The following is a 42,907-nucleotide window of genomic DNA, read 5'->3' on the forward strand; positions in this document are numbered from 1 at the left end:
TGAACTATATAAATTGCTTCGTAATTTATAACTTAAGTTTTAAAAGACAAAAGTCCTTAACTATTACTTTTCACTTTTTCTGTGAACTTTTGATTTTCTCCAATTCATTTATAAATTCCTCAGAATTTAAATTACTTATATAAAAGACACACATTATGTAATCATGTATTTCTTCGATAATTGTAGTTACTCTTGTATGATTAGTTAAATTATCTACTTCAAACCGTTTATTTAAATTTATATATTTCTTTTTCCCATTTATTTTTATATATTTGTAATCACATGCAAACTCTATTTTAACATCTTCTTGAGTTTTGCTTGCTAAAATCATACCACTTTTAGTATATTTAAAACAATATCCATCTTGTTCGAATATTTGCATTTTATCAATACCTTCTAAAATTTCCTCGTAATTATCCCATTCTCTTTCAATATCTTCTTTATCATAATAATAGTATCTTATATAAATATCTATATTAAAAAGTTTATTGTTGCTATTTTTTTCATCTAAATCTACATATTTGTCTATACGATAATTTTCTCTTAGTTTTATATTTACATTATTTAATCCTTCTTTTATATTTTCACAATTTCTTTTAACTTTGTCTACTGTTTTCTTTAAATCTTCTGGATTTATTGACTTATTAAGTTGAAAATCCATTAAAATCACTTTAGAATCATACCTTACTAAATCTATATTAAATTTATTTTCATTATTTTTATTTTCTATTAAGATTAAATCATCTATGATCTCATTTTTATTTTCTATAGAGTTATTATTTTTTAATACACTTATCAATATATCTATAAATTCTATTCTCTTATTAAGTTTTTTCAAAATTATATAAACATCTTCAATTTTTCTCTCTCCAACCATAGTTATTATTTCAGTTAAATCTAACAATAATCCATTATTACATTTATCTAATTTTTCTATTAAGGAATTAATACTATTGTCAACTTTAATGTTATATTCATTTCTTAAATTATTTTCTATTTTTTCTTGTAATTTTACTTCTCTATCAAATATATATTTATTTACCGAATCTTTATCTAATAAAAGAGTTTTTGCCTTATTCAAGTATTTCAGGCAATTATCATAGCCTTCCATTAATTTTTTCTTAGTTAATTTATCACAACATCTATATAACTTCTTATAATTTTCTATTAGTAAACTAGTTGCCGATAGAGCTTCTAAAATTGATATTTCCATCTCATTTTTTACTGTAGATAATTTATATTTATTTTCATAACATAATTCTTCATAATCATCATTTTTGCTTAATTTATTTCTAAGTAATGAATTTTCAAGTTCTAATCTTGCTAAATTTATATTATAAATATCCTTTCTTAAATGATGATAGCTTTCAAGTAAATCTTCATTTTCGCTATATTCTTGTATAGCTTTAAATATATCATTTAATATTCCTATAGCTTCATCTAATTTTTTTTCATATTTTGAAGATTTTTTTAGAATATTTAATAATCTCATACTACTCTCCTTCCGATATCTTCTTACTATTCAAATAAATATATTATATTTATTTATGTTATCCTATTTATATTTATTAATTCACTTAAATGCTTTAATAAATATTTTTCTTGACTTATTATTGTACAGGCTGTATTATGTACTTAATTTAAATACAGGTGTATTTTATGCAAATACACAAATTGAGGGGGCTTTATAATGAAAAATACATCTCTTATATTAAAAATCTTTATTTCCTTGATAGTTGGAATAAGCATCGGAATATTCTTTAAATATCTAAATATTGATACTCCAATAAGGCTACTTGGGACATTTAGTGAACTCTTTGGAAGCTTTTTATCTTTTGTAATTCCACTTATTATGATTGGGTTTATAGTACCTGGAATAGCTTCTCTTGGAAATAAATCTGGAAAGGCTTTATTGTTAACTACTATCCTTGCTTATATCTCTACTCTTGCTGCTGGGTTTTTAGCATTTTCAGTAGGTTCCTTTTTCTTACCTAAATTATTAAAAGTAAATACTTTAAATATAAGTTCAAGTAGTAATATATCTTCTTTTTTTACTATTGATATACCTCCTATAATGTCTGTAATGTCTGCCTTAGTATTTTCTTTTATTATGGGCGTAAGTTTATCAAAACTTAAAAATAGTATTATTTCTAGCATATTTGATGAGTTCAGTATTATAGTTTCTAAAATTATATCTAGTGTACTTATTCCAATAGTACCTATATATATTGGTGCTATTTTTGCAAAACTTAGCTTTAATGGTGAAATATTTACTACTTTAAAAAGCTTTGCATTAGTGTACATAATACTATTTTCTGTTCAAGGAATATATCTTTTAATTCAATATTTAGTTGCTGGTAGTGTAAAAAATGAAAATCCAATTAAATTGCTTAAAAATATGTTACCTGCATATTTAACAGCTGTTGGTACTCAATCATCTTCTGCTACTATTCCTGTTACAGTTCAGTGTGTTAATAATAATTCCGTTAGTGAAGAAGTAACTGATTTTGTAATTCCTCTTGCTGCAACTATACATTTAGCTGGAGACACAATAACCCTTGTACTAACATCTATGGCTGTTATGTATATGACAGGAAGAACTCCAACATTTTCATTAATACTTCCATTTATATTTATGCTTGGAATTACTATGGTTGCTGCTCCTGGCGTTCCTGGGGGAGGGGTTATGGCAGCTCTTGGAATATTGGAATCTATGCTTGGCTTTGGCTCACTAGAAAAACCTTTAATGATTGCTCTTCATGCCGCTCAAGATAGTTTCGGAACTGCTACTAATGTTACAGGAGATGGTGCTATAGCCATATTAATGGATAAGATATTAAATTCTAATAAAAATAAATCTGAAGCTTTAGATAAAGACTTAAATGATGTTAGTGTTGTAAAGTAAAAAGTAGAACTTTATCATATTAGATTTTACAATCATTATGATAAAGTTCTACTTTTTTTGTTACTTTTTATTTTTTATACTAATATTATTGCCATCAGATATAACTATTATTTCGCCGTTTATATCTGTTCTATACGTTTCTATCCCATAAGCATCTATAGTCTGTAAGGTTTCCTTATGTGGATGCCCATACTTATTATCCACACCACAACTAATTACTCCGTATTTTGGAGCAATTGCTTTTATAAATTCTTTACTTGAGGATGTACTTGAGCCATGATGTCCAAATTTTAACACATCAGCTTTTAAGTTATCTTTATATTTAGATATAACTTGTTTTTCTGAATAAGCTTCAGCATCTCCTGTAAACATGAATGTTGAGTTTCCAAAGGTTAATTTCATTATTGGGGAATAATCATTAAGTTCTTCATAACTCTCATTAATTGGAGAATAGACATCTATCCTTGCTCCTTTTCCTAAATCAAAACTTGTCCCCTCTTTTATAACATTAATTTTTAATCCTTCTTTCTTAACTGCATTTATCATATTTTCAAAAGTTTTTGTAGTACTAGTTACTTTTGGCATATAAAAGCTTTTAATATGATACTCTTCAAATATCTTTGTCATTCCTCCAATATGATCCTCATGTGGATGAGTAGCAATAACTATTTCAAAATCATCTATATTTTTTTCTTCAAGTTGCTTCATTAATTTATCTACATCACTTTTAGGTCCTGCATCTATTAATATATCAAAGTCATTTACTCTAATGTAAACAGCATCTCCTTGTCCAACATCCAGATAAGAGATTTCTATATTTCCATTTATTTTTTCTGTATTTAAGTCTAAAATATCCTTACCAAAATATGTTGATATTATTGTAAATATGGCTAAGATAACTATACTTATAAACTTCGATTTTTTATTTACTTTTTGCTTTGTCAAAATCTTACCTCCTGCAAACATACATTCTTATTTTAATACATATTATATGCTGAGATTTGAAAAATGTCAAAAGGCGTTACATTTTGTCCTGCAACGCCCCATAGTCATAGTCAAATTATAAATAAAACTTCTGACTATGATAATATTATTTGATTATTTTATAATTTTATTCCTTCTAGCTATTTAATGATTTAAGTTTATTTTGTTTTTTTAGATCTTTGTTAAGTTTATACTTTATTAAAGTTTTAGTTACTGTTGATACTAATATAATTCCAAGGGCTAAAGCACCTGCTGAAGCTAAAGTTTTTATTCCTGTTTCTAGTGACTTCATAACATCCCCTGTAATTGCTTCAACCATTGTATAATACATTCCTCCACCTGGAACTAATGGTATTAATGCTGCTATTACAAAAGTCGTTACTGGAGTTTTTAATATCCTTGCAAAAACTTCTGAATATATACTAAGACCAACAGCTGCAAGGAATAAAGATGTTGTATCAGAAACTCCCAGCCTTAAAGAAAATTTATATATAAACCACCCTAAAGCACCACATAAGGCTGAAAAAAATAGATTTTTACCTTTAATATTAAATACTATTCCAAAAGCAAATGATGCTATAAAAGCAGATAAGATTTCAATTATCATATTTATATCCCCCCAAATGTTCCAATCCAGAAACTTAAAACTACTCCAGTTCCAATAGCAACCGCTATAGCTGTTAAAAATGCTTCTGCTCCTCTTGCAAGTCCAGATACTAAATCACCAGCAACTGTATCTCTTATTGCATTGGTAATTGCCAGCCCTGGTACTAAAAGCATTATCGAACCTATTATTACCTTATCTATATCAAATGCTAGTCCAACTTTTATAGATATAATTGCTAAGAAGGCTAAAATCCCAGCACAAATACTACTAATGAAAAATGAATTTAGCCCCATATTCTCACCTTTTATAGAGAAATATTTAACTACTATTCCTATAAAAAATGCTGCTATAGCATCTTTTATAGATCCTCCAAATAAAAAAACAAATCCAAATGCACCAATTGCTGAAAAAGTTATTGTCACTTTATTTGAATACCTTTTTTCTTTTTCTATTTCATTTAATTTATTCTTTAACTCTTTCACATTATATTTATCTTTTACTATATTCCTTGCTAAATCGTTAACCTTATGAATTTTTTGCAAATCCACTGATCTGTTAGAAATTCTGACCACTAATGATTTTATTTCGCCTTCATGAGATACCGATGCTACAATTACAGTTGGTGTCGCATAACTATCTGCTACTTCTATTCCAAAAGACTTGCATATTCTATTCATTGTTTCCTCAACTCTATACGCCTCTGCTCCACTTTCAAGCATTATCTTCCCTGCATAAGCTGAAACTTGAAGTATACTATTTATATCCATTATTTTTACCTCTTCTATATTCAACTTTATATATTATACAATTCTCACAATAGCATGTCTATATAGATTTTTTATTAAAAAGAGGAAAAACTAAATAGTTTTTCCTCAAAAATTTATATACTGTTTATTATATTTAATATATTTTCAACTGATGCTTTTCTTATTGTAAAAATCATATCTTCATCTATTCTAAGCTTACATTCATTTTCATTTATTTTTACTTTATTCAAATTAATTCCAGTTGATTTTATCTCTTTATATTTAGTTGCTGATATATCTATATCAAATTTATTCTCTTTTGTTCCTGTAATTTTTATTAAGCTTCCTTGACATCCGCTATCTTGTATTTTTAATGTTATTATATTATTTCCTTTTAAGACTAGTTTATTTGCAGGAACCGATACAATTGATACCTCTCCTGTCATGGTCATCCAGCCACCACTTAATTTTATTTTAGATAGTAATTCAAGATCGTAATTCTTTGCAATAACATCTAATAGTTGTCCTAACTGGTACACATTTAAATTGTATTTCATTTCTCATACCTCGCAATATTTAATACATATGTTTCTATATAATATTATTTATTATACTATATAGAAGTGAAAATTTCTATCTTTTAATAATTATTATCAAGATATATAGTCTATATCTATATATCCTAAGAATCTACTTACTTCATTTTTTCTATTATATTCATCATGTAAATTAGACAATAAATATAAATTTTCTCTTGCTCTAGTTAATGCAACATAAAAGGTTCTTTTTTCTTCTTCTAAGTTGTTAGATTTAATGGACATATAAGATGGAAATGTATTTTCTTGAAGTCCTACTATAAATACACTATCAAATTCAAGCCCTTTTGATTGATGTACTGTTATTATTGGAATTCTTTTTTTATTAGTTCTATTTATAATCAAATTCTCAAGATCTCCATTTGAAAGACCTGTCAATTTAATTATATCTAATAAAAAATCTTTATTGCTTTTTTTATTATCATCTAAATCTCTCACAAGGACATAAAAATCTCTAAGTCTTTCTATCTTTTCTCTTCCTTCCTTAGCACCTTCAATATCCCTTCCTGAATATAATGTTTTTATATTGAATTTATTTATAATATCAACTATTATATCTTGAGGTCTTTTAACTTCAGCTTCCTTAAATAATTCATTAACTTTATTGCTAATATATGAAAATGCTTTTATGTGCTTAGACATATAATTTATTCTCTGTATTGATGTGTGAATTAAATCCTTATTTATAGCTCTTACTAATAATTCACTAGTTGCTAGTATATCATCCATAGCATCATGACTTGGTTTGTTTTTTGTCTTAAATATTTTACTAAGTGTATCTAATTTATAATTAGGTAAATTAGTATAAAATCTTCTATATATATCTAGAGTATCATAAAAAGTTTTAAATTTATGACCTCCTAAGTTATTCCTATATAACTCACTACTTAAAATATTTATGTCATATTGAACATTATGCCCTACTATAACAGCATCCTTTGAGAACTCCATGAACTCTTTTAATACCTTTTTCTTATCTTCACCATTTTCTTTTAAAAATTCATCACTAAATCCATGTACTTTAAATGATGATTCTACAGTTTTTTTATTTTTTATAAACTTTTTAAAGCTGTCAATAACTTTACCATGTTTATTTATCTTTATAGCTGCTATTTGTACTATTTCATCTTCAGTTACATCTGTTCCTGTACTTTCAACATCAAATACTATTATATTATCTTGTGCAAATTCATTTATTAGTAATGAATATTTTTCTCCATAATTTCTTGCATTTAAATCTATAAAATCACATAATGAAATTCCAACTTCTTTATACTCCTTTGATTCAATAATTTGGAATGTCTTATCTCCTATTCCTGTAGGAAGTCTTTTTACTATTCTTTTTAAGCTTACATTATCATATCTGTTTGCAATAAGCTTTAGAAAAGCTATAATATCTTTTATTTCTTGTCTTCTAAAAAACTTAAATTGATCAACCAGAATAAATTCAAAATCAGAACCATCATATCCAATTATATTTCCAAGTTCTCTACTCAACTTAATATTATAATTATTATCTCTACTTAAAATACAAATCTTTGATATATCTTCGCCTTTTTCTTGTAATGATTTTACTTCCTCAAATATAAATCTAGCTTCTTCCCTCAAATTATTGCATATCTTTAATTTTATTTTCTCACCATTTTCTTTTGTTTCGGAGGATATTTCATTTTTGTATAAAGATTTATATTGTAATTCAAAAGCATTCTTTAAAAAGCTTAAAGTTCCATTAGTTATAAACTTAGTTGATCTGTAATTTTTAAAAAATACTATTTCAATAGGATTATATTCTTTCTTATAAAATTCTAGTATCTTATTTGGTTCTGAGCCTCTCCACCCATAAATGGTTTGAAACATATCTCCACATAACAAAATATTATTTCCTTTAAATATCTTTTCAATTATAAAATATTCTAATGTACTTGTATCCTGAACTTCATCTATATTTATAAATTTATATGTATTTCTTAAACTTATAACTAATTTATCATCTTTTAATATCTCTTTTGCTTTACATGTTAAATCTGCAAAATCTAACCCATGATTGTTATAAAGCAATGAGTTATATAAATTAACCAAAAAATGGCCCTTTTCTAATAAAAAGTTCTTCATTTCATTATTTAAAATGCCTTTGTCATTACAAATTGAATTTATCTTAGCTTCATTGTATTTAAATATATTTTCTATAGTTTTACTATAATCATCTAAAACATTATCACTATATAAATCAAGTTTAGCTCTTTCTATTTTAATTATATCTATAAACTGTTGTAGTTTATAAACAGAAGTATTATAGTAATTACATTCTTTTATTATTTCTCTACAATCTTCCTCATCAAAGACAATAAAATCAGTAAATATATCACTTCTTTTCTTAGCATCACTTTTAATTAAATCATAACAAAAGCTATGAAAGGTTCTTATAGTAATGTCCTTAGCATCTTCCCCTACAACTTTTTCAATTCTCTCTCTCATTTCTGCACAAGCTTTATTAGTAAAGGTTATACATAATATTTCACAAGCTTTTGCTTTATTACTTTTTATAATATTTGAAATTCTACTTGATAAAGTATTAGTTTTTCCAGTACCTGCCGAAGCAAGAAGTAGAATGTTTTTTTCTAATTCATTTACAACTAAAGCTTGTTCTTGATTTAAAGTCATACTTAATCCTCCAGGCTTTTTACTTTATTTTATCATATCTTATAATTTTCTCTACTAATCAAATCTATAAGTTGTAAATATCTCTCTTTTTTAATATGTATAATTAATTTTTCTAACTTATATTTACTAAAATAATTATATTACTATTGTACTCATAATGAAAGTAAGTTAAAATTTCATTTTTTACTATTTTCTTAAGCAAAATAAATGTATATTATATAAAGTTTAAGAAATAATACTTATGTAATTTGGTTTAAAAATACTGTTATGTTATAATAATCTAAAAATTATATACTGGAGTTGATTGAATTGAAGGTTAAATATATCCTTATCTTGGTTTTATTTTCACTTCTATATTTTTTAATAAATTATTATATAGGTAGAAAAATACTTAATGGATTTAATTATATTTTCAAAATTTCTCCATTAGTATTTTGGATTATTTTTTGGGTTTTAGCCTTATCATACATAATTTCAATGTTTCTTAATAAATTTATATCTCCCAATTTAACTAACTTTCTTTATTTAATTGGTTCATATTGGATGGGATTATTAATGTACACTTTATTAACTTTTCCTATTATAGGAATAATAAATATAATAATTAGTAAATCACACTTATCAAATAATTTAACTGATAAATACTATATTTATCAAACTATATTAATTGCTTTAGTTTTTATTATAATAACTACAATTGGAAGCTTTAATGCTAAAAACTCTTATGTGACCTCTTTTGATATAGAGATAGATAAACCATCTTTTAAAGAACCAGTAAATGTAATTATGGTATCTGATATACATTTAGGAAATATAATTAAAAATAAAAAACTTTCTAATATGGTAAAAGAAATTAATGACTTAAATCCTGATATAGTAATAATTGCTGGAGATATTATAGATAGTGATATAAAACCATTTCTAAATACTAATATGGGAAGAGAATTTTCAAAAATCAAGTCTACATATGGTACTTATGCCACCCTTGGAAATCATGATTTAATGACTAAGGCTGAAACCCAAATAGTCAAAATACTTAAAGAAAATTCTGTTAAAGTCTTAAGAGATGAATCTATTTTAATAAATGACAGTATCTACATAATAGGCAGAGATGATATTACAATAAATAGATTTTCTGAAAATGATAGAGCTTCATTATTAGATTTAACACATAATCTTGATAAATCTAAAGCTCTTATTGTAATAGATCATAATCCTAAATATATAAATGAAAGCTTAAATGCAAATATTGATTTACAACTTTCTGGTCATACTCATAAAGGTCAAATTGCTCCTGGAAATTTAGTTACAAATAAAATGTTTGAAATTGATTATGGTTATTTAAAGAAAGATAACTTGAATGTTGTAGTTTCTTCTGGGTATGGAACTTGGGGACCTCCTATAAGAATAGGCAGTAGAAGTGAAATAGTTCAAATGAACTTACATTAATATATGCCGAAAAAAACTAATTCCAATAAAATTACTATAGATTTATTAATCTTATACACTTATTAAATAGCTATTTAATATTAAATTAAAATCAAGGGATATTTAAAAACACTTTAAATATCCCTTTAGTTTTAATCTATTTTACTTCGTAACTTAAAGAAATGAATCTTTCTATATCTTCTTCAATAAGCCTTAAAGAATTTCTCCAGAAGTTAACATCATGAACGTCTATATTCATTATTTTTGTTACATCTGCAACCTTTTCTTTGCCTGTAACAGATAATAAATCCTCATATTCCTTACAGAAGCTTTCACCTCTCTTCAAATATTCAGCATATAACCCCTTTGCAAATAAATTTCCAAATGCATATGGGAAGTTATAGAAATTAGCTGTTGCATAATAATAATGAGGTTTCCAAGTCCACATATATTTATGCAAGAAATTATTATCAAGACCATCTCCATAGGATTCTTTTTGAGCTTTTAACATTACATTATTGATTTCTTCCACTGAAAGAGAGCTTTCTTTTCTCTTTTCAAAAATTTCAGTTTCAAATAAGAATCTTGAATATATATCAACTATTACTTGATTACAGTCTGATATTTCTGCTTCTAAAATAGCAAAAGCCTCTTCTTTACTTGCACTTTTAACAGCCCCTCTTTTTACTAATATCTCACAGAAATTAGATGCTGTTTCAGCTAATGTCATTGGATATTCCGAATTTAAAGCAGTTTCATTTTTTAAGCAATGACTATGAAATCCATGTCCAAGCTCGTGGGCCATGGTTACAACATCACTAAAACTATTTCCATAATTCAGTAATATTCTGCTTTCATTTATAGTCTTTATGCTTTCACAAAAAGCACCACCAACTTTGCCTTCTTTAGGCATAACATCTATCCAACTATTATTAAATGCATTAATAGCAAAATCAGCTAAATTATCACTAAAGTTTCTAAAGTTCTTTTCAACAAAAGCCTTTCCTTCTTCATAAGAAAACTTCATTTCTTTGTTTATTACTGGTGCATATAAATCATAAAATGGCAATCCATTTTTATGACCTAACATTTCCGCTTTTCTTCTTAAATATTTTCTAAATGAAGGCAAGCTCTCTTTTATAGCTGTAAGCATTGAATTTAAAATATCTTCATCCATTCTAGATTCCTCTAAAGTCATATGAAGAGGTGATTTATATCCTTTAAGCTGAGCAGTAGTTAAAACTTCTCCCTTAATTCCATTTAATGCTGCTGCAACTCCTTCTTCAATTTTTTCATATGACTTAATTTCTGCTTCATATGCTTTTTTTCTTAAATTTGTATCTGGACTATAGGCCATATTTAAAATAACAGTTAATGGTAATGTTTTATCTTCATTATCAATATTAATATCAACCTTATGTGTTGATATTAAATAATCCTTATAATTTAACCATGCATCTGAACCAGTATTTCTCATTTTAGCAATTATAGCTTCTTCTTTTTCACTTAGCATATAATTATTTTTTTCTATTATTTCACTTATGAAAAACTTATGTTTTCTTAATAAATCTGATGATTTTATTAAACTATCTATATCTTTTATATTTGCTACCCATTTATATATCTTTGTTAATGGCTCTGCTAGAAGTCCATATTTAGAATTTATTACATCTAAATATCTTCTTCCTTCTGGATTCTTTGAATCAGTACTTAAAGTTAAATTAGCATAAGACCCTACTCTATTTAAAAGTAAATTTATATTTTCTAACTTATTTATTAATTCTTCTAATTTTATTAAATCATTTGATTTTTCATCAGTAGATTTAGCGAACCTTTTAAGTTCTTCTATCCCATCATCTACTTTCTTTAAATCTGTAATAAATTCTTTTGAAGTAAATGATGGATATATATTTTTTAAACTCCATTCTAATGACATTTTTATGCCCCCTTTAATATTATTTTTAATACTTATTTTAAATTATATTATTAAATTAAATCGAATTCAATTAATTATACCTATATTGAATAATTTTTATTTCTAAATTCTGATGGCGATATACCTACAACTTTTTTAAATGTATTAGTAAAATGGCTTTGATCATGAAATCCTAATAATATGCTTATTTCTAGTATGCTCTTTTCACTACTTAAAAGTAAAGTTTTAGCTCTTTCAATTTTAATTTCTCTTAAATACTTCATTATAGATATTCCCTTATATCTCTTAAAACATGTTGACGCATATCCTACCGATATATTTAAATTATTACATATCATTTCTAATGAAGTATGATTTTCTATATTTAAATGTACCGCTTGCAAAAGTTTATTAGCTGTGAAGCTATCAGTGATTTCGATATCATTTATAAGTAAATCCATATACTCATTTATCATTTCCATTTCTATAGTTTGCAAATTACTGATGTTATTAGTTTCTTTAATTTTTCTATAAAATTTATTATAGATTGTATGAAGATATTTTTTTGAAATTCCACTTCTAATAATTTCCCTACTATAAATAGCATTCCAAATTATTAAATCATCTTTTTTATGTTCTTTATCTACATCATCTCTAATCTCTGACTTATGCTTTTCTTTAACTATCTTTATTATTTCTTCTTTATTTCTAGATTCCATTAGAAATGATATCTTATTACTAAAAATATTGAAATCTGATTCAAAACTTTCATATCCATCATTCATTAGTATCTCTCCATTCTATAACTTTATAATAATTATATACATATTATATTTTAAATTTACAAATTTAATCAATACACTTTGATATAATTTTATTAAAATATACAATAAAAGGAGTAATTTATGAATAAGTTAGCTGTTTATCATATATCAGATATTCCCTATGCTTATGCCAAAAATGTAAATACCTTAACTGTAAGAATACGTACTGCTAAAAATGATTTGAATAATTGCTACATTTATTATAAAGATAGATTTGGAGATGAATCTTTTATAAAGAAAGAAATGTATCTAATATCTGAAGGAGAATTATATTCATACTATGAAGCTGACTTGTCAGTCGCTAAAAATAGGTACAAATATATATTTGAACTTATAGACAAAAATAATGTTAGCTATATTTTAGATGAACGAGGTTTTAGAAAATCTACTTATGAATATATTGATGCAAACTCATTTCACTTTCCTTATATATCTGCCGATGATGTCTATAATGAGAATAAAATTTTACAAGAAGCTATAGTATATCAAATTTTTCCTGATAGGTTTTTTAAAGGATTTAATAAAAGTAACCCTAAGACTATATCAGAATGGGGAGATGAAAATATAACTTTCAAATCTATTTTTGGAGGAAATCTACAAGGAATAATAGATAAATTAGATTATATCGAATCTCTAGGAGTAAACTTAATATATCTTACTCCAGTGTTTAAATCTACTTCTAATCATAAATATAATACATGTGATTATTATAAAATTGATGAAATATTTGGAGATAAAGAAACAGCCAAGTCTCTAATAGATAAATGTCATAAAAAAGGGATTAGAGTTATATTTGATGCTGTATTTAATCATTCAGGAGACGATTTTTTTGCATTTCAGGATATTATAAAAAATGGAGAAAAATCAAAATATAAAGATTGGTATCTTATAGATAGCTTTCCTATTAACCAAGAAGCCCTTAATTATTATACTTTTGCAAATAATATATCTAAAATGCCAAAATTGAATATTTTAAATGAAGAAGTAAGAAACTATCTTATCAATGTAGGTAAATACTGGATTAATGAGATTGGAATAGACGGTTGGAGATTAGATGTAAGTGATGAAGTTAGTCATAGCTTTTGGAAAGATTTTAGAAAAGAAATTAAATCAATAAATAAAGATGCAATTATAATAGGTGAAATATTTCATAATGGTTTTGCCTTTCTAAAAGGTGATGAATTTGATGGTATTATGAATTACACTTTCAAAAATGCATGTGTAGATTTCTTTGCTAAAAGAATAATAAATGTAAAAGAATTTTTAAGCATTTTATCTGAAAGTAGAATGTTATATATGAATAGCATATCAAATCAAATGTGGAATTTATTAGGTAGTCATGATACAAGAAGGTTTATTAATGAATGTAACTTAAATTTTTCATCTATGAAGCTTGCTATAGTTTTTCAGTTTTCTTATATAGGGGTACCCTATATTTATTATGGTGATGAAATTGGCTTAACTGGCGAAGATGATCCTCTTAACAGAAAATGTATGGTTTGGGATGATTCTAAACAAAATAAGGACTTACTAGACTTTTATAAAGTCTTAATAAAACTTAGAAAAGAATATAAATCTTTAGTTTATGGTGCATTTACCCCCATCTATTATGAAGATAATCTTCTAATTTTTAAAAGAGATTTATGTGATGAATCAATTTTAATATGCTTAAATAGAAATGAACAAAAAATTCACACTAAACTTAATTTTAATATAAATGGTTTTGATTTAATAAATAAGTCTTCTTTTAATGTAAGTAAGCTTGAAAATATAAACTTTAATCCTATGGAATATAAGATAATCAAACTTAAATAAAAAATAGTTAGATTTTATTTAATAAAATCTAACTATTTTCTATATTTTAAAAGTATAATGTATAACTTTTATTTTGACGCTGATTCCAAGGCTTTATTAACAGCTTCTATTACGCCTTTCGATGAATTTGTTGCTCCTGAGATAGCCTCAACACCTTCTGTGCTTTGCTTTTCGATTATTTCTGGAACTAAATTTTCCTTAACACCATCAACTAAAGTTTTAGTTTCATTATGTTCAACTAAATTCACTTCTAATATCTTTCCCTTTTCAACCTTAACCTCTACTTTTATTGCACCTGAAGCCCCTTGCCCTTCACCTGTGTAAGTTCCATCAGTATATTTCCCACTACCACAGCCAACTAAAATAGTTGCTGATAATACTATTGTACTTAATATTGCAGTTATTTTTTTCATTTTTACTCCTCCTACAATTAAATCCTATTTAATAAATGCTGCTGCATTTTTTCCAGCAGTTCTACCAAAAGTAACTATATCAGCTAATGCATTTCCACCTAATCTGTTTCCACCATGAACTCCTCCAGTTACTTCTCCTGCTGCAAATAGTCCTGGAATTACTTTTGCATCTTTATTTAAAACTTCAGCATTTATATTTATCTTTAATCCACCCATTGTATGGTGTACAGCTGGAGTTACAGGTATTGCATATACTTTTCCTTCATTTAATTGTCTTGGAAGATCTTCTCTATTAAATTCTGAATCTTTTTTATCTAATGCTGCTTTATTATATTTATTAATTGTTTCTACCATTGTATTCTTATCTATTGATAACTTTTCTGCTAATTCTTCTACAGAATCAGCTTCTGTAACTAGTCCCATATTAAAATATTCTTCAGTTGCTTTTAAGCTCTTTCTTAATCCTTCATCAAAGAAAAGATAAGCTATTCCATCCTTTTGTTCTAATATAGCCTTTGAAACCACGTCTCTTGTAAATAATTCATTTGTAAATCTTTTAGCATCCTTATTGATAAGAATTGCTCCATTACCTCTTACAGCTTCAGTTACCATTACAGCCTTTTCTGGAACAACTGTTGGATGAGTTTGGATTTCTTCCATATCTACTAAATCAGCTCCAATACCTTTTCCAATTACTATTCCATCTCCAGTAGCTCCAGTGTGGTTAGTTGTTGCAAATCCTTTTAAATCCTCTTTATAGCTAACTACCATTTCTTGATTAGCTGAGAATCCACCTGCTGCAATAACTACAGCTTTTGTATTTATAGTGTACTCTTTTCCTTCTTTATTAGTGACCTTTACTCCTGAAACACTGCCATCTTTATCTAAAACTATTTCCTTTACTTCGTTCCATAATCTTAAATCAACTTTTTCTTTTTCAGCTGCTATCTTTAATGTATCAACTAAATGAGCTCCTACAGCTGCTCCCCCTGTTGGTCTATGAGTTCTGTAATTTGTAGCTCCTGCCATTCTACCAACATCTGATAAATCAGCACCTAAATCAGTTAACCATGCAACTGAATCCTTTGCCTCATTAGATAGCTTTTCTACTAATTCTGGATTATTTTTTTCATATCCACCCTTCATAGTATCTTTATACATAATTTCTATAGAATCTTCTATACCTTTTGCCTTTTGTTGTTCAGTTTCAGCTGCATTTAAACCACCTGTTGCTCTATTTGTGTTTCCTCCAACCATCGGCATTTTCTCTAAAAGAACAACATTTTCTACTCCATCTTGTTTAGCTTGTACAGCTGCAGATAATCCTGCACCACCAGCTCCTATTATAACTATATCAGCAGTTTCCTTTTTCCCACCACAACCAACTAGGATTGATGGAACTAAAATTAAAGCTGACATTACTAATGCTAAAGCTTTCTTTTTCATCTAATATTTCTCCCCTTAATCTTTAAGTTATTTACAGTATTAGTATATTAGTTAATTAATAGACAATCAATATTATGGTCTTATTGTTTATTTTGGTCTTTTTGTTCTTATTTTTTAAGCATATAATAATTAGTTGGTCTTCCTATTTTTCCATATTCCTGATTTATTTCAACTTTACCTTCTTCCGCCATCTTTTCTAAATACCTTCTAGCAGTTACCCTAGCAAGGCCACTTCCTTTGGCAATTTCCTCTGCAGTTAAATCTTGTCCCTTTTTCTGGTTCATATAACTTATTATTTTATCATATGTTTTTAGATTTAAACCCTTACTTAGTTCTTTCTCTTGCATTTCATCACCTGTACAATTTGTACTAATATTTAATATATATTGATCTATATAATCTTGGTTTATATTATCTAAATTTGTTAATTCAATAAATCTATTTCTATAATTAGATAAGGCTTCTTTAAATCTTTCAAATTTAAATGGCTTTATTAAATAGTCAACAGCTCCATATTTAAAAGCTTCATCAACTGACGATTTACATTTATCCGCAGTAATTAAAATAGTATCTACCTGTATCTCTCTAGATCTTATCCATTTTAGTAAATCTATACCTTTTCCATCCGGCAAAAATATATCTAACAAAATTAAATCTATTTTTTCTTTATCAATTTTAATTTTTGCTTCTTCTATGCTACTTGCATCTCCTACAACTACAAAGCCTTCAAGTTTATTTAAAAATCTTCTATTTATATCTTTTACCATTGGATCATCTTCAACTATAAAAACTTTAATACTATTCATTTTTATATTTCTACCTCCCAAGTCGTAATTTTATCAGAAGTTAATTTTAAAGTCCCATTTAATGATTCTATTATATTTTTTATATTGTATAAACCAAAGCCTCTTAAATCTCCCTTTGTACTAAACCCTCTTTCAAATATTTCATCTTTAATATTATCATCAATTTTACTTCCATTATTTTTTACTATAATCTTTATCTTTTCATCTTGGAAAATTCCAATATATATGTATCCATTTTCTATAATTTTTGCTTCTTCAATAGAATTTTCTAAAAGATTTCCTATAATAGTTAATATATCTTGAACTCTTATATTATTAGGAATAAACTTTAAATGAGAATTTTCATCAACTTCAAACTTTATTTTCATTTCATCTGATTTATTATATTTGGAAAATATCAACCCTTGTATTGATGGTTCCTTTATTTTACTTAAATTATCTGTAACTATTCCTCTAATTCCTGTAGTGTGAAAAATATATTCTAAAGCCTTATCAGTCTCATCTAATTGTATTAAACCAGCTATTGTATGTAACTTATTCATAAATTCATGATTTTGTGCTCTTAAATTCCACGTTAATTCCTTTACTCCAGTTAACTCCTCTGCCATATTATGAACCTTTGTAAAATCTTGAAAACTAGCAATTGCTCCTACAACCTTACCATATTCACCAATGATGCTATAGAAATTTCCCATTATTATTATATTATTTTCTAACCTTATTTCTTTATTAAATATTCTACTTCTTCTATACATAACTTCAAATAATAGATTTATTATTTTAGAATTTATTTTATTACTTGAATTTATATTCAGTATCTCTAAAGCTTTGTTATTTATTACCGTCACATAACCTTCGTCATTTATTGCTATTAATCCTTCTTCTATATTATTAATTATAGATTCTTTTTCTCTTAATTGATTAGCTATTTCTTCTGGCTCTAATCCATAAATATCTTCTTTTATATTATTAGCTAACTTTTTTGCTAAAAATATTATTATAATAAAAACACCTATAAATACTGGTATTAATCCTTTTATATACTCTTTAACCTCGCTTCTCAAGTCCCTTTTTAACATCCCTACAGCAACAGCCCCAACTTGCACACCATCTTTATGCACTGGTACAAATGCTCTTATAGATTTCCCTAAATGCCCCTCGCCTTCTGATACATATGTTTCTCCATCTTTTAAAACTAACTTTTCATCGCCACCTAAAAACCGTCTTCCGATATTATCTGGAATAGGATGTGAATATCTTACACCTTCTGTATTCATTACTGTTATAAATAATAGTCCTGTTTTTAGTCTTACTCTTTCAGCAAAGTTTTGAACTTTCAAATGTCTTGGATCTTCGCCATCTGCTAATTCCTTCTGAATCATAGGATTCGCTGCAACTACAAAAGCGGTATCAGTCAAACTCTTGCCTATTGCTTCAGATACTTTATTATTTATAATTGCTATTGAAAAAATACTTATAATTAGTATTACTGCTATAAAAATACCAATTGTAAGCCTTGAAATTTTCTTTTCTAAAGTCATTCTTATACCTCTATACTATAATTATTATTTTTGCCACAATAATTATACATTAATATATAAAACGTAACAAATAAAAAAGTGGATATATGTAAAGTTGCTTATTGCACCGCTCCACGTCACCGCAAACTTTCATATGTCCACCGGAAAACTGAAGGAATTAAATTATAAAAAGGATGAGAATTTTCTCATCCTTTTACATTGGCTTTATTATACTTAAAACATAATTCTTAAATTCTTCAAAACTTCCAGTTAGTATAGAAGCTCCCTTATTTATTTTTTTACTATTAAAGTTATATTCTGCTGAGCCATAATTAAAACTTGCACTTGAAACTATAATACTTGTATCTATAACTCTATAATTAATTTTTGATATTACTATATTTTTACAAAATTCTATAAAATCATTTGCTTTATCTATATCTTCATTTCCTAATACGTTTAATGTAAATTTAAATAATTCATATCCTCCAATAAGAGGAACCATTTCCCCATTTGAAATATAAAATACTTTACTCATATTATAAAAATATTTCATATTTCCATAACTCATAGTTCTAAATTCATAATTAATATCTAAATTCCTATTATTTAATGCTTGGAATTTTTCTGCTATTTCATCCCACGCCTTTGCTTCTGCACTTTTATTATTATTTATAATACTTTTAAATTGAGCAAAAGCATTTTCTAAATCTTTATCTTTATTTACAATTGATCCATTTACGGCTACACTATATTCATTATTTTCATATATTAATTCCACTTTACTATTCATAATTAAACTCCCCTACTTTCAAAAATCTTATTATTATTTAATAATTATTATTATATCATATTTTATTTTAAAACTTCAAGAGTATACTTCCTTATATTATGATAGTTATGCTTTTTTGTAAGTATTTACTCCAGGTAAAATTACTTTAAAATTATCATCTTTTATTGAATTTACTAATTTAACTTTTCCAACTCCATAAAAAGCCTCTTTCATCCTTAAAAAGCCTCTTCCATTATTTAAAAATCTTTTGTTGTTATCTAATGTTATCAACTTTTCATAAATCCACATATTTCTTTTGCTACTTCCAACTCCATTATCTAACCTTTCAATTAATGCTCCCGGACTAGTTATTGATATAGATTTATACCCTATATTTACTTCTATAATCTTATTTATACTAGAATACTCCCTATATAAAACCGCATTTTTTATACCTTCTATTATTGCAGAAGTTGGATACTCCTTAGGTAAAATATTAAAAAGAACTTTTTCTGATTTATCTATCATATTTAATATACTACCTTGAATTACTGTAACCTCATCTTCACTTTTATTAATTCTATTTATTATCTTTATCATATTTTGAGGAATCCATAAGCTATTATAATTTGAAAAAACCAACAATCCACCTAAAGTACAATTCATATTTTCACTTTCTTTTTCTCTATAAGCTATTCTTGAACTTTCTAAAAGAAACTTTTTATTTTCATTGTTTAATTCTATACCTTTATTATAAAAATATTGTTTAAGCAAAATTTCATCTAAAAATGAAATATCACTTTTAACTATTGTAGAAGTTTCCATAAAGAAATCTAAATTTTCTTCAAAAGCTTCAATTAGTTCCTGCTTTCTCATAGTATCTGTGGTAGATCCTCTTCTTATATAAAAAGCTCCACTTTCTCTTATTTGATATGGTTTTTGTTCTCCTGAATAAATAGTTATTACACATATACTTTTATTTTCTATATTTATTGTATCAACAGATATTGGAATAGGTGGTTCACACCTTGATGAAACTATTTGTTGTACTTGTTCTTCTTTTATTATTTCATCATCTTTTAACCCAATAATTTTTTTACTTTTATCTTCTACTCCAATTATTATATAACCTCTTCCACCTCTAGAATTTGCAATAGCAGAAATATCTTTTGCTAATTCCTTTTTATTACTTTCATATTGTAAGGATAGCCTTAATTTAAAATCTAGCTTTACTCCTTCATCCTTTTTTATTAAGGAAAGTAACCTTTTGCTATCCACTAAAATATCCTCCCATCTATAAAACTATTATATACTGATATAGTACTATAAAAATAAAAGATCAGACACATAAATTTTGCCCAATCTTCTTTCTTTATTATATTTAATTAATAAGCTTTTTAATATTATTAATTAAAATAGATTCTTCTATCAAACCTATATTATCCTTTACTATATTTCCATCTATATCTATAAATATAGTTCTTGGTATCGATTGAACTACATATGCATTAGTAGCACTTAATTTTTCATCGAATAAAATTTTCATATCTAAATTATTTTCTTTCAAGTAATTTATTGCTTTTTCCTTAGTTTCTCTTTCACCATCTGTAAGGTTTACCATAAGTATTTCTACATCTTCAGCATATTTCTTCATAGCTTCTTGAAAATATGGCATTTCAGCTTTGCAAGGACCACACCAACTTGCCCATATATTTACTACAACTGGCTTTTTCCCTTTAAAATCTGATAGCTTTATAGCCTCCCCATTTTCATTATATACTTCAAAGTCTGGTGCTTTTCTTTTTTCTGCACTACTGTTTTCTTTGTTATTTTCAATAGGCATATATCTTCCCGAAAGATATCCATACCCAAACTTTACAATAACAAATAATAAAATTAATGATACTACTATTAGTATTAATTTCTTTGTATTATTCAATTTCCTTTCCTCCTAATTAAAAGTAAGTAATGATAATAACTTATTTAAGTAACCTGTCATCATAAAAATTCCTATTAAGATTAATAGTATTCCTGATATTGTATTTATAATTTTATAATTTTTCTTAATAAATTTAAAAGTTCCCTTTAGTGTCTCAATTAGTATAGCAGAAATTATAAATGGAATTCCAAGCCCTAAACTATAACTTAGTAACATAAAGGTTCCTCGAACAGAATCCTGGCTATTTGCAGCTAACATTAAAGCCGATCCCAGAAAAGTGCCTACACAAGGTGTCCATCCTACTGCAAATATCATTCCAAATAAAATAGATGCTGTTAAATTAAGATTATTTAAATTATTTTTATTTTTTAATTTAAAGCTTCTTTGCAAGATATTTATTTTCAAAATCCCAATATAATTTAATCCAAACATAATTAATAGCGCTCCGGCTATAACATTAAAAGTTTTAATATATTTTTGTATAAATACACCAAAGCTTCCTGCTACTGCTCCTAATAATGTAAAAATAATTGAAAATCCAATTACAAATCCTATAGAATTCATTAATGCGTTATTATTAGTTCTTTCTTCATTTTCCTTATTATCTCCTATAAAATATGAAATATATATAGGCAACATTGGTAAAATGCATGGTGAGATAAAAGTTATTATACCTTCTAAAAATGAAATAAAATAGTCCACAACATCACCTCTTTTCTTTTGGATAGTATATCATAATATTAGGAATTATTGAATAAGTTATTTTTTTAACCTATAAAACATCAAATTCTCAATAAAGTTAAACTCATATCAAAATGTAGCTTTAGGAATTGAAGTTTCTTCTTATACAAGACTATTCGCCTTTAATTTTATTTGTGAAATATAAAAATAGATATTGTAAACTAATATAGCCTATAATATCTATTTTCTAAAAATTCTTCTGTTATTAAGTTTTTTATCTTATTTTTCTAAATTTAACTTTATAACTTCTAAATCCTCTTCATTTATTTCAAGTAATTTTATTATGGTTTCTTCATCTAACCCTAAATTTCTAAGATTTAAAAATCTAGTTGTTATTGTTTCTAATTCAACTTCTCTCTTGACTCCCACTTAAAATCCCCCTTTTTTGAATTAACAATTAAAAATGCACAATAGATTTAAATTGTGAATATAAAGGCTACGATAAATAGATATGTTTCATAAGCTAAATAGCTACGCAAAGAAGTACTAGGCTCGGAGAACTACTATGCCAAGAGTTTTGGTTAAACTCGCTGCCCTCAGACAAACCAACAACACTAAGGCATAGTAGCTCTTCCTTCACCAAGCACCTCTAGTTTCTCGCTATATGCTTATTTCACCGTCTATTTACCTTCGCCAACTTATATTAAGAATTTAAATTAATAATAAATTAAGTTATTAGTAAAAAATAATTGGTGAGGGACATTAAAATTTAGTTAAGCGTAGCAGACTATAATTTAACTTGTTCCCTGTTACCTTTTACCTGACACCTGTTCCCTTATTCCCTGTTACCTAAAAAAATAAAACAACTGTGCACTGTGCCTTGTGAACTGTGAACTGAAAAATGCTTGTCATTTTTTTACTATTCTTCATCATGGTTGAAGTCTTTTCCTGATTTCATTGCTATTCTTTCCGCCACTAGATTTTTCAATAAAAAGTTAACGGTCCACTCCCTTGATGTTTCTGTAACTGTAGCTTTTAATACATTATTTATTCTAAACTTCTTAATATTTTCAATAAATGTTCCCATCTTTGCACCTGGAATATTATTAAATATTATTGCTTTATTTTTTACTCCATCTTCTGAATCAGATAATATATTATTTTCTAATATATCTTTTACAATTGAATTTCCATTTTTATAATTTAATATTATTTTATCTTTTATTCCAAACATTCCTGCAAGATTGCTAATTGTTTTTACTTCCTTTGCATTAAAGTTACATAAAATAATACAGCTTCTTCCATCTCTTACTTCTGTATCTTTCATATCTAATTTTTCAAATGACATATTCTTCTCCTTTTCATTAAGTATATTATATATTTAATATAATATATAAATACTAAAAATTAAGCAATATTGAATTTTTTCTTATAATTTTATTATGTATATTTAAAGCTTAATTTTGAATAGCAAGACTTCTATATAAACTTTTTATTGTTATTATTAAATCAAATATTATTACAAAACTGAAGATAAGATTTGATATTCTAAAACCCTTTTCTAAACTTAAATATATACTATTTATTATAGGTTGAACTACATTTAAACCTATATAGCATAGTACAAACCAATAAAAAGAAAATCTTAGTGTTATTAATCCTTTATAGTTCATCTTAAGATTTGAATAATCCCAATATTGTTTGTTAAACATTTCCTTTAATAAATACCCACTTATAAACTCTACTGCTGTAGGAACTATAAAATATAGTATAAGCTTTAATACTATGTTAATATTAAGATATTTATCACATAATACTAAAATAGTAAAAGCAATTCCATACATTGGTTTATATGGCCCCTTCATAAATCTTTCTTTATTAAAACTTCCAGATACAACATAGCTATACAAGCCTTCAATTAACCATCCTATAATTGAATATAATATTAAGTTAAATATAATAAAATTTATTATAGTCATTATATACACCAACCTTTAGTAATTTTAACTTTAGTTTAACCAAAATATCTTTATTAATTCCCCCTTCCCCCTTTTTATTTTTCTAACAACTTCTTTTTTAAACTCCTATAATTACTATCTTTTTTATAGTGTAACTTTTATAATTTGTAAGAATAAAATGGAATTATATATTATTTGTAAAGGAAATGAGAAAAATAGAAAATAATAATTATAAAAAAGTTAAGCTTATATTGTTAGTATTACTAGGGGCTAACTTAATTGTTGCCGTTTCTAAAATATTAATTGGTTTAGTAATAAATAGTTCCAGTGTAATGGCTGATGGGTTTCATTCTATTTCTGATAGTGCTTCAAATATAATAGGTATAATAGGTATTGTTTTAGCATCTAGGCCTAAAGATAGCTCGCATCCATATGGTCATAAAAAATTTGAAACAATTGCAAGTATGTTCATTGGAACTATGCTCTTATTTATATCTTTTAGCGTTATTAAATCTTCAATTTACAAGTTGTTTAATCCATCTATACTAGAAATTAGTGTAGAGAGCTTAGTTATTATATTATTAACATTATTTATTAATATATTTGTTGCAGTTTATGAAAACAAACAAGGAATTAAACTTAATAGTCAACTACTAATTGCAGATTCTCTTCATACTAAAAGTGATATATTTGTTTCTAGCGGAGTTTTAATAACATTATTATGTATAAAATTAGGATTTCCTCCTATAGTTGATACAATAACTTCTTTTATAGTTTCTCTTTTCATACTTCATGCTTCTTACGAAATATTTAAAGATAATATTTCTCCTTTAACTGATAAAGTAATATTAGATGAAGAAATAGTTATTGATATTTTAGAAGAATTTGATGATATTAAAGATGTTCACAATATACGCTCTAGAGGTTTTAAAGATTATGTGTTTTTAGATATGCATATTAAAGTTGATTCTAATTTAAATATTGATGAAGCACATAGTTTAGTTCATAAAATTGAAAATACTTTAATTAACAAGCTGGGCAAAAAAATAGATGTAATAATTCATGTAGAACCAAATAAAAAATAACTTTATTTTATCAAATTAAAATGACTAGTTATACAGTATAAAACATATAACTAGTCATTTTTAAGTTAAAAATATTGGTTATTCGGTGGGTTCACCTTAATATATTCTATTATGTTTAAGTAGTACTCTCCATCATATTCTATTTTTCCTAAGACTTTTATCCATTGTCCATCATTAAAGTTATCTTTACTAATTGACTTTAAACCTATAATTACAGAATCTGCCACACAACAATTCATTTCTTCTCTTGCTAAAAGAAACTTTTGTTCATTATTATGTCTATGAACAAATCCAGTAAATATTATATATTTTCCTAAAAATTCTTCTCCACCTTCATCTATTTCTTCTATTATATGATGATTTTCATACGATATTTCTAGAGCCTCATCTGCTATCTTATTTTTAAAACTATAAACATTTATATTCATACTCTCTTGTATTATAAAATCATTTAATAATATAAATACTCCTATTGTTAAAGTCAATATTATTGGTAGATAGCTAATAGAACTATCTTTTCTCGAATTGAAACTTATTACTTTATATATTTGTGCTAAAATAAGTATCGGTAATATTATTAAAGCTATCCATAAATTCTTTGCAGTTTTTGCGCTTAAAAACCTATATATATACCCTGAAAATAATAAATATCCAATAAATGTTGTAAGCAGTATTAATATTAATAACCATATAAACTCATCCACATTAAATTTCTTCATACTACCTCCTTATATGATTATTGATAAAGCTATTGAAAAACCTAGTACAATTAGGGGAATTAATATTATAAGCTTAAGTGCAAAGCCTTTCTTAAAATAAGATCCAATTATTATAGAGTTTTTCAAATCCAGCATTGGTCCAAGTATTAAAAATGCTGAAGTAGCTGGTAATCCAAAATGGTTTAAAAATCCTCTTGCTATAAATGCATCTGCTTCTGAACATAAAGAAAGTAAAAATGATAATGTCATCATTATAATTATAGGTATATACTTTCCACCTGACATTATATTTAACATATCTTTATCAACCATTACTATAAATGAACTAGATAAAAAAGAGCCTAATATGTAATACTTCAATATATTAGAAAATTCCTTATTAGCGTGTTCTAAGCATAATCTTATTTTAGATTTATTATAAAAATAATTAGTTGCTACACATCCACAATCACACATGATATCATAATTATTGTTATTTTTTATTATATCCTTATTCTTTGTAGATAATATATCCATTAAACTTCCTATTACTATAGCACATACTATTCCCCCTAAAACTCTTATTAAAGCCACTTTTATTCCACTAAATGCATAAAAAGTTGATAATATAACTACAGGATTTACAATAGGAACAGAAAGCATGAAGACTATTGCTACTCCAATGGGCACCCCTTTTTTTATTAAGCTTTTTGCAATGGTTACTATAGCACATTCACATATAGGTATAAAAACTCCTATTAATGCAGCAAATAACATAGATATAAATTTATTTTTAGGTAAGATTCTTTTTACTAACTCCTCTGAAATATACATTTGTATTATTGCTGAAACTAAAGCTCCAATTAATATAAATGGCAACGCTTCTAATATCATACTAATAAATGTATTGGCCCATTTTTCTAATATAGTTATATTCATTTTTTGTATTCCCCCTTATTAAAAAGAGTTTTAAACTTTCTAGTTAATTTGCTTTCTTTAAAGTAATTACTTGCATCCAAATCGTCTTTTAAATTATTTATACTAAAAGATTTTATTATAGGTGCTGTAAAATTTATATTTTCTATAGTTTTTACTATAGTTTCTTTCTTCTCTTCATTCATATAATTTATATTATTTAATATTATAAGCTTACTTGATTGAATAAATGGAATTATAAGTTCTCCTATATTCTTTATATATACATCCAAATTCCTACAGTCTCCCACATAATAGTTCCCATAGAAGCTTGTCTTTTCTTTTATTTTTTTATCCTTAAGTAAATCAGTTACTATGTTCAAATTATGTGTTCCATTAAATTCAATTATTATTCTATTATATTTCTCCTCTTGTATTTCCTTTAATAACAGTTCTTTTATATTATTAACTTTTTCTAGATATACGACTTTAACATAATTTAAATTTCTTACTATATTAGTAGTTCCTTTTTCTAAAAGAACTACTAATATTTTTTCATTCTTACATACTTCTGTTGTTAAATAAGAATTTATAAAAGATGTTTTTCCAGAGCTTAGGAATCCACTTACTATTTCTAATTTACTCTTCACTTTTTACTCCTTATTTAAAAAGACTTTTTAGTTGATCTTTATTTAATTTAATTCCTATAAAAGAAATCACACTTTTAGATTCATTTTTTATTTCTCTAATTTGAAATTCATCTTTTACAAAATCAAATTGTCCATTACTGCCATCCAATAGCGTTACTATCCCTTTTGCTCTTAATACATCACCATAAGTCTTTGATGATGATATAAACTTAAATTTAGATATTAACTCTAATTTTGATATTTTAGCTTTTGGATAAATAGCAAAAGTCTCAAAAATTTCATCTGCTTTTTTATGCTCTTCAATTCTTTTACTTAGTTTAGCTTTATTCAACTTGCTTCCTTTTATATTTATAGCTTCATATTTACTAGCTTCTAAATGATTATTTTCTAGTATAAATTTCCCTTCTAATTTACTCCATTCATCAGTTATTATAATTGCTTCTTTATTTAATCTCTTGATTCTTGAAATAATATCTCCAAAATCTTGGGAATTTAACTTTTGAGTTCTGCTTAACACTATTTTCTTTGCATTTATTATTTGATTTTCATAAAATTCTTTAAAGTTTTCAATATAACTATTAAATTTTTCTGGATCTATTACTGTTATTATATTGTCTATAACTACCTTTTCATTTAAACTTTCATCATTAAAAACTTTAACTATATCAGTTAATTTTGCAACTCCTGAAGGTTCAACTATTATTCTATCTGGTTTGTATTCTTTAATAACCTCTAAAATTGCTGATTTAAAATCTCCTGTAACTTGACAACAAATACATCCTGAATTTATTTCCTTTACCTCTATATTAGACGCTCTTAAAATTGCTGCATCGATACTAACTTCTCCAAATTCATTTTCTATAATTGCTATATTATTTTCATAAGCTCCTTCTGTAATAAGTTTTTTCATAAGAAAAGTCTTGCCAGCGCCTAAAAAACCTGAATAAATATCTATTTTTATTTTCATTTCACACCTCTATATAAAACTTACTTATATAATGTTCTAAACATTTTATGTGATAAAATCAAATTATATTACTACTTTTATTAGTAAAATATGAAATTAATATAAATAAAGAAAAGCATGAATTGATTAATCAATTCATGCTTTTCTTTATTTGTATTAATTCCCGTTATTATTTAAAGTAATATTTTCAAATGAGTTTGTTAATATGAATTTTCCATCTCCAAATTTTATAAATTTAACCGATATCTTATCTCCAACAGAACTTAATGCGACTTCTCTTGATGTTTCCGTGGAAACTGAAAATATATTATTATTTCCCTTAATTTTTATATCATAAATACTAGTTCCATCCTTAACTACTACTCCAATTCTCTCAATCTCTCCTTCTAAAGTTTCTTCATTATTACTTCCTTCAAGTGAAATATTAGTATCAGTCAATCCTTCTAAATATTTATTAAGAGTTCCTTGTAACGAATCCGCAACCCCTACTATATTATAGTTCTCAACATTTACCATAGCATATTGCTTAACTAATCCATTAGAGTCCTTTAAAGTCATAAAATAAGTTGGTTCGTTTTGTATATTTATTAAATACGGAAAAGTAGCTGTATATCCATACTGTTGAACTTTCCCTTCTGCTGACTTCATACTTGCTATTTCTGTTGCTCCTGAAGTTTTATACATATTTGCTTCACCAGTTCTAGTATTAGTTAGCATAAATCCTACCAATCCTTCATCATTTCCTACTGATGTTATTCCTGTATAATAATAACATTCTTCATTATTAAATATTAAATTCATTCCTTCGGTAGCCTTTAATTTATCCTTATCACTAAAGTTAAATATTCCATGTATAAGTTCTCCCCATTTATTTATATAGTTTTCTATATATCTATCTGGTTGAATTCTGTCTATCCATTTTGGTGCATCTTCTATTGAATAAATATTAGAATCCCCATTTTGAGCGTCTAGTACCAATACTCCTATTGCTTTTGATTCAGATAATCCAATAGCATTATCATATCTTGTAATTACCCAGTACGGATTACCTTCATCATCTAATTCAAATGTAAAATCAGTATGACCTGCTTTCATATCTCTTAAATAAGCTGCTCTTCGTAAATCACTAAAAAGATACGCTGAATCTAAATATTTTATTTTAATATCTTTTCCATTTACTTCAGTTACCAATTGAATATCACTTTGATTTGTTGCACTTATTTTTATATAGCCTGTGGTTCCTTCTTTATTGGTAAACCACTTAAATAATGATGAATGCTCTAATGGAGCAACATAGTAAAGTTGTCCAGAGATACTTTGTAATGTTAAATCTCCAATTTCTACTTGGCTACCTAGACTAGGAATCTCCCCCAACTTTTTATCTGCTAATTTATATGCTAAATCTTTATCTATTGTTGGTAATTGTTTTAGATCTATATGATCTATTTCATTAGTAAACTCAATACTTTTTACATCACCAATTAGCTTTCTATGAGCCTTGTAACTCACTATAGGACTAAATACTCCCATTAGAATAATATATACTCCTGCCACTATTAATGCAATATTCATATATTTTTTACTAAATGTAAAAGTAGAATAAATTAATGTTACTAAAACAAATGTTGCAACAATATAAAATGAGTTCAACGTAATATCAAATACTAACTTACCATTAAAAAATAAAAATATTGCTACTATTGAATAAGTTATTAATAGCCAAGTTACGTATTTTAAAAATGATCCTTCTTTTGGTGTAAAGTTCCTTATATTATCCATTTTAATCCCCCGATATTTTTTACTTTATTATATAGTATATATTGCAATATAATGCGATGTTTGTAAATATATTTCTTTAAAATATTTATACATATTTGAAGACTCAAGTATTATTCTGTGTACCTTTCTAAAAATTCAACATCCTTACTGAATTTTATTAAATATAATTTTAAAATATTGTATAATAAATTAAAACAATTTCACTGAAATTTGAAATAGAATATATAGTCTAGTAATATAAAAAAGTCTGTAATAAACATTTGCTTATTACAGACTTTTTTTAGTTACTATTTACCCCATTGATTATTTGTAGCTGTCTTTTTTGCTCCATGACTTCCACTTTCATCAATATGTTTTTTTTCTTCTGATTTTTTATTTTTATTGCAACCACATCCATTAGTCATATCAAACACCTCCTATAACTTACACTATTATTATTTGCCTATAGACTTATTTTAATGTTATAAAAAATGTTCAATATATGGATTAATAATTAATGAAAAACTTTATTTCCCAAATAAATTTACGCAATTATTTATATTTAATAAAAGTTTTAAATATTAATAATTGGAGTTAGATTCAGTTCCTTCACATATTGCTATTGAAGCTGATGCACCTATTCTTGTCGCACCATTTTCAATCATAGCTAAAGCATCTGCATTAGTTCTTACTCCACCTGAAGCCTTAACTCCAAGATCAGGTCCTACTGTTTCTCTCATTAACTTTATATCCCTTGCTGTAGCTCCGCCAGTGCTGAATCCTGTAGATGTCTTAACAAAATCTGCTCCTGCTTCCTTTGACAACTTGCAAGCAGTTATCTTTTCTTCATCAGTTAATAAACAAGTTTCTATTATAACTTTAGTTAAAGCTTTTCCTTTTGCCGCATTAACAACAGCTTCTATATCTTTCTTTACATATTCTAAATTTCCCTCTTTAAGTTTTCCAACATTTATAACCATATCAACTTCTGTTGCACCTTTTTTAATTGTGTCTTCTGTTTCGAAAGCCTTTACTTCTGTTGTTGTTGCTCCTAAAGGAAAACCTATTACTGTACAAACCTTTACTTCACTACCCTTTAATATTTCTGCAGCTTTTTCAACCATAGAAGGATTTACACATACTGATGCAAAATTATATTCCAAAGCTTCAGTGCAAAGTTTTTCTACCTCCACTTCAGTTGCTTCTGCTTTTAATATTGTATGGTCTATCATTCTTGCTAAATCTTTTTTATTCATTTAATATTATCCTCCTGTATCTCAAGTTTATCTTTCAGGAATTTATTATAAATGAAAAACAATAGTAAATAAAGCTAGTTTATAAATAAATATATTAATTTATATTTTGTTTAAAATAACTTTAATTGTTCTATAGTATTTTCTTTAAATGATGATATAGAAATTCCTATTAACCTAATTCCTTGAGTTATTTCTTCATTATCTAGTATTTCCCTACATGTATTATATATATCCTTAAAGTTATTTGTATAATAATTTAGTGTTTTGCTTCTAGTATGACTTTGGAAATCACTTGTTTTATATTTTACTGTAATTGTTTTTCCTTCAACATTATCTCTTAAAAGACTTTTACTTATTTCTCTAGAAAAATTTTCTAAATACATTAATAATTCTTCTTTTTCATTAGTATCACTCTTTAGTGTTCTCTCTCTCCCATAAGACTTTCTATCCCTTTCAATTTTAACCTCTCTATTATCAATACCTCTTATTCTATCGTAGATTTCCAATCCATATTTACCTAAGTATTCTATATAAAAATTTTTAGGCATTTCATATAAATCCTTAACTAGAAATATTCCTATATTATTTAGTTTTTCTACTGATTTTTTACCAAGTCCATGTATCTTTGAAATAGGCAATGGTAAAAGTATTTCTGGAATCATATTTTTCGTTATAATTTTTATTCCATTTGGCTTATTCCAATCTGAAGCTAATTTTGCTAAAAATTTATTATATGATATGCCTACAGAAATAGTTAGTCCAATCTCTTTAAAAACTCTATTTTTTATATATTTTGCAGCTTCCATTCCATTATCAAAATTACTATTAGTTATGTCTAAATAAGCTTCATCAATTGAAAGTGGTTCTATAATTTCTGTAACATCTCTTAAAATATTAAAAATCTGCCCCGAAACTTCTTTATATCTAAACATTCTTGTTCTTAAATATATACCATTTGGACATAATTTTTGTGCTATAAATATCGGCATTGCAGAATGCACTCCATATTTTCTAGCTTCATATGAACATGTTGATACAACTCCTCTTTCACTTACTCCACCAACGATTACTGGCTTACCCCTAAGTTTTTTATTATCAAGTTGTTCAACTGATGCAAAAAAGGCATCCATATCTACATGTAAAATTACCTTTTCCATATTTTCTCCTTTTTACGCTAGAGCTTCTGCAAACATTCCTTTATTTTTAGATTTTATAAAACAATATACCCCTAAGGCTAATAACTCATCTATATAATTTCTATTTTCAGATATCGTTGAAAATGATATTATTGTTATTGCTATAATATTCCTAAACCCTTTATCCATATAATATTCATATTCACTTTCTTCTTCACAAAGCATATCTACTACGTCTTCAATTAAATCAGAACTTTTTCTTATATCGTTATTAGTTAGCATTCCAAGTAAAGGTAAAAATTGTTGTGCTAATTTTATATCTCTTTTTTCTAGCTGTAATATAAACTCTATAGTCTTGTACATGTGCCCTGAAGATCCATTTAACATTATAGCATTTGTTAACCCCTGAATACCATTCTTAGATTTTATATTTAATTCTGCCATATGAGTATAAATACTTTCTATAAATTCATCAATTGTACTTACATCAATATCATTTAATGCCCATAATGCACAAACTAAATAATCATCTTCTCCAGTAATATTATAATATTTTTCTTTTAATAAAATATATACATCCTTCATTTTATTAACTATTTCATATTTATCCTTATTATATCCATATTTAGCTATAACAAAAGCTGCTAATATTAAATAATCACATTCATTAAATCCTTTAAATTTTAGTGTTTCCATCGTTTCATATATATCTTCTATTAGCTTGTACTCATTTGTTTCTTCCAATGCTATTAATAAAGATAAAATATAAAGCATTTCCCCTCTAAATGGTGAAACTCTTGATGAAGTAGATTTTATATATTTTCTAATTTCTTTTACTTTTTCAAACGGAATTTCTTTTTCATAATGAGTAAAAACTAAAGATGCAAAATGATTAATTAAATCTCCATCATTTCTTAAATCCTCTTTTGCAGCTCTATAATTCTCAATCGTTAAATTAACTTTGTCTATGAGAAGTTTTTCCATATTAATACTCCCTCACTTTACTTTAAGCATATTAATTCCCCAAGACTATTATACTATAAAAATTGTGTCAGTTTCATAACAAAATTATAACATTTTCTGAAATTTAACTTAAAGAAGCCAAGGTAAGGTTTTAATCTTACCTTGGCACTTAAACTTATCTTTTGTTCATTTAGATTCAAATTTAATTATCTAACTTTAACTAACAGCAACAGAATAATAATGCAAGAGCTGTTAATCCAAATAAACCTCCACAGCCACAACCGAATCCACATCCACATCCACCAAATCCACATGAACAACAATTGGAGGAGTTAGAAATATTCTCATATGGTGGTACACTTCCATTTCTATCAAATATAAAAATTAATTTTATAGTATTATCACAGTCTGTTACATAAGTTTGTGGATACTTACATAAGAATCTTGAAAGTGCAGGATTAAAAGATCTTACTATTATAGCAAATTCTTCTGGCATAGAATTTCTACTCAATCCGCAACCCCTACTAATATTTCCTGATGATAAATCACAATTACCGCTATTTAAGTCATTATTACCACAACTAGTACAACTTAATTCATCAAAATTAAAATTTTCTACTCCGAAGGACTCACTTTCATTAATAATGCTATTATCAAATGTATCAGTATCAAAATCAGAAATATTAAAATTATCCATATCCCAATTATCAAAACCAATATTATTACAACATGGATTTCTTCTTATTACTCTTATAGGACTAGAAATTGATAATAAATTATTACATGGAAGAGCCGGGGCCGGTAAAACACCATCACAATTCCTTACTATAATATTTATTTTTATTCCTTTTCCGCATATACATCCAGGTAAATTTCTTCTTAACGCTCTTCCAAAGGCTCCATCTGCACAAATTGATAAATTACATTCTGTTCCTGTAGATAAAGTATTACGTCTTACTCTTGTTAAACATATTCTCATTTGTATTCTCTCCTTTTATCTTGAAGTTTAGATAATACATAATATGTGTAACTTCCTTTATTGTTTACCCTATGTAAATTTATTATTTTAGTTATATATATGAATTTTTATTAGTACAATTATACGTAGAAATAATTTTGAAAGGAATACCAATGGCTAATAAAAAATTCTCTTTATTAAAATCTTCTAATAGTTCGTTAGTAGAAGAAGATACTATAATAAAAAAAAAGGAAGACTATCCAATAATAGATACAGAGGTAATAGAATTTATAACTAAAGAATTTCCTAAAGCTTCTATAGAAATAGCAAATTCTTTAACAAATTTAAAAAATACTTTAGAAAAATCTATAGATTTTATTGAAGATACATCTAGTTCAATAATAAAAAATGAAAGAAACTTTAATTTAAGTGGCAAATATAGAGAAATATCTGTAAGGCTTTATGATATTAGTATTAGTATTGAAAAATATATTGATTGGATGGATAGTATTAGAAATAAAAATGAAAAATTTGACTCTACCACAAAAAAAGAGGAAGAGGAATATCTCCCCTTAGATGAGTCTATTCTTAATAATTATTTAGAAATATATAATGATTTTACTGATAAAACACCATTATCATTTAAGTTAGATAACTTTAAAGTCCAGAGTGATGACTGGAATGATATAGTTATAAAAACTGCTGATATTCTTAATAAAAATTATAAATTTTCAAGGGATATAATGTATTATAACATAACTTTACCAGAGATTATTTCTAAAAAGTCTCCTGAGAATGAATTCAGAGATACAATAATTGAAATGTTAATAGAATATAAGATAGATTTATCAAAATATTTAATTTTAGTTAAATAAACTTTGAATAATAATTATATTTAAGTAAATAATATAAATGGATGCAATATAAATAGTATCCTCTTAGTATTATGAAAAAGATGAATGAATTATAAAATCATTCATCTTTTTTGTTTTTAATAAGTCATAAAAATTGATACACAAATAACTTTTTATATATTCATTAAAATCTTATAAACTTCTTATATAGAAATCTTTATTATAAATTTCCTTATCATATTTTATTTCAATATCATTGCATAACTTCTCATCTTGCTTAGCTATTACAAACCTTACTTCATTAATAGTAACCTCAAAGTCCTCATCTGAAATAAAATCTGCATATAAATCGTAAGCAGGTTTTCCGCATCCAACAGCCACTACCTTTACTCTTATATGATTATGCTCACTTTTTTCAATTTCTTTTAACAAAGCTTTTTGTGTTATTTCATTAAATACTATATTCATTACTTTCTCCCTTTCTATATTTTGATAATATCAAATAATTTAAAATGAAACTTTTTCAAATTAAATATTTTCAACTACTAATTTTAAATGAAAAAGATAAAATAGTGAAGGTAATAATAATATTTTGCTTTACAAAATCCTGTCACTATAAAAAACTTAATCATATATTATAATGATAAATAATTTAAAGGAGTTATTATGAAAGGTGATTATAAAGATCTTCAAGATAGTTATTCATTAGGTTTGCCTTATCCTAAAATTAAAGTATATGATAAAAATTCTATTTATGCTGATTTAATAAAAAAAAGCTATGCTGGAGAGGTTTCTGAGTTAACTGCTATTACCCAGTATACTTATCATCAATTAATAACTAGTGATTATATCAAAAATACTTTAAAGGGAATTGCAATCGTTGAAATGCATCACTTAGAAATTTTAGGAGAATTACTGATAGCTTTGGGCGAAAACCCAACTTTCTTACTAAGAAAAAAAAATAAAGACCTTTATTGGAGTTCGAAATTTATAGCCAAAGATATTTGTTTAAAAGAAATTTTATTATCTGATATTAAGAGTGAAAGGGAAGCAATTGAACAATATAGAAAGACTGCTAATATAATTGATGACGAAAATATCATTGCAATTATTAATAGAATAATCTTAGATGAAGAACTTCATATAAAAATTTTAAGTAATTTATATGAAAAAGAAATAGGTAAATAATAAATTTATTTTTTTATTTAACAAATTATATAATTATGTTATAATGACCTTGTTATTATAATTATTTTATTATGAAATATTTCTTAGATATAAAGGAGTTTTAATTATGGGTTTCAAAGATAAAATGAGTAAATACTTTACAGATGCATATATGGATAAATATGGAGATAGAATGACTAGTTCTGCTGGTACTGTTTTATCTGTAAAAATTGAAGAAAAGAACATATTAGGAATTTTAAGAATTTTAACTGCTCATATTTTAGTTAAACCAGATATGGGTAAAGGTGTAGTTAAAACTCAATACAAGGCTAGAAAGTGGTTTAAAAAGCCAACTTTTATTGATGTTAAACAAGGTCATAAAATAATCATCATGGGAATTGAAGGTGAAAAAGGAAAATCTGATTCTGAAGTTATCACTATTTCCAATATAGCTAACTTAACTACAAAGAAAGATTTACATCCATTTGATCACAGTCAGATAAAAAAAGCTAGACAACAAGCAACTCGAATGAGAGCGAGATAAATCAATTAACAATGTACAATTTGGGAAGATTTTTAGTAAACTTAAAATCAAAATTTTAAATTAAGGCTGATAAAAACTTTGTTTTTTATCAGCCTTAATTGTTAATAGTTAATTGCTTCCTTTATTGAAAAATAACTACTTCTGTTTCTTCTGTTTCTTCTATTGCTTTATTTACTAGTTCATCTATATTTAATACACTTTCTGATTCTCTTATTGATTCTACTCTTGGCTTTGTTTTTGGATGCTTTGGAACAAATATAGTACAACAATCTTCGTATGGTAATATTGAAGTTTCATATGTTCCTATTCCTCTTGCTATATCCATTATATCTGTTTTATCCATAGCTATTAGTGGTCTAAATACGGGTCTATCAGCACAATCATTACTTACCATTAAGCCTTCCATAGTTTGGCTAGCAACTTGCCCTATACTCTCTCCTGTTGCTACTGATTGGATGCCATATTTTTCTGCTAAACCACAAGCAACTCTCATCATAAATCTTCTCATTATTATTGTTAATTCATCTTCTCTACATCCATTTATTATTGCCATTTGTATTTCTGTAAATGGTACTATATGCAATTTAACCTTTTCTGTATAAGTAGAAAGTATTTTAGCTAAATCTTTAACCTTATCCTTTGCTCTTTCAGAAGTATAAGGGTGGCTATGATAATAAACACAATGTAATTCTACACCTCTTCTAGCCATTAAATATCCCGCAACAGGTGAATCTATCCCACCAGATAACATAAGCATAGTGCTTCCATTTATTCCATATGGTAAACCACCAGCACCTTTAATTTTATCTTTTGTTGTATATATGTATGCATTTTCTCTAATTTCTATATTTACTAGACATTCTGGATTTTTAACTTTAACTTCTAATCCATCCATATGATAAACTACATATGCTCCAACTTCCTTAGAAGTCTCTAATGAATTTTTAGGGAATACCTTATTTGCCCTATTCGTTTCTATCTTAAAGTTTTTAGGATTAGCATCCTTAACTTTTTTTAACGCTTCTTCTTTTATTGCTTGCATATCTCTTGGTACTTCTGTTACTATACAAACTTCAGCAACACCAAAAACTTTTCTTACTCTTTCAGTAGCTTCTTCTATATCATCTGCTTTAATAAAATATCTGCCTTGATCAGAAATTAATTCATAATTAATTCCCTTTAATTTTTTCTTTATATTATCTCTTAATTTTTTTTCAAACTTATTTCTATTTAAGCCCTTTAAAAAAATCTCTGATGCATATTTTACTAATATTAATTTATTCATTTTTTTACTCTCCTTAAAAAATTTAATGAACCCTTTAAAACTTCTACAACTTCATCAACTTCTTCTTTAGTATTAAACCTTGAAAATGAAAATCTTATAGCACTTTCTATTTCTTTTTTTTCTAATCCTAAAGCTCTTATTACATAACTTCCAGATGATGCACTAGTTTTTGAAGTACATGCAGATCCAGTAGCCACAAATATATCTTTATCTTCTAATAAATGAAGTAAAACTTCTGCTCTTACACCTATAAATGAAACATTTAATATGTAAGGTGTAAAATCTTCTCTTAAAGGACTGTTTATTCTTAAATCATCTATTTCTTGTAACTTTTCTATCATATATTGTTTTAAATTTTTTACATAGTTAAAGTTTTCTTCTTGATTAATAAAAGTTATTTCTGCTGCCTTATGTAAACCAATTATAGCTGGAACATTTTGAGTTCCACCTCTAAATCCACCTTCTTGACTTCCGCCATTTATTAATGAATTTAAAACTATACCCTTTTTTATATAACAAAACCCTATTCCCTTTGGTCCGTGAATTTTATGTCCAGAAATTGATAGCATATCTATATTCATCTTCTTTACATTTATATTTAGTTTTCCATAAGATTGAACTGCATCAACATGAAACTTTGCTCTAGAACTTTTTTCTTTTATAATACTACCTATTTCTTCTATATGCTGTATTGTTCCTATTTCATTATTTACATGCATTATAGAAACTAATACAGTATCTTTACATATAACTTCCTTCAATTCATCTAAAGATATTTTCCCATCTCTATTAACATCTAAATATGTGACTTTAACACCAATTTTTTCAAGCTCCTTATATGTCATCAAAACTGAATGATGCTCAAATACAGTTGTTATAACATGATGTCCTGGCTTTACTAATCCTTTTATTATTAAATTATTTGCTTCACTACCACCTGATGTAAAATATATTTCTTCTTTTGATGCATTTATGCTTTTACCTAAGAAATCTCTTGCTTCTGTAAGCTTCCTTTCAGCTTTCATTCCTATCTTATGGAGAGATGATGGATTTCCGAAATATTCCTCCATTGCAGTTACTACTTCTTCTATAACTTTTCTATATGGTTTTGTTGTTGAGCTATTGTCAAAATAAATATCCAAACTTTATCCCTCCCTATGTATAAAATATCATTATATATGTATTAATCTTTGCTATATTTCTTAAATAAATCTACCAATTTTTAATAATATAAAATAATAATTCTATAAACTATTAATTCACCATATATTATTATCTCTTTTTATGTCCAAAACTACTATATCAAATTTCAAAAAATAAATAAAGGCTTAATTTCTAATATATTCATATAAAATGACTCTTGCTTTATAATGAGAATATATTTAGAAATAGCCTTTTTTCATTTATTTTTCTTTTTCATATTTTTGTATTCTATCATAAGTATTATAGTTGTAGTTAAAAGTACCATTGATATTGATAATAATATTTCTAACAAAAGCTATTCTCCTATAAATCACTATATTATATTTTATATATTTTATTAATAAATAATTACATTTTATATTAAAATAAAACTTTAACTAAATTTATTTATTAAATCTAAAGTGTAAAATAAGATTTAATTTTTATTTATGATTTTTTATAAATAAAAATAAGGTTGCTATATATGTAATCTATACACACTTCAACAACCTATTTGCAAGATATCAAAACTTCTAAGAAGAAGCTTTAAACTTATTAAATTTATTCCATAGCTACAAATTCTACTTTCTCCACATCTTTTACTTTAGATAAATCTTCAAGCAAAGTTTTTAAATCTCCCTTAAGTGAAGAGGTATCAATTGTCAAACTTAAATTTGCTTTTTTATTCATGGGGATTCCTTGATTAATTGTTATTATACTTCCACCTTCTTCTGAAATATAGTTCAATATTCCTGAAAGTACACCTTTATTATCATTTATCATCATATTAATAGTTACCTTCTGCCCCTGCTCAGTTTCTGATAAAGCAAAAACTGAATCCTTGTATTTATAATAGACACTCCTGCTTATACTAACAGTTTTAGCCGCTTCCGTAACATCTTTAACATTACCTTCCTTTAGCAGCCTTTTAGCGTCTACTACTTTCTCATAAACTTCTGGTAAAACTCTTTTATCTACAACTAAAAAATTACCTTTCATTAGTATCTCCTTCAAAAGTCATAGCCCCATGATTATTAATACAAAGCTTTTTTATATCCCAAGGAATACTTTTGCTTTCTAAAAATTTTTTTATATTAGAAAATATATTTTTATCATCTTTATTTACAATTGCCATAATCGTAGGTCCTGCTCCACTTAAAAAACATCCTAAAGCTCCTAGTTCCATGCACTTATTATAAACTAAATCATAATCTTTTATTAATGGGCTTCTATATTTCTCATGAATTGAATCTTTACAACAATATTTCAGCAAATCATAGCTTCCATTTGAAAAACTGGAAATCATTAAGGCTACCCTACTTATATTATATACAGCATCTTTAAATTCTACCTTAGATGGTAGAGCACTTCTAGATAATGCTGTAGAGAGTTCAAAGTTTGGAATTAAAGCAATAAAGTTAATTCCATTTTTTACGTCTATCTTATTATAAATAACATTATCTTCTTCCATAACTGATACTACCATACCACCAAATAAAGCTGGTGCTATATTATCTGGATGACCTTCAATTTCAACTCCAATTCTAAAAAGTTCCTCTAAGCTCAACAAGTTATTCATAATATAGTTAGCACCTAAAAGCCCTGCAATTATACAACTAGAACTCGATCCTAATCCTCTTGATATAGGTATATCTTCTTTTATCAGCTTTATATTTAGCCCTTTAGGTTTAAAATTGTATTTTTCAAAACATATCTTCATAGATTTATAAACTATATTTTTTTCATTACAAAATTCTTCTTTAAATCCGTAAAATTTAATACCATTTTCACCTTCTGAAAATTCATACTCATTAGACAAATCAAAAGCTATCCCTAGAGAATCAAAACCAGGACCCATATTAGCTGATGTTGCCGGCACTTTAACTTTTATCATGTTTTCCTCCCAAAAAGTCTTTAAGAGCTTGTCTCATATCGTCAAAATCACACGCAAAATTATGAAGAACATCTTTATTATCTAGTCCAATTAAATTGTTAGGAACTTTTATTTTACAAAACTTATTTAACTTTTCTATTGCTTCAAAATCTCCATTTTCTTCATTATCTATTTCTAAAGCTTTTGTTATACTTCTTGGAAACTTATATGGACTTGCTGTTGAAGCAATCAAACATTTAGTAGTGTCATTTGTATCTTTAATATACTTATCTAACACTACATATCCTACAGCAGTATGAGTATCCATTAAATAGCCCTCTTTATTATATAAATCTTTTATTGCCTTATAAACTTCTTCTGTGTTAGCATTTTCTCCATAAAAGTCTTTTAAAAAACTTTTGTATTTCCCATTAATACTATACACCCCATTAAGGTTCAATTCCTTCATTAAAGATTTTATTTCATCAGAATTTCTACCACTTGCTTCAAACAAAAGCCTTTCCAAATTTGATGAGACTAATATATCCATAGATGGAGATTCTGTTACTACGAGTTCTCTTCTTCTATCATATATTCCTTTTTTGAAGAAATCAGTTAAAACCTTATTTTCATTAGATGCACATATAAATTTTGCAATAGGAAGCCCCATTTCCTTTGCATAATACGCAGCTAATATATTCCCAAAATTTCCAGTGGGAACTACAACATTTATTTTATCGCCCAATTTTATTTTTTGCTTATTTACTAATTGAAAGTATCCATAAAAATAATATATTATTTGTGGAATTAATCTTCCAATATTAATTGAGTTTGCAGAAGATAATCTAAATCCTTTAGATAATAATTCTTCTTTAAACTTATCATCCCCAAATATTTCTTTTACGCCCCTTTGTGCTTCATCGAAATTACCCCTAATTCCAACTACATTTACATTTTCACCTTCTTGTGTTATCATTTGCCTTTCTTGTACTGCACTTACCTTATCCTTTGGATAGTACACCATAACTTTAAATCCTTCTACTCCACTAAAACCTTCTAAGGCAGCTTTTCCAGTATCCCCAGAAGTAGCTGCTAAAATCACTATTTCTTCTTTGATATTTTGTTTTGTTTTTGCAATTTTCATTATTTGTGGAAGAAATAATAGAGCTGCATCTTTAAAGGCTGATGTAGGTCCATGATACAATTCTAAAAATCCATTTTTCTCTATTACTTTAAATCGATTTTTATATGCTTTATTAATGGCAATTTTGATTTCATTTTCAGTGAAATCTGTAAAAAATGCTTTAACAATTTCAAAAGAAATTTCTTCATAGCTAAGATTTTCTTTATCTTTTATTTTTTCATATAATCTTGGAAATTCTTCTGGAACATATAACCCGCCGCTCTTAGAAATTCCTCTTATAATAGCTTGCGAGGAAGATACATAAGACTCCTCTCCTCTAGTACTAATAAACCTCATAAAATCACCCCAAATCAAAGGTTATTATCCTTTAGGATTATATTACCATGTTCTCTGTCTAAACACAAGTGTTTTTGTTTTAAAAACACTTGTTTCTTTATATAAAATAAAAATATAGGA

41 protein-coding genes are annotated in these 42,907 nt (G+C 26.1%); 7 read left to right on the forward strand and 34 right to left on the reverse strand.

The window, feature by feature from the left end; all coding sequences use genetic code 11:
• Nucleotides 1-70: 70 nt before the first annotated feature.
• Nucleotides 71-1,492 carry a hypothetical protein gene (locus AAT22_RS13150; RefSeq protein WP_242849826.1) on the reverse strand — a complete coding sequence of 474 codons (1,422 nt, stop codon included), beginning with the start codon at nucleotides 1,490-1,492 and terminating at the stop codon, nucleotides 71-73.
• A gap of 198 nt (nucleotides 1,493-1,690) precedes the next feature.
• Here AAT22_RS13150 and AAT22_RS13155 point away from each other — a divergent pair, with 198 nt between their 5' ends.
• The gene (locus AAT22_RS13155) at nucleotides 1,691-2,905 is read left to right on the forward strand and encodes a dicarboxylate/amino acid:cation symporter (RefSeq protein ID WP_016206527.1); all 1,215 of its coding nucleotides are present in this window, start codon (nucleotides 1,691-1,693) and stop codon (nucleotides 2,903-2,905) included.
• Between the two features lie 60 nt (nucleotides 2,906-2,965).
• Here the strand turns inward: AAT22_RS13155 and AAT22_RS13160 are convergent, their stop codons facing one another.
• The 5 genes from AAT22_RS13160 to AAT22_RS13180 all read right to left on the reverse strand — a co-directional run bounded on the left by AAT22_RS13160 (nucleotide 2,966) and on the right by AAT22_RS13180 (nucleotide 8,499).
• The gene (locus AAT22_RS13160; RefSeq protein ID WP_047001558.1) at nucleotides 2,966-3,871 is read right to left on the reverse strand and encodes a ComEC/Rec2 family competence protein; all 906 of its coding nucleotides are present in this window, start codon (nucleotides 3,869-3,871) and stop codon (nucleotides 2,966-2,968) included.
• Between the two features lie 154 nt (nucleotides 3,872-4,025).
• The gene (locus AAT22_RS13165) at nucleotides 4,026-4,496 is read right to left on the reverse strand and encodes a threonine/serine exporter family protein (RefSeq protein WP_047001559.1); all 471 of its coding nucleotides are present in this window, start codon (nucleotides 4,494-4,496) and stop codon (nucleotides 4,026-4,028) included.
• A 2-nt stretch (nucleotides 4,497-4,498) separates the two neighbouring features.
• Entirely contained in the window at nucleotides 4,499-5,263 is a 765-nt protein-coding gene (locus AAT22_RS13170) for a threonine/serine exporter family protein (RefSeq protein ID WP_016206530.1), read from the reverse strand.
• Nucleotides 5,264-5,376: 113 nt separating this feature from the next.
• Nucleotides 5,377-5,799 carry a hypothetical protein gene (locus tag AAT22_RS13175; protein ID WP_047001560.1) on the reverse strand — a complete coding sequence of 141 codons (423 nt, stop codon included), beginning with the start codon at nucleotides 5,797-5,799 and terminating at the stop codon, nucleotides 5,377-5,379.
• Nucleotides 5,800-5,895: 96 nt separating this feature from the next.
• The gene (locus tag AAT22_RS13180; RefSeq protein WP_047001561.1) at nucleotides 5,896-8,499 is read right to left on the reverse strand and encodes a 3'-5' exonuclease; all 2,604 of its coding nucleotides are present in this window, start codon (nucleotides 8,497-8,499) and stop codon (nucleotides 5,896-5,898) included.
• A 477-nt stretch (nucleotides 8,500-8,976) separates the two neighbouring features.
• Between AAT22_RS13180 and AAT22_RS13185 the strand changes: the two genes are divergently transcribed.
• Nucleotides 8,977-9,948: a metallophosphoesterase gene (locus tag AAT22_RS13185; RefSeq protein WP_242849827.1), complete on the forward strand. Its 972-nt coding sequence runs from the start codon at nucleotides 8,977-8,979 to the stop codon at nucleotides 9,946-9,948.
• 136 nt (nucleotides 9,949-10,084) lie between these two features.
• Here the strand turns inward: AAT22_RS13185 and AAT22_RS13190 are convergent, their stop codons facing one another.
• Both AAT22_RS13190 and AAT22_RS13195 read right to left on the reverse strand, forming a co-directional pair.
• Nucleotides 10,085-11,863 (reverse strand): M3 family oligoendopeptidase, encoded by a 1,779-nt coding sequence (locus AAT22_RS13190; protein ID WP_047001563.1) that lies wholly within the window; start codon nucleotides 11,861-11,863, stop codon nucleotides 10,085-10,087.
• An 80-nt stretch (nucleotides 11,864-11,943) separates the two neighbouring features.
• On the reverse strand, nucleotides 11,944-12,627 hold the full coding sequence (locus AAT22_RS13195) for a helix-turn-helix domain-containing protein (protein WP_016206534.1): 684 nt from the start codon (nucleotides 12,625-12,627) through the stop codon (nucleotides 11,944-11,946).
• A gap of 120 nt (nucleotides 12,628-12,747) precedes the next feature.
• Here AAT22_RS13195 and AAT22_RS13200 point away from each other — a divergent pair, with 120 nt between their 5' ends.
• A complete protein-coding gene (locus AAT22_RS13200) occupies nucleotides 12,748-14,481 on the forward strand; it encodes a glycoside hydrolase family 13 protein (protein WP_047001564.1) in 1,734 nt (577 codons plus the stop codon).
• A 68-nt stretch (nucleotides 14,482-14,549) separates the two neighbouring features.
• Here AAT22_RS13200 and AAT22_RS19460 read toward each other — a convergent pair whose 3' ends face one another.
• From AAT22_RS19460 to AAT22_RS13250, 11 genes are all read right to left on the reverse strand, one after another.
• Nucleotides 14,550-14,894 (reverse strand): FMN-binding protein, encoded by a 345-nt coding sequence (locus AAT22_RS19460; protein WP_016206535.1) that lies wholly within the window; start codon nucleotides 14,892-14,894, stop codon nucleotides 14,550-14,552.
• 24 nt (nucleotides 14,895-14,918) lie between these two features.
• On the reverse strand, nucleotides 14,919-16,340 hold the full coding sequence (locus AAT22_RS13210; RefSeq protein WP_047001565.1) for a flavocytochrome c: 1,422 nt from the start codon (nucleotides 16,338-16,340) through the stop codon (nucleotides 14,919-14,921).
• Between the two features lie 107 nt (nucleotides 16,341-16,447).
• Nucleotides 16,448-17,146, reverse strand: coding sequence for a response regulator (locus AAT22_RS13215; protein WP_047001566.1), 699 nt, complete (start codon nucleotides 17,144-17,146; stop codon nucleotides 16,448-16,450).
• A 2-nt stretch (nucleotides 17,147-17,148) separates the two neighbouring features.
• Complete coding sequence (locus AAT22_RS13220; RefSeq protein WP_047001567.1) at nucleotides 17,149-18,687, reverse strand: sensor histidine kinase; 1,539 nt, start codon at nucleotides 18,685-18,687, stop codon at nucleotides 17,149-17,151.
• 193 nt (nucleotides 18,688-18,880) lie between these two features.
• Nucleotides 18,881-19,459, reverse strand: coding sequence for a hypothetical protein (locus tag AAT22_RS13225; RefSeq protein ID WP_047001568.1), 579 nt, complete (start codon nucleotides 19,457-19,459; stop codon nucleotides 18,881-18,883).
• A gap of 105 nt (nucleotides 19,460-19,564) precedes the next feature.
• Nucleotides 19,565-20,716, reverse strand: a complete 1,152-nt coding sequence (locus AAT22_RS13230) for an ATP-binding protein (protein ID WP_047001569.1) — start codon at nucleotides 20,714-20,716, stop codon at nucleotides 19,565-19,567.
• Between the two features lie 103 nt (nucleotides 20,717-20,819).
• Entirely contained in the window at nucleotides 20,820-21,377 is a 558-nt protein-coding gene (locus AAT22_RS13235) for a TlpA disulfide reductase family protein (protein WP_047001570.1), read from the reverse strand.
• A gap of 12 nt (nucleotides 21,378-21,389) precedes the next feature.
• Nucleotides 21,390-22,079 (reverse strand): cytochrome c biogenesis protein CcdA, encoded by a 690-nt coding sequence (locus tag AAT22_RS13240; protein ID WP_047001571.1) that lies wholly within the window; start codon nucleotides 22,077-22,079, stop codon nucleotides 21,390-21,392.
• A 258-nt stretch (nucleotides 22,080-22,337) separates the two neighbouring features.
• On the reverse strand, nucleotides 22,338-22,487 hold the full coding sequence (locus AAT22_RS19160) for a hypothetical protein (protein WP_156174332.1): 150 nt from the start codon (nucleotides 22,485-22,487) through the stop codon (nucleotides 22,338-22,340).
• A gap of 490 nt (nucleotides 22,488-22,977) precedes the next feature.
• Nucleotides 22,978-23,406, reverse strand: coding sequence for a DUF3783 domain-containing protein (locus AAT22_RS13245; RefSeq protein ID WP_016206544.1), 429 nt, complete (start codon nucleotides 23,404-23,406; stop codon nucleotides 22,978-22,980).
• 109 nt (nucleotides 23,407-23,515) lie between these two features.
• Nucleotides 23,516-24,037 (reverse strand): putative ABC transporter permease, encoded by a 522-nt coding sequence (locus AAT22_RS13250; protein WP_016206545.1) that lies wholly within the window; start codon nucleotides 24,035-24,037, stop codon nucleotides 23,516-23,518.
• 185 nt (nucleotides 24,038-24,222) lie between these two features.
• Between AAT22_RS13250 and AAT22_RS13255 the strand changes: the two genes are divergently transcribed.
• Nucleotides 24,223-25,101, forward strand: coding sequence for a cation diffusion facilitator family transporter (locus AAT22_RS13255; RefSeq protein WP_016206546.1), 879 nt, complete (start codon nucleotides 24,223-24,225; stop codon nucleotides 25,099-25,101).
• A gap of 65 nt (nucleotides 25,102-25,166) precedes the next feature.
• Here AAT22_RS13255 and AAT22_RS13260 read toward each other — a convergent pair whose 3' ends face one another.
• The 9 genes from AAT22_RS13260 to AAT22_RS13300 all read right to left on the reverse strand — a co-directional run bounded on the left by AAT22_RS13260 (nucleotide 25,167) and on the right by AAT22_RS13300 (nucleotide 34,423).
• A complete protein-coding gene (locus tag AAT22_RS13260) occupies nucleotides 25,167-25,820 on the reverse strand; it encodes a membrane-spanning protein (RefSeq protein WP_047001572.1) in 654 nt (217 codons plus the stop codon).
• 9 nt (nucleotides 25,821-25,829) lie between these two features.
• A complete protein-coding gene (locus tag AAT22_RS13265; RefSeq protein ID WP_047001573.1) occupies nucleotides 25,830-26,738 on the reverse strand; it encodes a permease in 909 nt (302 codons plus the stop codon).
• Nucleotides 26,735-27,364, reverse strand: a complete 630-nt coding sequence (locus tag AAT22_RS13270) for a GTP-binding protein (protein ID WP_052953964.1) — start codon at nucleotides 27,362-27,364, stop codon at nucleotides 26,735-26,737. Before AAT22_RS13270 ends, AAT22_RS13265 begins: the two co-directional genes overlap by 4 nt.
• Before the next feature lie 10 nt (nucleotides 27,365-27,374).
• Entirely contained in the window at nucleotides 27,375-28,331 is a 957-nt protein-coding gene (locus AAT22_RS13275) for a GTP-binding protein (protein WP_047001574.1), read from the reverse strand.
• Between the two features lie 156 nt (nucleotides 28,332-28,487).
• Nucleotides 28,488-30,110, reverse strand: coding sequence for a hypothetical protein (locus tag AAT22_RS13280; RefSeq protein WP_047001575.1), 1,623 nt, complete (start codon nucleotides 30,108-30,110; stop codon nucleotides 28,488-28,490).
• 560 nt (nucleotides 30,111-30,670) lie between these two features.
• Nucleotides 30,671-31,345: a deoxyribose-phosphate aldolase gene (deoC, locus tag AAT22_RS13285; protein ID WP_047001576.1), complete on the reverse strand. Its 675-nt coding sequence runs from the start codon at nucleotides 31,343-31,345 to the stop codon at nucleotides 30,671-30,673.
• A 110-nt stretch (nucleotides 31,346-31,455) separates the two neighbouring features.
• A complete protein-coding gene (locus AAT22_RS13290; RefSeq protein ID WP_047001577.1) occupies nucleotides 31,456-32,502 on the reverse strand; it encodes a DNA polymerase IV in 1,047 nt (348 codons plus the stop codon).
• A 12-nt stretch (nucleotides 32,503-32,514) separates the two neighbouring features.
• Complete coding sequence (locus AAT22_RS13295) at nucleotides 32,515-33,465, reverse strand: DUF4003 family protein (protein ID WP_016206554.1); 951 nt, start codon at nucleotides 33,463-33,465, stop codon at nucleotides 32,515-32,517.
• Between the two features lie 199 nt (nucleotides 33,466-33,664).
• Complete coding sequence (locus AAT22_RS13300; protein ID WP_047001578.1) at nucleotides 33,665-34,423, reverse strand: hypothetical protein; 759 nt, start codon at nucleotides 34,421-34,423, stop codon at nucleotides 33,665-33,667.
• Between the two features lie 152 nt (nucleotides 34,424-34,575).
• Between AAT22_RS13300 and AAT22_RS13305 the strand changes: the two genes are divergently transcribed.
• On the forward strand, nucleotides 34,576-35,277 hold the full coding sequence (locus AAT22_RS13305; RefSeq protein ID WP_052953965.1) for a hypothetical protein: 702 nt from the start codon (nucleotides 34,576-34,578) through the stop codon (nucleotides 35,275-35,277).
• 171 nt (nucleotides 35,278-35,448) lie between these two features.
• On the opposite strand, the gene AAT22_RS13310 is transcribed toward AAT22_RS13305, so the two are convergent.
• The gene (locus tag AAT22_RS13310; RefSeq protein ID WP_016206557.1) at nucleotides 35,449-35,724 is read right to left on the reverse strand and encodes a hypothetical protein; all 276 of its coding nucleotides are present in this window, start codon (nucleotides 35,722-35,724) and stop codon (nucleotides 35,449-35,451) included.
• Nucleotides 35,725-35,922: 198 nt separating this feature from the next.
• On the opposite strand from AAT22_RS13310, the gene AAT22_RS13315 reads away from it, so the two are divergent.
• Both AAT22_RS13315 and AAT22_RS13320 read left to right on the forward strand, forming a co-directional pair.
• Nucleotides 35,923-36,444, forward strand: a complete 522-nt coding sequence (locus tag AAT22_RS13315) for a ferritin family protein (RefSeq protein WP_047001579.1) — start codon at nucleotides 35,923-35,925, stop codon at nucleotides 36,442-36,444.
• 106 nt (nucleotides 36,445-36,550) lie between these two features.
• Nucleotides 36,551-36,967 carry a hypothetical protein gene (locus AAT22_RS13320; protein ID WP_047001580.1) on the forward strand — a complete coding sequence of 139 codons (417 nt, stop codon included), beginning with the start codon at nucleotides 36,551-36,553 and terminating at the stop codon, nucleotides 36,965-36,967.
• A gap of 121 nt (nucleotides 36,968-37,088) precedes the next feature.
• Here AAT22_RS13320 and thiI read toward each other — a convergent pair whose 3' ends face one another.
• The 5 genes from thiI to thrC all read right to left on the reverse strand — a co-directional run bounded on the left by thiI (nucleotide 37,089) and on the right by thrC (nucleotide 42,787).
• Entirely contained in the window at nucleotides 37,089-38,252 is a 1,164-nt protein-coding gene (thiI, locus tag AAT22_RS13325; RefSeq protein ID WP_047001581.1) for a tRNA uracil 4-sulfurtransferase ThiI, read from the reverse strand.
• Nucleotides 38,249-39,394 carry a cysteine desulfurase family protein gene (locus AAT22_RS13330; protein ID WP_047001582.1) on the reverse strand — a complete coding sequence of 382 codons (1,146 nt, stop codon included), beginning with the start codon at nucleotides 39,392-39,394 and terminating at the stop codon, nucleotides 38,249-38,251. The genes thiI and AAT22_RS13330 overlap by 4 nt, the downstream gene beginning before the upstream one ends.
• 601 nt (nucleotides 39,395-39,995) lie before the next feature.
• Nucleotides 39,996-40,433 carry an ACT domain-containing protein gene (locus AAT22_RS13335; RefSeq protein WP_047001583.1) on the reverse strand — a complete coding sequence of 146 codons (438 nt, stop codon included), beginning with the start codon at nucleotides 40,431-40,433 and terminating at the stop codon, nucleotides 39,996-39,998.
• Entirely contained in the window at nucleotides 40,423-41,328 is a 906-nt protein-coding gene (gene thrB / locus AAT22_RS13340; protein ID WP_047001584.1) for a homoserine kinase, read from the reverse strand. The genes AAT22_RS13335 and thrB overlap by 11 nt, the downstream gene beginning before the upstream one ends.
• Nucleotides 41,315-42,787, reverse strand: a complete 1,473-nt coding sequence (gene thrC / locus AAT22_RS13345) for a threonine synthase (protein WP_016206564.1) — start codon at nucleotides 42,785-42,787, stop codon at nucleotides 41,315-41,317. Before thrC ends, thrB begins: the two co-directional genes overlap by 14 nt.
• Nucleotides 42,788-42,907 lie beyond the last annotated feature (120 nt).

Source organism: Clostridium sp. C8, from assembly GCF_001010885.1.
In the GTDB taxonomy this organism is placed as follows: Bacteria; Bacillota; Clostridia; order Clostridiales; family Clostridiaceae; genus Clostridium; species Clostridium sartagoforme.

What these genes read in the sequence shown, in the direction of transcription:
- AAT22_RS13245 (WP_016206544.1), bottom strand. Translation starts at nt 23,406, where the DNA reads ATGTCATTTGAAAAATTAGATATGAAAGATACAGAAGTAAGAGATGGA.
- AAT22_RS13215 (WP_047001566.1), bottom strand. Translation starts at nt 17,146, where the DNA reads ATGAATAGTATTAAAGTTTTTATAGTTGAAGATGATCCAATGGTAAAA.
- AAT22_RS13310 (WP_016206557.1), bottom strand. Translation starts at nt 35,724, where the DNA reads ATGAATATAGTATTTAATGAAATAACACAAAAAGCTTTGTTAAAAGAA.
- AAT22_RS13180 (WP_047001561.1), bottom strand. Translation starts at nt 8,499, where the DNA reads ATGACTTTAAATCAAGAACAAGCTTTAGTTGTAAATGAATTAGAAAAA.
- AAT22_RS13195 (WP_016206534.1), bottom strand. Translation starts at nt 12,627, where the DNA reads ATGAATGATGGATATGAAAGTTTTGAATCAGATTTCAATATTTTTAGT.
- AAT22_RS13250 (WP_016206545.1), bottom strand. Translation starts at nt 24,037, where the DNA reads ATGACTATAATAAATTTTATTATATTTAACTTAATATTATATTCAATT.
- AAT22_RS13155 (WP_016206527.1), top strand. Translation starts at nt 1,691, where the DNA reads ATGAAAAATACATCTCTTATATTAAAAATCTTTATTTCCTTGATAGTT.
- AAT22_RS13335 (WP_047001583.1), bottom strand. Translation starts at nt 40,433, where the DNA reads ATGAAAGGTAATTTTTTAGTTGTAGATAAAAGAGTTTTACCAGAAGTT.
- AAT22_RS13255 (WP_016206546.1), top strand. Translation starts at nt 24,223, where the DNA reads ATGAGAAAAATAGAAAATAATAATTATAAAAAAGTTAAGCTTATATTG.
- AAT22_RS13275 (WP_047001574.1), bottom strand. Translation starts at nt 28,331, where the DNA reads ATGAAAATAAAAATAGATATTTATTCAGGTTTTTTAGGCGCTGGCAAG.
- thiI (WP_047001581.1), bottom strand. Translation starts at nt 38,252, where the DNA reads ATGAATAAATTAATATTAGTAAAATATGCATCAGAGATTTTTTTAAAG.
- AAT22_RS13200 (WP_047001564.1), top strand. Translation starts at nt 12,748, where the DNA reads ATGAATAAGTTAGCTGTTTATCATATATCAGATATTCCCTATGCTTAT.
- deoC (WP_047001576.1), bottom strand. Translation starts at nt 31,345, where the DNA reads ATGAATAAAAAAGATTTAGCAAGAATGATAGACCATACAATATTAAAA.
- AAT22_RS13170 (WP_016206530.1), bottom strand. Translation starts at nt 5,263, where the DNA reads ATGGATATAAATAGTATACTTCAAGTTTCAGCTTATGCAGGGAAGATA.
- AAT22_RS13160 (WP_047001558.1), bottom strand. Translation starts at nt 3,871, where the DNA reads ATGTTTGCAGGAGGTAAGATTTTGACAAAGCAAAAAGTAAATAAAAAA.
- AAT22_RS13315 (WP_047001579.1), top strand. Translation starts at nt 35,923, where the DNA reads ATGAAAGGTGATTATAAAGATCTTCAAGATAGTTATTCATTAGGTTTG.
- AAT22_RS13190 (WP_047001563.1), bottom strand. Translation starts at nt 11,863, where the DNA reads ATGTCATTAGAATGGAGTTTAAAAAATATATATCCATCATTTACTTCA.
- AAT22_RS13320 (WP_047001580.1), top strand. Translation starts at nt 36,551, where the DNA reads ATGGGTTTCAAAGATAAAATGAGTAAATACTTTACAGATGCATATATG.
- thrC (WP_016206564.1), bottom strand. Translation starts at nt 42,787, where the DNA reads ATGAGGTTTATTAGTACTAGAGGAGAGGAGTCTTATGTATCTTCCTCG.
- AAT22_RS13210 (WP_047001565.1), bottom strand. Translation starts at nt 16,340, where the DNA reads ATGAAAAAGAAAGCTTTAGCATTAGTAATGTCAGCTTTAATTTTAGTT.
- AAT22_RS13165 (WP_047001559.1), bottom strand. Translation starts at nt 4,496, where the DNA reads ATGATAATTGAAATCTTATCTGCTTTTATAGCATCATTTGCTTTTGGA.
- AAT22_RS13225 (WP_047001568.1), bottom strand. Translation starts at nt 19,459, where the DNA reads ATGAATAGTAAAGTGGAATTAATATATGAAAATAATGAATATAGTGTA.
- AAT22_RS13150 (WP_242849826.1), bottom strand. Translation starts at nt 1,492, where the DNA reads ATGAGATTATTAAATATTCTAAAAAAATCTTCAAAATATGAAAAAAAA.
- AAT22_RS13220 (WP_047001567.1), bottom strand. Translation starts at nt 18,687, where the DNA reads ATGACTTTAGAAAAGAAAATTTCAAGGCTTACAATTGGTATTTTTATA.
- AAT22_RS13290 (WP_047001577.1), bottom strand. Translation starts at nt 32,502, where the DNA reads ATGGAAAAGGTAATTTTACATGTAGATATGGATGCCTTTTTTGCATCA.
- AAT22_RS13260 (WP_047001572.1), bottom strand. Translation starts at nt 25,820, where the DNA reads ATGAAGAAATTTAATGTGGATGAGTTTATATGGTTATTAATATTAATA.
- AAT22_RS13305 (WP_052953965.1), top strand. Translation starts at nt 34,576, where the DNA reads ATGGCTAATAAAAAATTCTCTTTATTAAAATCTTCTAATAGTTCGTTA.
- AAT22_RS13280 (WP_047001575.1), bottom strand. Translation starts at nt 30,110, where the DNA reads ATGGATAATATAAGGAACTTTACACCAAAAGAAGGATCATTTTTAAAA.
- AAT22_RS13265 (WP_047001573.1), bottom strand. Translation starts at nt 26,738, where the DNA reads ATGAATATAACTATATTAGAAAAATGGGCCAATACATTTATTAGTATG.
- AAT22_RS13175 (WP_047001560.1), bottom strand. Translation starts at nt 5,799, where the DNA reads ATGAAATACAATTTAAATGTGTACCAGTTAGGACAACTATTAGATGTT.
- AAT22_RS13300 (WP_047001578.1), bottom strand. Translation starts at nt 34,423, where the DNA reads ATGAGAATATGTTTAACAAGAGTAAGACGTAATACTTTATCTACAGGA.
- thrB (WP_047001584.1), bottom strand. Translation starts at nt 41,328, where the DNA reads ATGATAAAAGTTAAAGTGCCGGCAACATCAGCTAATATGGGTCCTGGT.
- AAT22_RS19460 (WP_016206535.1), bottom strand. Translation starts at nt 14,894, where the DNA reads ATGAAAAAAATAACTGCAATATTAAGTACAATAGTATTATCAGCAACT.
- AAT22_RS13295 (WP_016206554.1), bottom strand. Translation starts at nt 33,465, where the DNA reads ATGGAAAAACTTCTCATAGACAAAGTTAATTTAACGATTGAGAATTAT.
- AAT22_RS13185 (WP_242849827.1), top strand. Translation starts at nt 8,977, where the DNA reads ATGTTTCTTAATAAATTTATATCTCCCAATTTAACTAACTTTCTTTAT.